The sequence below is a fragment of the Komagataeibacter nataicola genome (genome assembly GCF_003207795.1).
Classification (GTDB): domain Bacteria; phylum Pseudomonadota; class Alphaproteobacteria; order Acetobacterales; family Acetobacteraceae; genus Komagataeibacter; species Komagataeibacter nataicola.
The window spans coordinates 1-53,862 of record NZ_NIRT01000011.1; the positions used below are offsets into that span (position 1 = coordinate 1).

General features: G+C 64.1%; 63 protein-coding genes and 1 tRNA gene. 34 read left to right on the forward strand and 30 right to left on the reverse strand.

What is annotated here, in order from left to right:
• Positions 1-18 precede the first annotated feature (18 nt).
• The 13 genes from CDI09_RS07890 to CDI09_RS07950 all read right to left on the reverse strand — a co-directional run bounded on the left by CDI09_RS07890 (position 19) and on the right by CDI09_RS07950 (position 14,428).
• The gene (locus tag CDI09_RS07890; RefSeq protein WP_078525925.1) at positions 19-2,001 is read right to left on the reverse strand and encodes a diguanylate cyclase domain-containing protein; all 1,983 of its coding nucleotides are present in this window, start codon (positions 1,999-2,001) and stop codon (positions 19-21) included.
• Positions 2,002-2,218: 217 nt separating this feature from the next.
• Entirely contained in the window at positions 2,219-2,671 is a 453-nt protein-coding gene (locus CDI09_RS07895; RefSeq protein WP_110571242.1) for a cupin domain-containing protein, read from the reverse strand.
• A gap of 167 nt (positions 2,672-2,838) precedes the next feature.
• Positions 2,839-4,152, reverse strand: coding sequence for a hypothetical protein (locus tag CDI09_RS07900; protein ID WP_146220823.1), 1,314 nt, complete (start codon positions 4,150-4,152; stop codon positions 2,839-2,841).
• A gap of 5 nt (positions 4,153-4,157) precedes the next feature.
• Positions 4,158-5,501: an NAD(P)/FAD-dependent oxidoreductase gene (locus CDI09_RS07905; protein ID WP_236944455.1), complete on the reverse strand. Its 1,344-nt coding sequence runs from the start codon at positions 5,499-5,501 to the stop codon at positions 4,158-4,160.
• Positions 5,498-6,217, reverse strand: coding sequence for a 3-oxoacyl-ACP reductase FabG (gene fabG / locus CDI09_RS07910; protein ID WP_078525931.1), 720 nt, complete (start codon positions 6,215-6,217; stop codon positions 5,498-5,500). Before fabG ends, CDI09_RS07905 begins: the two co-directional genes overlap by 4 nt.
• Complete coding sequence (locus CDI09_RS07915) at positions 6,214-6,657, reverse strand: hypothetical protein (RefSeq protein WP_078525933.1); 444 nt, start codon at positions 6,655-6,657, stop codon at positions 6,214-6,216. Before CDI09_RS07915 ends, fabG begins: the two co-directional genes overlap by 4 nt.
• Positions 6,651-7,460: a beta-ketoacyl synthase chain length factor gene (locus CDI09_RS07920; protein WP_078525935.1), complete on the reverse strand. Its 810-nt coding sequence runs from the start codon at positions 7,458-7,460 to the stop codon at positions 6,651-6,653. The genes CDI09_RS07915 and CDI09_RS07920 overlap by 7 nt, the downstream gene beginning before the upstream one ends.
• Positions 7,460-8,674, reverse strand: coding sequence for a beta-ketoacyl-[acyl-carrier-protein] synthase family protein (locus CDI09_RS07925; RefSeq protein ID WP_236944456.1), 1,215 nt, complete (start codon positions 8,672-8,674; stop codon positions 7,460-7,462). The genes CDI09_RS07920 and CDI09_RS07925 overlap by 1 nt, the downstream gene beginning before the upstream one ends.
• Positions 8,671-11,004, reverse strand: a complete 2,334-nt coding sequence (locus tag CDI09_RS07930; RefSeq protein WP_078525937.1) for an MMPL family transporter — start codon at positions 11,002-11,004, stop codon at positions 8,671-8,673. Before CDI09_RS07930 ends, CDI09_RS07925 begins: the two co-directional genes overlap by 4 nt.
• Positions 11,001-11,609 (reverse strand): LolA-related protein, encoded by a 609-nt coding sequence (locus tag CDI09_RS07935; RefSeq protein ID WP_146220824.1) that lies wholly within the window; start codon positions 11,607-11,609, stop codon positions 11,001-11,003. Before CDI09_RS07935 ends, CDI09_RS07930 begins: the two co-directional genes overlap by 4 nt.
• Positions 11,596-12,537, reverse strand: coding sequence for an LpxL/LpxP family acyltransferase (locus CDI09_RS07940; protein ID WP_211308935.1), 942 nt, complete (start codon positions 12,535-12,537; stop codon positions 11,596-11,598). The genes CDI09_RS07935 and CDI09_RS07940 overlap by 14 nt, the downstream gene beginning before the upstream one ends.
• A complete protein-coding gene (locus CDI09_RS07945) occupies positions 12,521-14,146 on the reverse strand; it encodes an AMP-binding protein (protein WP_078525941.1) in 1,626 nt (541 codons plus the stop codon). Before CDI09_RS07945 ends, CDI09_RS07940 begins: the two co-directional genes overlap by 17 nt.
• A gap of 9 nt (positions 14,147-14,155) precedes the next feature.
• Complete coding sequence (locus CDI09_RS07950) at positions 14,156-14,428, reverse strand: phosphopantetheine-binding protein (RefSeq protein ID WP_078525943.1); 273 nt, start codon at positions 14,426-14,428, stop codon at positions 14,156-14,158.
• Positions 14,429-14,595: 167 nt separating this feature from the next.
• Here CDI09_RS07950 and CDI09_RS07955 point away from each other — a divergent pair, with 167 nt between their 5' ends.
• On the forward strand, positions 14,596-15,207 hold the full coding sequence (locus CDI09_RS07955) for a COG4648 family protein (RefSeq protein WP_110571243.1): 612 nt from the start codon (positions 14,596-14,598) through the stop codon (positions 15,205-15,207).
• A gap of 12 nt (positions 15,208-15,219) precedes the next feature.
• On the opposite strand, the gene CDI09_RS07960 is transcribed toward CDI09_RS07955, so the two are convergent.
• The 3 genes from CDI09_RS07960 to CDI09_RS07970 form a co-directional block, all read right to left on the reverse strand.
• Entirely contained in the window at positions 15,220-15,984 is a 765-nt protein-coding gene (locus CDI09_RS07960) for a glycosyltransferase family 2 protein (protein WP_078525947.1), read from the reverse strand.
• A complete protein-coding gene (locus CDI09_RS07965; RefSeq protein WP_110571244.1) occupies positions 15,981-16,745 on the reverse strand; it encodes a lysophospholipid acyltransferase family protein in 765 nt (254 codons plus the stop codon). Before CDI09_RS07965 ends, CDI09_RS07960 begins: the two co-directional genes overlap by 4 nt.
• A gap of 216 nt (positions 16,746-16,961) precedes the next feature.
• Positions 16,962-17,046, reverse strand: a tRNA-Tyr gene (locus CDI09_RS07970).
• Positions 17,047-17,163: 117 nt separating this feature from the next.
• Here CDI09_RS07970 and rlmB point away from each other — a divergent pair.
• The 14 genes from rlmB to CDI09_RS08035 all read left to right on the forward strand — a co-directional run bounded on the left by rlmB (position 17,164) and on the right by CDI09_RS08035 (position 28,104).
• A complete protein-coding gene (gene rlmB, locus CDI09_RS07975) occupies positions 17,164-17,994 on the forward strand; it encodes a 23S rRNA (guanosine(2251)-2'-O)-methyltransferase RlmB (protein ID WP_078525951.1) in 831 nt (276 codons plus the stop codon).
• A gap of 378 nt (positions 17,995-18,372) precedes the next feature.
• Positions 18,373-20,517 carry an FUSC family protein gene (locus tag CDI09_RS07980; RefSeq protein WP_078525953.1) on the forward strand — a complete coding sequence of 715 codons (2,145 nt, stop codon included), beginning with the start codon at positions 18,373-18,375 and terminating at the stop codon, positions 20,515-20,517.
• A 142-nt stretch (positions 20,518-20,659) separates the two neighbouring features.
• Positions 20,660-21,010: a RidA family protein gene (locus CDI09_RS07985; RefSeq protein ID WP_078525955.1), complete on the forward strand. Its 351-nt coding sequence runs from the start codon at positions 20,660-20,662 to the stop codon at positions 21,008-21,010.
• Between the two features lie 209 nt (positions 21,011-21,219).
• Positions 21,220-22,221, forward strand: coding sequence for an SDR family oxidoreductase (locus CDI09_RS07990; protein ID WP_269466645.1), 1,002 nt, complete (start codon positions 21,220-21,222; stop codon positions 22,219-22,221).
• Positions 22,222-22,450: 229 nt separating this feature from the next.
• Positions 22,451-22,588, forward strand: coding sequence for a hypothetical protein (locus CDI09_RS18105; RefSeq protein WP_167370203.1), 138 nt, complete (start codon positions 22,451-22,453; stop codon positions 22,586-22,588).
• 168 nt (positions 22,589-22,756) lie between these two features.
• The gene (locus CDI09_RS07995; RefSeq protein WP_078525956.1) at positions 22,757-23,194 is read left to right on the forward strand and encodes a CHRD domain-containing protein; all 438 of its coding nucleotides are present in this window, start codon (positions 22,757-22,759) and stop codon (positions 23,192-23,194) included.
• A gap of 179 nt (positions 23,195-23,373) precedes the next feature.
• Entirely contained in the window at positions 23,374-23,874 is a 501-nt protein-coding gene (locus CDI09_RS08000; protein ID WP_110571245.1) for a hypothetical protein, read from the forward strand.
• A gap of 61 nt (positions 23,875-23,935) precedes the next feature.
• Positions 23,936-24,805, forward strand: a complete 870-nt coding sequence (locus CDI09_RS08005; RefSeq protein ID WP_078527949.1) for an aldose 1-epimerase family protein — start codon at positions 23,936-23,938, stop codon at positions 24,803-24,805.
• Positions 24,806-24,992: 187 nt separating this feature from the next.
• Complete coding sequence (locus CDI09_RS08010) at positions 24,993-25,220, forward strand: hypothetical protein (protein ID WP_205836588.1); 228 nt, start codon at positions 24,993-24,995, stop codon at positions 25,218-25,220.
• Between the two features lie 138 nt (positions 25,221-25,358).
• The gene (locus tag CDI09_RS08015) at positions 25,359-25,970 is read left to right on the forward strand and encodes a hypothetical protein (RefSeq protein WP_236944459.1); all 612 of its coding nucleotides are present in this window, start codon (positions 25,359-25,361) and stop codon (positions 25,968-25,970) included.
• A 16-nt stretch (positions 25,971-25,986) separates the two neighbouring features.
• The gene (bluB, locus tag CDI09_RS08020; RefSeq protein WP_078527953.1) at positions 25,987-26,628 is read left to right on the forward strand and encodes a 5,6-dimethylbenzimidazole synthase; all 642 of its coding nucleotides are present in this window, start codon (positions 25,987-25,989) and stop codon (positions 26,626-26,628) included.
• A 21-nt stretch (positions 26,629-26,649) separates the two neighbouring features.
• Positions 26,650-26,871, forward strand: coding sequence for a hypothetical protein (locus tag CDI09_RS08025; RefSeq protein WP_078525960.1), 222 nt, complete (start codon positions 26,650-26,652; stop codon positions 26,869-26,871).
• Positions 26,872-26,880: 9 nt separating this feature from the next.
• Complete coding sequence (locus CDI09_RS08030; RefSeq protein ID WP_078525962.1) at positions 26,881-27,147, forward strand: hypothetical protein; 267 nt, start codon at positions 26,881-26,883, stop codon at positions 27,145-27,147.
• Between the two features lie 369 nt (positions 27,148-27,516).
• Positions 27,517-28,104 carry a DedA family protein gene (locus CDI09_RS08035; protein WP_078525964.1) on the forward strand — a complete coding sequence of 196 codons (588 nt, stop codon included), beginning with the start codon at positions 27,517-27,519 and terminating at the stop codon, positions 28,102-28,104.
• A gap of 9 nt (positions 28,105-28,113) precedes the next feature.
• Here CDI09_RS08035 and CDI09_RS08040 read toward each other — a convergent pair whose 3' ends face one another.
• The gene (locus CDI09_RS08040; RefSeq protein ID WP_078525966.1) at positions 28,114-28,602 is read right to left on the reverse strand and encodes an RrF2 family transcriptional regulator; all 489 of its coding nucleotides are present in this window, start codon (positions 28,600-28,602) and stop codon (positions 28,114-28,116) included.
• Between the two features lie 973 nt (positions 28,603-29,575).
• On the opposite strand from CDI09_RS08040, the gene CDI09_RS08045 reads away from it, so the two are divergent.
• Entirely contained in the window at positions 29,576-30,835 is a 1,260-nt protein-coding gene (locus CDI09_RS08045) for a dicarboxylate/amino acid:cation symporter (protein WP_078525968.1), read from the forward strand.
• Positions 30,836-30,934: 99 nt separating this feature from the next.
• Here the strand turns inward: CDI09_RS08045 and CDI09_RS08050 are convergent, their stop codons facing one another.
• Complete coding sequence (locus CDI09_RS08050) at positions 30,935-32,155, reverse strand: NADP-dependent isocitrate dehydrogenase (protein ID WP_110571246.1); 1,221 nt, start codon at positions 32,153-32,155, stop codon at positions 30,935-30,937.
• A 232-nt stretch (positions 32,156-32,387) separates the two neighbouring features.
• On the opposite strand from CDI09_RS08050, the gene CDI09_RS08055 reads away from it, so the two are divergent.
• On the forward strand, positions 32,388-34,043 hold the full coding sequence (locus CDI09_RS08055; RefSeq protein ID WP_078525969.1) for a phosphoethanolamine transferase: 1,656 nt from the start codon (positions 32,388-32,390) through the stop codon (positions 34,041-34,043).
• Positions 34,044-34,143: 100 nt separating this feature from the next.
• Here CDI09_RS08055 and CDI09_RS08060 read toward each other — a convergent pair whose 3' ends face one another.
• Positions 34,144-34,539: a hypothetical protein gene (locus CDI09_RS08060; protein ID WP_078525970.1), complete on the reverse strand. Its 396-nt coding sequence runs from the start codon at positions 34,537-34,539 to the stop codon at positions 34,144-34,146.
• Between the two features lie 76 nt (positions 34,540-34,615).
• Positions 34,616-35,281, reverse strand: coding sequence for a GDSL-type esterase/lipase family protein (locus CDI09_RS08065; RefSeq protein ID WP_236944460.1), 666 nt, complete (start codon positions 35,279-35,281; stop codon positions 34,616-34,618).
• 72 nt (positions 35,282-35,353) lie between these two features.
• Between CDI09_RS08065 and CDI09_RS08070 the strand changes: the two genes are divergently transcribed.
• The 3 genes from CDI09_RS08070 (at position 35,354) to CDI09_RS08080 (ending at position 37,290) form a co-directional block, all read left to right on the forward strand.
• Positions 35,354-36,430 (forward strand): restriction endonuclease, encoded by a 1,077-nt coding sequence (locus CDI09_RS08070; protein ID WP_078525971.1) that lies wholly within the window; start codon positions 35,354-35,356, stop codon positions 36,428-36,430.
• A 320-nt stretch (positions 36,431-36,750) separates the two neighbouring features.
• Positions 36,751-36,954 (forward strand): hypothetical protein, encoded by a 204-nt coding sequence (locus tag CDI09_RS08075; RefSeq protein WP_236944461.1) that lies wholly within the window; start codon positions 36,751-36,753, stop codon positions 36,952-36,954.
• 3 nt (positions 36,955-36,957) lie between these two features.
• Positions 36,958-37,290, forward strand: a complete 333-nt coding sequence (locus CDI09_RS08080) for a DMT family transporter (RefSeq protein ID WP_078525973.1) — start codon at positions 36,958-36,960, stop codon at positions 37,288-37,290.
• Between the two features lie 49 nt (positions 37,291-37,339).
• On the opposite strand, the gene CDI09_RS18110 is transcribed toward CDI09_RS08080, so the two are convergent.
• Entirely contained in the window at positions 37,340-37,717 is a 378-nt protein-coding gene (locus tag CDI09_RS18110; RefSeq protein WP_110571247.1) for a hypothetical protein, read from the reverse strand.
• A 343-nt stretch (positions 37,718-38,060) separates the two neighbouring features.
• Positions 38,061-38,237, reverse strand: a complete 177-nt coding sequence (locus CDI09_RS18115; protein ID WP_167370204.1) for a hypothetical protein — start codon at positions 38,235-38,237, stop codon at positions 38,061-38,063.
• A gap of 206 nt (positions 38,238-38,443) precedes the next feature.
• Between CDI09_RS18115 and CDI09_RS08095 the strand changes: the two genes are divergently transcribed.
• The gene (locus tag CDI09_RS08095) at positions 38,444-38,983 is read left to right on the forward strand and encodes a phosphate-starvation-inducible PsiE family protein (protein WP_236944462.1); all 540 of its coding nucleotides are present in this window, start codon (positions 38,444-38,446) and stop codon (positions 38,981-38,983) included.
• 72 nt (positions 38,984-39,055) lie between these two features.
• Here the strand turns inward: CDI09_RS08095 and CDI09_RS18120 are convergent, their stop codons facing one another.
• Positions 39,056-39,217, reverse strand: coding sequence for a hypothetical protein (locus tag CDI09_RS18120; protein ID WP_165165657.1), 162 nt, complete (start codon positions 39,215-39,217; stop codon positions 39,056-39,058).
• A gap of 194 nt (positions 39,218-39,411) precedes the next feature.
• On the opposite strand from CDI09_RS18120, the gene CDI09_RS18125 reads away from it, so the two are divergent.
• The gene (locus CDI09_RS18125; protein WP_167370205.1) at positions 39,412-39,588 is read left to right on the forward strand and encodes a hypothetical protein; all 177 of its coding nucleotides are present in this window, start codon (positions 39,412-39,414) and stop codon (positions 39,586-39,588) included.
• A 279-nt stretch (positions 39,589-39,867) separates the two neighbouring features.
• Positions 39,868-40,059, forward strand: coding sequence for a hypothetical protein (locus CDI09_RS08100; protein WP_078525976.1), 192 nt, complete (start codon positions 39,868-39,870; stop codon positions 40,057-40,059).
• A 20-nt stretch (positions 40,060-40,079) separates the two neighbouring features.
• On the opposite strand, the gene CDI09_RS18130 is transcribed toward CDI09_RS08100, so the two are convergent.
• Positions 40,080-40,253 carry a hypothetical protein gene (locus CDI09_RS18130; protein ID WP_167370206.1) on the reverse strand — a complete coding sequence of 58 codons (174 nt, stop codon included), beginning with the start codon at positions 40,251-40,253 and terminating at the stop codon, positions 40,080-40,082.
• Between the two features lie 81 nt (positions 40,254-40,334).
• A complete protein-coding gene (locus CDI09_RS08105) occupies positions 40,335-41,522 on the reverse strand; it encodes an aldose epimerase family protein (protein ID WP_078525977.1) in 1,188 nt (395 codons plus the stop codon).
• Between the two features lie 158 nt (positions 41,523-41,680).
• Between CDI09_RS08105 and CDI09_RS08110 the strand changes: the two genes are divergently transcribed.
• Positions 41,681-42,130, forward strand: coding sequence for a surface-adhesin E family protein (locus tag CDI09_RS08110; RefSeq protein WP_249034007.1), 450 nt, complete (start codon positions 41,681-41,683; stop codon positions 42,128-42,130).
• A 94-nt stretch (positions 42,131-42,224) separates the two neighbouring features.
• Positions 42,225-42,593, forward strand: a complete 369-nt coding sequence (locus tag CDI09_RS08115; RefSeq protein ID WP_078525979.1) for a hypothetical protein — start codon at positions 42,225-42,227, stop codon at positions 42,591-42,593.
• A gap of 88 nt (positions 42,594-42,681) precedes the next feature.
• On the opposite strand, the gene CDI09_RS08120 is transcribed toward CDI09_RS08115, so the two are convergent.
• Positions 42,682-43,611: a hypothetical protein gene (locus tag CDI09_RS08120; protein WP_078525981.1), complete on the reverse strand. Its 930-nt coding sequence runs from the start codon at positions 43,609-43,611 to the stop codon at positions 42,682-42,684.
• Positions 43,612-43,939: 328 nt separating this feature from the next.
• On the opposite strand from CDI09_RS08120, the gene CDI09_RS08125 reads away from it, so the two are divergent.
• Complete coding sequence (locus CDI09_RS08125) at positions 43,940-44,551, forward strand: hypothetical protein (protein ID WP_205836589.1); 612 nt, start codon at positions 43,940-43,942, stop codon at positions 44,549-44,551.
• A 129-nt stretch (positions 44,552-44,680) separates the two neighbouring features.
• Positions 44,681-45,208, forward strand: a complete 528-nt coding sequence (locus tag CDI09_RS08130; protein WP_205836590.1) for a hypothetical protein — start codon at positions 44,681-44,683, stop codon at positions 45,206-45,208.
• Between the two features lie 98 nt (positions 45,209-45,306).
• Here the strand turns inward: CDI09_RS08130 and CDI09_RS08135 are convergent, their stop codons facing one another.
• Positions 45,307-45,486 carry a hypothetical protein gene (locus CDI09_RS08135; protein WP_078525982.1) on the reverse strand — a complete coding sequence of 60 codons (180 nt, stop codon included), beginning with the start codon at positions 45,484-45,486 and terminating at the stop codon, positions 45,307-45,309.
• Between the two features lie 491 nt (positions 45,487-45,977).
• Here CDI09_RS08135 and CDI09_RS08140 point away from each other — a divergent pair, with 491 nt between their 5' ends.
• On the forward strand, positions 45,978-47,387 hold the full coding sequence (locus CDI09_RS08140) for a GntT/GntP/DsdX family permease (protein ID WP_078525984.1): 1,410 nt from the start codon (positions 45,978-45,980) through the stop codon (positions 47,385-47,387).
• Between the two features lie 95 nt (positions 47,388-47,482).
• On the opposite strand, the gene CDI09_RS08145 is transcribed toward CDI09_RS08140, so the two are convergent.
• Positions 47,483-50,017: an excinuclease ABC subunit UvrA gene (locus CDI09_RS08145; RefSeq protein WP_110571248.1), complete on the reverse strand. Its 2,535-nt coding sequence runs from the start codon at positions 50,015-50,017 to the stop codon at positions 47,483-47,485.
• Positions 50,018-50,112: 95 nt separating this feature from the next.
• Here CDI09_RS08145 and CDI09_RS18810 point away from each other — a divergent pair, with 95 nt between their 5' ends.
• The 4 genes from CDI09_RS18810 to CDI09_RS08160 all read left to right on the forward strand — a co-directional run bounded on the left by CDI09_RS18810 (position 50,113) and on the right by CDI09_RS08160 (position 51,891).
• Positions 50,113-50,247, forward strand: coding sequence for a hypothetical protein (locus tag CDI09_RS18810; RefSeq protein ID WP_257788361.1), 135 nt, complete (start codon positions 50,113-50,115; stop codon positions 50,245-50,247).
• Positions 50,244-50,690: a hypothetical protein gene (locus CDI09_RS08150; RefSeq protein ID WP_078525988.1), complete on the forward strand. Its 447-nt coding sequence runs from the start codon at positions 50,244-50,246 to the stop codon at positions 50,688-50,690. The genes CDI09_RS18810 and CDI09_RS08150 overlap by 4 nt, the downstream gene beginning before the upstream one ends.
• A 147-nt stretch (positions 50,691-50,837) precedes the next feature.
• A complete protein-coding gene (locus CDI09_RS08155) occupies positions 50,838-51,137 on the forward strand; it encodes a DUF2171 domain-containing protein (protein WP_236944464.1) in 300 nt (99 codons plus the stop codon).
• Positions 51,138-51,174: 37 nt separating this feature from the next.
• Positions 51,175-51,891, forward strand: a complete 717-nt coding sequence (locus CDI09_RS08160; RefSeq protein ID WP_078525990.1) for a M15 family metallopeptidase — start codon at positions 51,175-51,177, stop codon at positions 51,889-51,891.
• 159 nt (positions 51,892-52,050) lie between these two features.
• On the opposite strand, the gene CDI09_RS08165 is transcribed toward CDI09_RS08160, so the two are convergent.
• Both CDI09_RS08165 and CDI09_RS08170 read right to left on the reverse strand, forming a co-directional pair.
• Positions 52,051-52,374 (reverse strand): hypothetical protein, encoded by a 324-nt coding sequence (locus tag CDI09_RS08165; protein ID WP_078525992.1) that lies wholly within the window; start codon positions 52,372-52,374, stop codon positions 52,051-52,053.
• Positions 52,375-52,459: 85 nt separating this feature from the next.
• On the reverse strand, positions 52,460-52,777 hold the full coding sequence (locus CDI09_RS08170; protein ID WP_236944466.1) for a helix-turn-helix transcriptional regulator: 318 nt from the start codon (positions 52,775-52,777) through the stop codon (positions 52,460-52,462).
• Between the two features lie 128 nt (positions 52,778-52,905).
• Between CDI09_RS08170 and CDI09_RS08175 the strand changes: the two genes are divergently transcribed.
• Positions 52,906-53,157, forward strand: coding sequence for a hypothetical protein (locus CDI09_RS08175; protein ID WP_078526054.1), 252 nt, complete (start codon positions 52,906-52,908; stop codon positions 53,155-53,157).
• A gap of 62 nt (positions 53,158-53,219) precedes the next feature.
• Positions 53,220-53,732: a nucleoside deaminase gene (locus CDI09_RS08180; protein ID WP_110571249.1), complete on the forward strand. Its 513-nt coding sequence runs from the start codon at positions 53,220-53,222 to the stop codon at positions 53,730-53,732.
• Positions 53,733-53,862: the final 130 nt, after the last annotated feature.

The following is a 53,862-nucleotide window of genomic DNA, read 5'->3' on the forward strand; positions in this document are numbered from 1 at the left end:
CCATCCAGAATGCCTCCTTCAGAGAATGGTCTGCATCCTATGAATCACATTTTTAAACCGATGGGTACCCCGTGAGTCAGGCCAAACAATGGTTGGTATGAACCGCCCCGGCGAGACCATGCCCAGCACCGCATCGTTCCAGCGTGAGAGGGCTTCCACGCCATGCAGTTCGCCCGTGCTCAGGTCCACCTGGGGCTGGTAGACAAGGCTCAGCCTGTTATCGGCAATGGCCTCGCGCAGGGCGGAGGCAAGGATGATGTGGTCCTCGGCCTGCCGGTTCATGGAGGGGTGGAAGAAGCGGTAGCAGCACCGCCCCGCCTTCTTGGCCTGCGCCAGCGCGGTATAGGCCTGGCGCAGGGTTTCTTCCACCGCCTGCCCGTCCTGATGGGTGCTGATGCCGATGCTGCCGGAAATGTTGATGGGAATGCCATCAATCGTAAATGGCTCTTCAAGCGTGTGGAGGATGCGTTCGGCCAGATGCGTGATGTCGGTGGCGTCCTGCGTGGTCAGCACCACGAATTCATCGCCCTCCGTGCGCACCAGCACGTCGCGGCCCACAATGCCGTGGCGCAGGCGGCCCGCGAGTTCAAGCAGCATCTGGTCGGCCCGCCCCTGGCCAAGCGCCTGCACGATCTTGCGGAAACGGTCGAGATCGATGACCATGATGCTCAGCGGCGTGGCAGGCGGCCGCGCCACGAGTTCGTTCAGGCGGCGGTTGAGCCACAGGCGGTTGGGCAGGCTGGTCAGCCGGTCGGTATAGGACAGGCGGATGATGGATTCACGGCTGCGCTGCTGCTCGATGGCCAGCATGGCCAGATGCACGCAAGCATTGACAATGCGCCGGTGCCACGCCCCCGGCTGGCCAGGCGTGCGGAAATAGAGCGAGAAGCTGCCCGCCACATCCCCATTGCGCAAAATGATGGGTACTGCCCATTCCGCTGCCAGCGCGTGCTCCGCCACGACGGCGCGCAGGGCGGGCCAGCGCTTTTCTGCCGCGAGGTCGGGCACCACCACTTCCTGCGCCGTGGCGATGGCCGTGCCGCATGCGCCCCCCGCCGTGCCGGCTTCCAGCCCCTCGAACGCCTGAAGCACGGGCAGGGGCATGGCGCCATGGCCACCGGCATGCAGTACGCCGCCGGTGCTGAGCATGACCACGGCCATGCAGTCCGGCGCGATCAGTTCGATGCGGCGGCACATGAAATCGAGCATCTCGCGCAGCGAGAACTGGTCCGTCAGGGCCTCGACCACGTCACGCTGCAGGTTGCGCAGCTGCCGGTCGTGCGTGATGTCGTGGATGATGATGATGATATCGGCCAGCGTGCCATCATCCCCGTAATGCGGCGTGACCGCGCAGCGCAGCCACAGCTCCACGCCCTGCGGGCCACGGGTCTGCACATCCACCTCGAAGCCGGTGCGGCGCGCAAGATGGGCGCGGAACTGGCGCAGGGTGCCGATATCGTTTTCCGCCCCCGCCAGCAGCGTGCCAAAAGGCGCGCCGTGGAGTGTGTCGCGCTCCACGCCGAGCATGGCGGCGATGGCGGCATTGGCGTGGGTGATGCGGTACTGCGCATCCAGCACCACAATGCCCCGGTCGGTCGCCTGCACGATCATGGCGCTGATCTCGGCCTGCTCGCGCACCAGTTCCTCATGCGTGCGGTCATGCAGGGCGATCAGTTCATAGGGCACGCCATCCCATTCCAGGTTTTCACGGTACAGGCGCACGGGCAGGCCCAGCCCGTCCCTGCGGCGCAGCGTGGTGCAGTGAGATGGCGTGGCCCCGTGTGCTGGCAGGTCCGGTGTCGCCGCCGCATCCGCACCGGGCAGCATGTTCTGGGTAAACAGGCGGCACAGCCGGGTGGCGGCCAGTTCCGTGGCGCTGTAGCCGGTCATGGCGCAGGCGCGTGCGTTGCCATAAAGTACATGGCCCGCCCTGTCCGCCATCATGAGTGCCAGCGGCAGTTTCTCCAGAAGCGGGGAAGAAATCTGTGTAATGTCTGGCATGATGGCGTCTTTCCACAAGGTCTTGGCCCACCGTTGCAGCACAGGCCCATGGTGGAAGGGCGTAAAGTGCACGGTTTTTTCAGGCGATAAGGGGCATTAGCTTATCTTTAACTCTATTGCGGCAGATTTGTGGCCTGCTGCTGTATTGTGTTTACAGATCCATCCGGTGTTTTGACTGCTGCGCCACGCGCGCATGCGCGGCCATGACGTGGCGGAATCAGTATTCCGGTTTTTCTCCTTTGGCGGGAACGGAGGTAGGCGTGCCCGGCGTGCCGGCATAGGTCAGCAGCACGACGGTGCGGGTATCACCCGTTTCCCCGCGATGCGTGTCATTTACGGATTCGGCAAACGCTTCGCCCTGATGGAAAGTTTCCGTCCTGCCACTATCACGATCATGAATCGTCAGCTGCCCTTCCAGCACGTAGCCCGCGTTGGGCACGGGGTGGGTGTGCCATGGCAGCGCGGTATGGGCGGGAATGGTCAGGCGGATCATGGTCAGTTCCGGCCGCGTGGTGGGGTAGGGTGCATACGCCACGCCATTCCACGAATGATCGGCCTGTAACAGGATATCACGATGGCCGGAGGCAACCGTCTGGGCATGGGCTGCCGTTGCGCCAAGGCTGGCAAGGCAGAGGCAGGCGGCGGCTACGCGGGCAGGGTGCAGGGGCATGATGTGTCTTTCCGCTCAGGGTTCTCGCTCGTGTTCCTAGCGTTTCATGCCCCGCTGCGTTGCCACGCCGCGCGCTCACATGGCTTTGAGCGCTGATACTGTTGCAGCCTTGATGGTTGCCGTGGGGGCGGGCTGTGATGCGCCATCGGCCCGCGCCACCCCCCTTTTTACCGGGCTACGGGCGCCTCGGTGTTGCGCAGGTCGGCAAGGGCCTGCTGCACCCTGGCCTGCTGGGCTGCAATATAGTCATAGTAACGCTGGTAGAACGCCGGGAATGTTCCCGATGCCCGCGCAAGTGCCGGATGGTGCGCCTCCCACCATGAAAGCGGCTGGCGATCCTGCAGGATGCGGGCATAGCGGCTGGCAAAATATTCAAGGTTGGTGCGCAGGTCGTAATAATGCGCGTTCTTGAGGTAATGGGCGAAATTGCGGTGATACGACCCCAGCACCGGGTCATCGTAGAAGATGAGCGACAGCGAGGTGTTGTAAACCTCGTTGGGTGTGTGCACCGGCTCGGATTCCAGCAGCACGCCCGGTTCATCGGCCAGCCAGTCATATTGCATGAAGGTCTGGTAGGTCAGCCTGTCGTTGAATATGGCCTGTATTTTTTCCACCGGCACCGCATCGGTGCGGTGGATCAGGTTGACGAGTTCATTCTTGGGCACGGGAAAGCTCAGCGCCGCAAGCATGACAAAGCGGTTGATCGGCCATTCGCTCCAGAATCCCGCCGCCGCCAGCGCATTATGGGTGAGGTGGTTGCAGTTGTCCTGCAACACGTTGGAATCATAGGTTTTGGGTCCGTTGCGATAGACGGCGTTGCGCTCGTTCAGAAAATCCATGATCTTGCGCATCTGTGGCTCGGTCACGGGCAGGCGGGCACAGAAGCGTGCGCGCCCCAGCGTGGTGGCGTAATCGGTGCCGACCGACATTTCATATTTCCAGTCCACGGCGGACATGTTGGCAGGCTTGCCGTTGAACACCTCCTTGTGGAAGATCACGCCATCATAGATGCCGCGCCGCTTGGCTTCGTCCTGCGTGGCCACGTAGCCTGCGCGCGTCAGCCCCTGCCCGGGTGCGAGCGTGCCATCAAAGTAAAAAGCGCTGCTCTCCGCCCCGGTCCAGTTGGCGTTGCTGTAATGGGAGTTCATGCTGAAGCCCACGCCATCGGGCCGGTCGGCCGCGCGCGTGGCATCGCATTCGGTCAGCACGGGATAGCCCGCCTTGCGGTCAAGGCACACGCCGCCAAGGAACATGACGGCATGCCCGCCAGCACCCCCGCTGATATCCGCGCCAAAGCCGGGCTTTTTCGATATCTGCGAGACCGCGCACAGCTCGGCATAATACGGAAAGGCCTGGTTGTACACATCGGGCCTGCTCACCTGGCCGGGATGATTGAAATTGGTCGGCGCGCAGGCGGCCAGCAGGGCCGTGCCTGCCAGCAGGCCGGCACAGGCCATGCGGCGCAAAAAATGGTGTGCCATGCCCATTACCGCCGCCCCCGCTCAAGCTCGGGGCACGCTTGCGGCCTGTCGCGCTCCAGCCACAGTTTGGCCGAGACCAGATAATACGCCGCCTTGAACACGGCCATCGGCAGGCGCGTTTTCAGCTTGCCCCTGAAGTCGCCCGCAAGCAGCGAGATCACCCCATCGCGCATGCGGAACTCGTTGCGCGGGTTCATGAACAGATGGCGGATGACCGGCGTGTTGATGCGGTAGATCAGCCACGCGACCCGCTTCATGGCCGCGCGGGTTTCGTGCTCCGCCCGGTGGGCGGCCCGCCGCCCCGCCCTCGGTGACTTGAGCCACGCATCCGCAACGGACACACCGCGCTCGGCACTGCTCATGGCCAGCAATACGCCCGAGGAAAACACCGGGTCGAGAAAGCCGAAGGCATCGCCAATCATGTAATAGCCTTCCCCCCATGACTGCCCGGCATGGTAGGAGTAATTGCCCGTGGCCGTTATGTCGCGCAGCGCGGTGGCGTTGCGCATGCGCGCGCTTACGCTCGGGCTGGCTTTGACCTTGCTCCAGAACAGGTCGGCCGGGCTGCCCTTGCGGCCTTCAAACGCCACGCGGTCACCCACAAAGCCCACGCTCATCAGCCCGTCGGGCAGCGGGATCATCCAGAACCAGCCATTATCCACCAGATGGATGGAAATATAGCCCTCCCTGTCGCCATCGCGGAATTCGACACCGCTGAAATGGCCGAACAGGGCCGCGGTGGAATTGTATTTGTTGCTGGTCTTGTTGCCCGCCCGGCTGGCGAGGAAGGTATCGCGCCCCGAGGCATCGAGTATGAAGCGCGGCGCGAAGGCCTGCTTCGCGCCATCCGGCCCTACGGCCTCGACATGGCCGCGCGCGCCGTCCTGCCCCGGTGTCACGCTGGTGACACGGGTGTTTTCCAGCAGCATGGCGCCTTCCTTGCCTGCGTGGCGGAACAGCATTTCATCGAATTCGGAGCGCACGACCTGATAGCTGTTGGTGTAGCTTTTGTCGATGCCATAGGCGAACGGAAAGGCGACGCTGCGCCCGGTCACGTCTGATACGAACTCCGCACCCGGCTTGAACACGCCGAACGCGCGCACCCGGTCCATCAGGCCAAGGCGTTCGAGAATGGGCAGGTTCCATGCCAGCAGGGATTCACCGATATGAAAACGCGGATGGCTGTCCTTTTCCACCACGATCACCCTGCGCCCCTGCCCGGCAAGCAGGGCGGCGGCGGTTGACCCCGCGGGGCCGCCGCCGATTACAAGGACATCGCATTCCTGCGCGGGGCTGCCGTCGGTGGGGGCCATCATGGGGTGTTCTTTCGTGTTGGGGTCCGGGGTCATGCCATGCCACCATTGATCGAGATGGTCTGGCCGTTGATGTAGGCGGCGCGGCCGGAGGTGAGGAAGGCGACAAGATCGGCCACTTCCTCCGGCTGGCCCGCGCGTTTTGCAGGCACGAGGTCGGCAATCTGGCGCGGGGTCATCACCGCGTCGACCGCGGGGGAGGCAATCACGCCCGGGGCCACCACATTGACCGTAATGCCCCGGCTGGCCACCTCACGTGCCAGCGCGCGCGCCGCCCCGCTCAGTCCGGCCTTGGCCGCCGCGTAATTGGCCTGCCCCCGGTTGCCCATGATGGCCGCGACAGAGGAAATGCCCACGATCCGCCCCCAGCGCGTGCCGATCATGGGCAGCAGGAGCGGCTGGAGCGTGGCAAAGAACCCGTCAAGCGATACGGACACGACCGAGCGCCACTGCTGCGCGCTCATGCCCGCCATGGGGGCGTCATCATGAATGCCGGCGTTATGCACCACCACCTGCACCACGCCTTCCGACAGGAGGGTTTCGAGTGCGGTGGCCGTGGCGGCCATGTCCGACAGGTCGCACTGCCAGGCCTGCGCCGAGCCGCCGGTGGCGCGGATACCGGCGGCAATGGCGCGCGCTTTGTCGATGGCGTTATGCGCATGGACGATCACGTGCAGCCCGTCCTGTGCCAGGCGCTGGCAGATGGCCAGCCCCAGCGGGCTGGCCCCTCCGGTTACGAGTGCGCGCTTCATGTCTGTTGTTCCTGTGGTTGCAGCACGACAAAACCATGGCCCGTGACCAGCGCGGCCCCTGCTTCGCTTTCCACGCTAAAGTGGTAGCGCATGCCCTGTTCATCGGCCTGTTCGCAGGTTGCCCTGATGTGCAATGTGCCCCATTGCGGCTGGTCCAGCCGCCCCGGCGCAAGGCTGACCTGGCGCAGGGTGGTCAGGTAGCCGATGCGCGGCGTAGCCCCGTGGGTGCGGAGCCCTCCATGCAGGGCGGCGGCCTGCATGCCGATTTCAACCCCGCATACCATGTCGAGCCGCCCGTTGCGGCGTAGCGGGTTGGCGGGATCGAGATGCGCGCGGGTGGTGCAGTGAATCGTCTGCGCATCATGTGCAATGACGCGATCGAGCAGGCAGCTTGCCCCGGCATGGGGCATGCGCGCCTCAATATCCGCCCGGCTCAGCATGGCGTTACCGTTATGGCGACATGCCCAACATCGCCTGCCACGCGGATTGCATGCGTGCCGCCTTTGGCGATGGCGGCCAGAAGCGGCAGGCAGCGGGCTGCCGGGTTATCATGGCACAGTACGCGCAGGGCTGTTGTAGCCTGTGCATCGGGCAGGGTCAGCGGGGTATCGGCGGTGTTCTGTGGCCCATAGTCTATATCCAGCATGGCCAGCGCGTGCGGCACGGGGTGGGGAGAGAGCACGAGCCCCACGCCAAACGTGCCCCGCGTGGCCCGTTTCTGGCCCAGTGGCTGCGGCATGGCCATGTCATAGACACACAGGAGCACGGTCCTGTCTTCCACCACCGCCTCGGCTGCGGCCTGCAGCAGGGAAAAGCCCCAGCTCCAGTCATAGCCGCCAAAACAGGCCACGGGCTGGTGGGACTGGCTGCCGATGGTCCAGTACCCCGCTGCCGCGTTATGCACCGAGTTGTGGAACTGCGTGGGTGATACGCCCGCTGCCGGGTCAGCCAGCGCCTGCAGGATGGTGTTGACCACCATGCCATCGCCATTGGAGCTGCCAAACACGTTATGCACCTGTGCCGGGTCGCAGCCTGCCGCGGCACAGGCTTCGGCTGCCACGGCCATGGCCAGGCGCACGATGGGGCTGGTGCGCCGCCGTTCGTTGGGGGCCAGGGTGGTGGGCTGCGGCACGGTGCACGGCGTGGGCCGCCATGTGTCTTCCCCGCGCAGGATGGCGCGCGCCTGCTCCCACCCCGCCATGCCATCGGCCAGCACGGCCAGGCCCGAAATCCATACGCGCATCAGGCGGCCTTTCCAAAAATCAGGCTGCAGTTCGCCCCGCCAAAGCCAAAGGCATTGCTCATGACATGGCGCACGGGCCGGGTGACGTTGCCGGTCAGCACATCGGTGTGGAAAGCGGGGTCCACGTCATCCACGCCAAGGCATCCGGGCATGAACCCGTGCTCAAGGCTCAGGGCGCAGATCATGGCCTCCAGCACGCCGCACGCACCCAGCGTATGCCCCGTCCAGCCCTTGGTGGAGGAACACGGAACATGCGCGCCAAACAGGGTGCTGACCGCCTTGTCCTCCATGGCATCATTGGCGCGGGTGCCGGTGCCGTGCAGGTTGATGTAATCAATGGCGTCCACCGGCAGGCGCGCGCTTTGCAGCGCACGCTGCATGGCCAGGACCGCGCCCGCGCCGTGGGGGTGCGGGGTGGACATGTGGTGCCCGTCGCTGCTCGCTCCGTAACCGAGCACGGAGGCGCGAAAGCCTGCCGGGGGGCCGCTCATGGTGCGGCCATCGGGGCGCTCAAGCAGCACGATGCCCGCTGCCTCCCCGATCGAGATGCCATCGCGCCGTGCATCACACGGGCGGCAGCGTTCGGCCGAGACCAGTTCAAGGGCGGCAAAGCCGCGCAGCGTCATGCGGCACAGGCTGTCGGCTCCGCCTACCACTACCGCATCGCAGATACCCGCGTGGATCAGGTAGGCCGCATCCATGAACGCGCGCGAGGAGGATGCGCACGCCATCGACACGCAGAGTGCCGGGCCGCCAAGGTCGAGTGCCGCGCGCACATACCGCGCGAGCGAGAACAGGTCCTGCGTATGTTCATAATCAAAGCCTGCGGGCAGCCTGCCCTGCGCATCCATGGCGCAGAAGGCGTCCTCGCTGGCCAGCACGCCCGATGTGCTGGTGCCCATGACCACGCCAATGCGCCCCGCGCCATAATGCGCACGGGCTGCCATGATGGCATTGGCCACGCCATCGGTGCGCAGCGCCATGTCGATCAGGCGGTTGTTGCGGCAGTCATAGGATGCGAGGGCAGGGGGCAGGGCATGGGTTTCCACGCCTGCGACGCTGCCCGCGTAGCCGTGGGTGATGCCCGCAAAATCGCACGGCGCCAGCCCGGTGCGCCGGTGGCGCAGGGCGGCCAGCGTCTGTGCCACCCCAAGGCCTATGGCACTGATGCCGGTGCCCGCTGTCATGCGCAGGGCAGTCATGGTGGCGGTCATGAACGGACCTGCCGCGCGGTGCCTGTTACGGGTGCCGCCATCATGAAACTGAACAGCATGGCCAGAAACGCTCCTATCGCGACGGTTGAGCCGATATCACGCAAAAGCGGGGTGCGGCAGCATGCCAGGATGCCAAAGGTCAGAAGGGTCATTGTATTGCAGGTCAGCAGGGTGCGTAAGGTGCGGGCGCGTTCGGCCCGGTCGATCTGCGGGCGGGCGAAGAACAGGGCGTAATCCAGCCCCACCCCCATCACGAACTGAAGCGAAATGACATGGATGAGCGACAGCCTGACCCCCAGCACCGCCATTGCCGCCATGATTACGATGCCCGCACTCCCCACGGCCACGCACACGCGCGCCAGCCGCCGCACGTCGCGCAGGCCCAGCGCCAGCAGCGCCACCGCCATGATGGTGCCAGCCACCGTCCACCACAGGGCCTGGTGCATGTGGTCGGCCACGATGGCGTTTGTTTCGTGGCGCATGTTCAGCACCATGATGTCAGGCTGCGTTGCGAAGGCCGTGGCAAGGGCTGCCGTATCGCGCACGGTTTCGGGCAGAATGACGCCAAACCACTGGCCCTGGCGTGCGAACAGCAGCGGGGCCAGCCGGGTGGCAACGAGCGGGGATGTCATGTCGTGCGGCTGTAGCGGCTCCATGGCGCGTGTTGCCGCTACATCTTGCACGAAGGGGGCAAAGGCATCGGGCTGGAAAGGCAGGTCGGCACGGGCGGCGTCAAGGCGGCGGGTCAGTTCCGCCGTATCGGGCAGGCTGGCGATCCGGGCGCGTTGCACGGTGATGCTGGGCAGGAAGCGGGCGGCGTATTCCGCATCGCCCATTACGCCACGCGCCTGAAGCGCGTCGAGCACGGGCATCAGCTGTCCCTCGCGTTCCAGCACGCCCTGCACGGTAGGCGCCTGCACGATAATGGCCTGCCCCGCATCCGGCGCGCCAATTTCGTGGCGCAGTTCCGCATCAAGCGCGCGCAGCGCAGGCGGCACGGGGCTGAGGGAGGCGATATCCGTCTCGCGCCGGGGCGGATGGACCGCCAGCACGCCCGCGCCAATAACCGGCAGGATCAGGAACCACAGGCGGTAGCGCCGCCAGGATTCAATACGCAGGATGCCATCATTATGGGTGGCGACACCGGGGGAAAGGTCGGCCTTCTGGATCAGGCGCGGCAGGAGCCACAGCGTCGTGGCTGCCGCACTCAGAAGCCCCGCAACCGAAAACACGCCAAGCTGCGCCAGCCCCGGCAGGCCACAGAACACCATGCCCGTCAGCCCCAGGCACGCGCTGGTTACCGCAAGCCGCAGGCTGGTGCCAATCCGGCGCAGGGGGGCATCCGCCGCCTCGCCCTGGTCGCGGTGGCCGATCAGCAGCACGGGGTAGTCGAGCGAGACGCCAAGCATGGTCATGCCAAAACCGAACGAGATGCCATGCACGTAGCCAAACAGCACCCGCACCACCACCATCGCCACACTGAGCGACAGCGCGAACGCAATGCCCATGGCCGCCAGCACCCATGGCGAGCGGAAGCGCCAGATCAGCACCGCCGTGACCAGCAGCATCGAGGCGGTGGACAGGAACTCCACATCCGCCTGCATGGCGTGCGAGGCTTTCAGCGCAAACACCGCCGGCCCGGACATGAGCAGGTGCATGCCCGGCTGCGCCGCAGCCGCGTAGGCTGCACTGATCGCGGCCTGCACCTGCTTTTGCGCATACAGGTCCATGCCGTTGGCGCGGGTGCGCAGCAGGATCAGCGCGCGGTCGCGCTCGGGCGCGAACCATACGCCATCAATGCTGCGCCCGTGACTGTGCGGCGCCCAGGCCCGCAGCAGCGCCATGAAGGCGCCGGTCGGATCGGCCAGGCCATAATGCTCGGCCAGTGGCTCGGCGGAGGATTCCATCATGTCCAGCACGGCCTGCATGTCATCATGCAGCGCATCGACCGAAAAATCCCGCGCGGATGCCGGGGGGGCGAGCAGGTAGCGGTGGCTGAACAGGAAGGCTTCGTCCGCGCCATCGGGCGGGCGGCTGCCATTGGTCACGGTTACGAACAGCCCGCTGGCGGCGAGGCTGTCCGCCATGGTCTGGCTGGCACGCGCCAGCACATCGGGCGCCGCCCCCTCGATTGCGGCCAGAATGACCGTTGCGGCACTGCCGGACTGGACCTCGCGCATGATGAAGCGCGTATTGTCCGTGCGGCCTGCAGGCAGGAAGCCCGCCATGTCGGTGCGCAGCGGTATGGCCACAAACACGCACGCCGCCATTACCAGCGAGAGCAGCAGGCCGATGGCCAGCGGCTTTATGGAGCGCGGGCGCGCCGTCATGTGGACGGGTCGATGCGCATGACCTGTGTATCCCCATTGGCCTGGACCACGCGGATCACCGTCATGGCGTTGTTCTGGCCGTCAATCGTGATCGTGCGCACGTAGCGCGCCATGGCGGGCAGGGGAGTGAGCTGTAGCGTCCAGTGCGCCACGTCGCCCTGTGCCGCCAGCGTATAGTCATGGCGCAGGGCGGTGATGTCGCCATCAAGTGGTGCGCGGATGGCCTCGACAAGGGCGGCAAGCTGCGCATGGTGCGACAGGTCCACCACGCGGGCCGGTCCCTGCCCACGGGCCAGGCTCAGGGTCGTGCCCTGCACGATCAGGGTCTCGGGCCGTGGCGCGTGCGTGATCTTCTGCACATGGCCCGGCCGGGCATAGATCAGTTCCCCCGATGAACTGAGGTCATGCGTCAGGGCCGCGATATGCCTGCTTTCGTGAAAGGTATTGTGCCGCGCGGGCACCATGCCGATACGGGCAATGATGGTGTCGGCCAGGTCGGGCGCGGGTGGCTGCACGCCCTGCGCGTGCGCGCTTCGCGCCACCCAGCACATGGACAGCGCCAGCAGGGCGGGCACAAGGCTGCGGGCGCGTTTATGGTCCATCATGGTTCTCCCCGTGTTTTCCCACCTGAGGGGCAACCCATACATCATGGAAATTGAACCAGTTATAGGGATGGGCGCGGCACAGCCTTTCCATCCAGCGGGCGTAATGCCCCATCCACATGGCGAGCCCCTGCGCGCGCTGCCTGCGTTCGATGCTGATTTTTTCCGCCAGCGGCTCGAAGCGCACCGTATACTGCCTGTAACCCGTGCGCACCCCGCTGAACAGGATGACCGGCACATCCAGCATGCTGGCAACCAGTAGCGGCCCGGCGGGAAAGGCCGCCATGCCACCCAGGAACGGCGTGAGCACGGATTTTTCATGCCCCGGCGCCCTGTCGCCCAGCATGCCCACCAGTTCATTGCGCGCGAGACTTTCCTGCACGCGGATCATGGCGTCAGGCTCGCCGATATCAATGATATTGCGGGAAAATTCGGGGGCAAGCTGCTCCAGCAGGCGCGTGGGCGCGCCCGCGTTGCGCCGGAACATGAGCACCCTGACCGGAAAGGGCGACATGCGGCCCACGCTGCGCAATGCCTCGAACGAGCCGATATGCGCGCCAAGCAGAATGCACCCGCGCCCGCCCGCCATGACCGCATGCACGCAGTCCAGCCCGTCGATGTCGATTTTGTAGCCCCTGTAACGGCCCGACAGGAAAAAGACCCGGTCCAGTATGGCCGCGGCAAAGGTATGGAAATGCCGTGCCACATCCACCCCGCGCACGGGCCGGTCGAGCACGCGGGCCAGGTACTGGCGTGATGCCCGGCGTGCCTGCCGCGCCGTGAGCAGGAAATACAGCGTGATGAACGGCAGGATGGCCTCGCCAAACGGGCGGCCCACCCGCAGCGTCAGCCAGATCATGAAGCGCGACAGCGAGGCTATGCCGCGCTCGGGCCTGACCCAGCCGGGCGCGTGCTTACGCATGGGCGTCATTACGCAGCCGCCCCTTCGCCACGACCTGCATGCCCACCGTGCAGGTAAACGCCAGCGGCTGCGTTGTGTGTGTTACGCGCACGGTATCGCCCGGCCGCACGGGGTGCAGGAACTTGATCTGTTCAAGCCGGGCGGGCGCGACCCCCATGAGGCCAAAGACCTCGCTCAGCACCACTGCGCCGGGCACGATGGGGCAGCCGGGAAAATGCCCGGCAAGGGCGGGGTGGTCTGGCGCTATGCGGAAGCACCCCGCATCCTGCGCCGTTGTGGCCGGGGGTGGTTCATGCACAAGGGCCAGCAGGGCCGCGCGGGTCAGTTTGCCCATTTCGTTGCGCGGCAGCGCGGCCACGCGCACGACCCGGCGTGGCAGGAAGGCGGGCGGCACGCGCATGCGCAGTTCGGCCAGGATGTCGGGGGCGGGGCGGGTCGGCGCCACTACCACAACCTCCATCCGGCCCACAGGCTGGCCCGGCGCGGCATCGGGCGCGGGCGCAATGAAGGTGCCATCCTCAACGCCTTGTATGCCCAGCAGGATGGCGTTCAGCCCGGCAAGGGAGGTGCGCTGCCCCGCGATCTTGATGATGTCGGTCATGCGGCCTTCCAGCCTGAAGGTATCGGGCGTGAGGGGTGTTATGGCATCGGCCACGACGTGGCTCGGGGCGCCTGGCGCATGAATGCTGGCCGTGCCATCGAGGCGGGGGTGCAGGCTGATGCCGGAGTGCAGGCGCCACGCCTGTGCTGCGGTGGTGCGGCGCGTGGCGATGGAGCCGGTTTCAGTGCTGCCATAAATCTCGAAAACGGGGGCATGCCAGCAGCGTTCCGCCATTTCGGCGGTGGCGGCATCGAGGGGAGCGGTGGCGGATATGACCCGCGCTATCGGCGGCAGGGGCGTGTGGTCGCTCAGGAACGTGCGGATGTGCAGTGGCGTGGTGAGCAGGATGCATGGCTGCGGCCCCTGCTCGAGGCGGGCGCGGATATCGGCGGGGAACAGGGCAGGCCCCGTGGTGCTGATGCAGCCCGTGACAAGGGGCTGGATGACCGTCGTCTCGAAACCATACATGTGATAGGGCGGCACCGTACCCACGATGGTGGCAACACTGCCCGGCACGGGCGTGAACAGCCCTACGCTCGCCAGTGCCCGCCGGGTCAGCCCGCCCCATGTCTTGGCATGGGCGACCGGCGTGCCGGTGCTGCCCGATGTCAGGATATGCGCCACGACCTGCGTTGCGGCAATGTCCGGGTTGGCGGCGGTGCCCGCCCCCTCGGCCGACAGGGCGGAGAGGCGGATGACCGGGGTGGCCGCCGGGAGCGGACAGGGCGGCAGGTCGGCATCGGTTACGATGGCCGCATCGGGGTAGAGGGCCAGCAGGTGCGCAAGCGGGCCGGCGGCCCTGCTGCCCGGCAGCACGCTGTACTGCCCGCGCAGCACGGCGGCGCAGAAGGCGGCGGTAAAATACAGCCTGTCGCGGCACAGGTTGATGATGGGCCGGGGCGGCAGTGTTGCGGCAAGGGCATGGGCTGCATGGAGCACGTCGTTGCCGGTTATGAGGCGTTCCGGTGTTCTGAACAGGGGGGCTGCCGGATGGCCGAGCAGGGGAAACGCATGCATGCTGATGGCTTAGGACGGGGAATGCGCTGCTATGTAATGGGTCAGGCTGCGCACGGAGCGGAAAATATCTACTTTATCGGCATTGTCCGAACGGAGTTCCACCCCGTACTGCCGCTTGATGGCCAGCGAGAGTTCCAGCGCGTCAATGGAGTCCAGGCCAAGGCCATCGCCAAACAGGGGAGCATCCATCTCGATTGTGGAGACGGGCATATCCAGTTGCAGGGTCTCGACAATAAGGGTCGCTACTTCGGTTTCTGATGGAGATGGAGGGTTTTCCGCCACTAATTTATGCCTATTATTTACATTAATATCAGAAGGTTTCTGGCCGCGAGCATACCGCGCCCCATAGCTTGTAACAATGCTGAATCATTATGTAACAGCGGTCGGGGTTTTTGCATCGCTCTTCAGTGTGATGCCGGTATGGTGGGTTCTTACGGTCAGGCGGGTTCATGCGTTTAACTGGCATTATCATGCTGTTTGTGGCGAGTGTAGGGGCGCATGTTCTCTCGGGCATGGGGCTTGTCGCACCTGCCGCGCGCTGGCTGGTGACGGGGCAGGCCATGGCGGGCTGCGTGCTGCTTGCGGCATCTGGCATTCGCCATCAGGTGGCATGGGGGGTGTGCCTTGCAGCCCTTGCTGCACCTGGATACGTGCTGCCCCCCGGTTTTGTGCTGCTGGCTGATTCCGTGGTGCTGTACGGCGTGCTTCAGGGCGCGTTGCTGCTGCTGTTCGCCCGTACCCTGCGGCCCGGGCATGAACCGCTTGTCACCATGCTGGCACGCCAGGTGCACGGCACGCTACGGCCCGATGTGCTGCTTTATACCCGCCAGCTGACATGGGCGTGGAGCTTTTTCTTTGCGGTGCAGCTGCTTCTGCCCGCCCTCCTTGCGCTGGTGGGGCCTGCGGGGTGGTGGCGTGCCGTGCTGCATGGGGCGAGCATGCCGCTTGTGCTGGTCATGTTCGGGGTTGAAGCCGGTGTGCGGCGCTGGCGCATCCGCAATTTCGATCATGCCTCGATCATGGATTCCATCAGGGCCTTCAACAACCGCGTGCGCGGATGAGGGGGCACCCTTTCACACCCGTGCGACGCGCCTGCGCAGGGGGCGCAGCAGCAGGCGGGCCAGAAAAATGATCATGAGCCGCACATGCATGCGGATCAGCAGCAGGTTGTCGCGCAGGTAATGGAAGTGGGAGATGCCGCCTTCATCGCGGCTGAGGTAGCGCACGGGTGAGTCAAGATTGACACAGGCCAGCCCGCGCCAGCACAGGCGCACGGCGGCCTCGGGGTCAAAATCATAGCGGCGCATGCCCGATACCGTGTCCATGACCGCCAGCAGGTCGGCCGCCGGATAGACCCGGAAGCCGAACAGGGAATCCCCGATGTCACTGCCCGGCGTTTCCAGCCGCGCCCACCAGTTGGAAACCCGCCGCCCCTGCACCCGCAGGGCGGGCGCGTCATCGGCAAAGACCGGCCGCCCCAGGATCAGGGCCGCCGGTGTGCTGCGTGAGGCGGCGATGAAGCGCTCGATCTGCTCGGCAGGGTGCTGCCCGTCGGCATCCATGGTCAGGATATGGGTGTAACCGCGCGTGCGCGCCCAGCGCAGCCCGTGATGTATGGCCGCCCCCTTGCCCCGGTTGCGCGGCAGGCGTGTGACTGACAGGCCGGGATGGGTGGCCCGCAGGGCGGCCAGGCTGTCGGCGCTGCCATCGGTGCTGCCATCGACCACAACCAGCACATCGGGCCAGAAGGCCAGCGCCCCGGCCACCGTGCGCGCCAGGACCGGGCCGGTATTGTAGGAGGGAATCACGACAAGATGGCGCAGGGCGGCCGGGTTCATGCCGTGCCTCCATGGGGGGGCTGCCGGGCAAGGGCATCGGTCAGCCAGGCCTGCACCTGGCCTGCCAGTTCGCGTGATGTCATGGCGTGGGTGGCCTGCGGGGGCAGGGTCTCGCCGCGCGTGACGGTATAGGTAATGGGCAGCGCCGGCCTGTGCAGCAGGGAAGCGCCCTTGCGCAGGTAGGGCGAGGTGGTGGTAATGAGCATTGTCTGCACCGTACAGCCCGCCTGCATGGCAATGGCGGCAAAGGCGGGGTGAAAGGCATCATTCACCTGCGCCCGGCCCGAGCGTGTGCCCTCGGGAAACAGCAGGATGGGCTGGCCTGCGCGCGCATGCGCAACCGTGCTGCGGATCAGGCGCAGCGGCGTGTCGTTGCCGGGATATTGCGCAAGCCGCAGCGCCGCGCCGTAAAACGGATGATCGAGCAGGGACTGCTTGGTCACGCACACAAGATCGGGCAGGTAGGCGGTGAACAGCATGGCATCCATCAGCGATGGATGGTTGGCCACCACCACGGTGTTGCGGATATGGGCGAGTGCTTTCAGGTCACGCGGGTTGCACCGGATCCCGCCCAGCCCACGCAGCACGTTGAGCGAAAGCCGCGACATGACCCAGACCCACCGCCGCCCGACCATGCCCCGCCACCTGCGCGGCACGACAGGGGCCAGCAGCAGTGCAACAGTATTGAATACGGCAAAGGCCCAGACAGCATAGACAAGGCCGATGCAGAAAATGATTCTATGCCAGCCTCTCCGCGCCATCTTGCCTATTCATATCCATAAAACCGAACCGGGTTGCCACGACAGGGCAGGCACCTGATAGCCCATTATGGCGGAAGGCGGCGCAACTGCCTAATAGGCCCCGCATCGCCCCCGGTCAGGGCTGATACGCCCGGCAATACCTGCGGCGGAAAAACACAAAAAGCGCCGGCGCGCCAGCGTTGTGATGCAGATTGCAGCCATTTTGAAAAAGGAGAATGGTGGAGGGAGTTGGATTCGAACCAACGTAGGCATAACCAGCGGATTTACAGTCCGCCCCCTTTAGCCACTCGGGCATCCCTCCAGGTTGGGCGGGTAGTTACGGGGTATGAGGGGGTAAGTCAAGGGTATGGATGAAAAATTTGCGACAATTTTCGTTTGGGGGAATGACGCCGCTGCCGGTTGGGCTTAAAGAGCGATCATGAACATGCGCACATCCCGCCGCCGTGGTGCCTCGCCCGGGGCTCATTCCGCTTCTTCCGCCCGCGCCACACCTGAAAGGGGCGGCAGGCGGGGTGGCCGTGGGGCCGCATCGGCTCCCGCCGGCACGTGCTGGCTGTATGGCCTGCATGCGGTCCACGCCGCGCTTGAAAACCCGGCCCGCAGGCTGCGCCAGCTTCTGGTCACGGCGGAAGCGCAGGAAACCCTGGCCGCGAAGCTTGAAGGGGGCTTTCCCATTCAGGCCGTCCGTGCCGAGCGCGCCCAGCTTGATGCGCTGTGCGGCGCTGACGCCGTGCATCAGGGCATGGCGCTGCTGGCCGATATGCTGAACCCGCCCGATCTGGATACGGTGCTTGAGCAGCCCGGCCCGGTGCTGGTGCTCGATCAGGTAACCGACCCGCGCAACGTGGGCGCCATCCTGCGCTCGGCGGCAGCCTTTGGCGCGGTGGCGGTGGTGATGCAGGACCGCAATGCTCCTGATGAAACCGGCACGCTTGCGCGCGCGGCCTCGGGCGCGCTCGAGGTCGTGCCGCTGATCCGCGTGGTCAATCTCTCGCGCGTGCTCGATGCGCTCAAGGCGCGTGGCCTGTGGGTGGTGGGGCTTGATGCGGGGGGCGGCATTCTGGATGGGGCTGCTTTCCACCAGCGCCGGGTCGCCCTTGTGCTCGGGGCCGAAGGAGCGGGCCTGCGGCGGCTGACGCGCGAGCATTGCGATGAGATCGCGGGCCTGGCCATGAGCAGCCAGATGGAAAGCCTCAACGTATCCAACGCCGCCGCCGTGGCGCTGTACGAGATGTTCCGCCACCGCTGAACCCGCGCAAAAACGTTTTCAGGCGTTGCCTTTTTTCAAAAAAGCCTCGCCAAAACCGTCTTTAAGAATGCCAGATCGCGCTCATGAGCTGCCTTTTCAGGCCGTCTTTGAGAAGAACACTGTCTTTTTTTTAACAGACTGCACCCGGAAAATTCTATCCCTGCTGCCCCGTCAGCAGGGCCGGATGTGGCGCGCCTGCGCATACTGCGCCATCGTGCGTAACGCCGGGCGAACGGGCGGGAAACATGAAAAACTATTTACGTTATAACATGTAGATTTGTCCCCCCATTATTGCCATTGGGAGGACATGACACGATTACGTGAGAAGGCCATTCCCCCACGCCGCATGCACTGGGGCAGGGGGCTGCGGGGCTAGGGATGGCGGATGGCTTCCTGTGTCGGTTCCGCTGGTTTTACGCCCCGCGCCTGACGGATTTCGGCTTTGCGCTGCGCACGACCATCGCCGCCCTGCTGGCCCTGGTGCTGGCCTTGTGGATGGAAATGGATGATCCGCAATGGGCCCCCATGACGACATGGATCGTGGCCCAGAATTCACGCGGGCAGAGCATGTCCAAGGCGCGGTGGCGGCTGCTGGGCACCTGCCTTGGCGCGGTGGCGGGGGTGGCGCTTATTGCCGCCATGCCGCAATCGGCGTGGCTGCTGTTTCCCGTGCTGGCGTTATGGGTGGGGGTGTGCTGCGGGCTGGCGACTTTCCTGCGTAATTTTCATTCCTACGCGCTGGTGCTCATGGCCTTTACCAGCGGGCTGATTGCGCTCAATGCGGCCAATGCGCCGCATCAGGTATTTGACATCGCCCTGTCGCGCTCGACCTACATCTTCCTGGGCATATTGTGCGAGAGCGCACTGGCCGCGGTGTTCGCCCCCAGCCTGATTGACGTGGCCCGGCGCGAGATCGGCCAGAAGGTGGGGGCCGCCATCGGGCAGGCCGCGCAGGCGCTTGGCAGCATGATGCACGGGCGCGAGGGGGCGTTCCTCAAATCACGCACGCTGCTGGGCTCGGTCTTTTCCGTGTCAGACCAGATCGAGTTCAGCGAAGTGGAGATGCAGCACCGCACCCGCGCGGGCGACCATGCGCGCGCGGCCCTTGCCGCGATTGCGGTGGTGATGTCGCGCGGGCTGGGGCTGAGTGCGCGCATGCATGCTACGGGCGACCTGCCGCCCGCCTTCGTCACCCCGCTGGCGCGTGCGCAGGCGCTGTTCGCGCGCATTCAGGCGGGCATGGCGGCCCCTGACCCGCTGGCCGCCATTCCCGCCCTGCGCGCGCAGTTGCGCGACCTTGGGGCGGAATGCCGCCAGCAGCTGGTCAATGACATCATCGCCGTATCCGGCCCCACCCCGCCGGGCCGGGAGGCGGGGCGGCAGCATCTTGATGGCTACATCCTCAATGCCTCGCTGGGCGTGCTGCTGGTGCGGCTCGATGCGGCGCTGGCGCATCTGGCGGCAACGCAGGTGGCGCCGGTGCATGATCGGTTCCATTTCTCCATCCCGCCATGGCGCGACCGCACGGCGGCGTGGCATACCGGCATCCGCTCGGCGGGTGCCGTGCTGATGGGCGGGCTGGTGTGGGAGTGCACCGGCTGGCCCGATGGCGCGACCTTCGCCATGTTCGTGGTGGTGACATGCAGCCGCTTTGCCGCGAATGAAAACCCGGTGCGCGACAGCATCGGCTTTCTGCGCGGGGCGGTGTGGGCGGTGCTGGTCGCGGCCATCATCACCTTCATGGTGCTGCCCGACCAGGCGGTGTGGGAGACGCTGGTGCTCTCGCTGTTCGTGCCCATGATGGTGGGCGGCCTTGCGTTGCGCGATCCGCGCACGGCGGGCACGGCTGCGCCCTATAACAACTTCCTGCCGTTCATGGTCTATCCGGGCAACCAGTCGCGGCTTGATGAACTGACATTCTTCAATACCAACAGCGCGGTGGTGCTGGGCATCGGGTGCAGCGTGCTGGTGTTTCGTCTCGTGCTGCCATTTGACCCCGATGCCGAGCGGTGGCGCATGCGCCGCCAGATCGTGCGCGACCTCCGCCGCATTGCCCTTGCCCCCGCCATACCCGACCCCGGCGCCTGGGTGAACCGGCTCACCACCGGCTTTGCACGGCTGGTGCGGCATGCCTCGACCATGTCCGATGCGCAGACCAATGCGTATCTTGATGGCGTGCTGTCGGCCATGACGGTGGGGCTGAACCTGATCCGCCTGCGTGGCCTGCTGGCCCGAGGCAGCCTGCCGCCTGCCGTGGAGGCCGCGGTCGGGCGCATGCTTGTGGCCTTTGGCGCGTGGAAGGGCGGCCCGCCGGTGGAACTGGCCCGCATCGTAATGGCGACCCTTGCACAGATACGGGCTGCGGTGGATGGCGAAGCCAACCTGTCGCGCCGGCTCGACCTGGGGTGGAGCGTGGCCTATCTGGAAATACTGGCGCGTGAACTGCACACCAATACGCGATTTTTCGATATTACGCGCCGGTTTCATCTGCCGCCGGATGGTACGGGCAGGGAAGCCGCATAGATCAGGAATAAAAGTTTCCGGGTGCCGCTTTTTTTAAAAAAAGCGGTGTTCTTCCAAAGCTTTTTGAAAAAAGCTTCACCAAAAACTTTTATTATTTTATCAAAACATTATTTCCGGGTTTCTTGTACCAAAGGATTCTTTCATGACCATCAAACGCCTCCAACCTGAAGAACGCCTCGCCGGAGCTGTCGTGCATGGCGGGCTTGTCTATCTTGCAGGGCAGGTTGCCGATGATGCCGACCTCGATGCCGAGGGGCAGACAGCCGATATCCTGCGCCAGATCGACGCGATCCTTGCCGAGGCGGGCACCAGCAAGGCAAACCTGCTTTCGGTACAGATTTTCCTGAGCGACATGAACGATATGGCCGCCATGAACCGTGCATGGGATGCCTGGCTCGACCCCGCCAGCAAACCCGCCCGCGCCACGGTGGAGGCCCGTCTGGCCAACCCGAAATGGAAGGTCGAGATCACGGGTATTGCGGCCCTGGCCTGAAAAGAGAAACGTTTTCGGGTGCCGCCTTTTTTTTAAAAAGGCGGCATTCTTCTGATTGCAACATACTGGCCAGACGGGCTTTTTACGAAGCTTCCCAGTATCGGCCGCTCACAAAACCCGCCCTGCATGCAACCGCGCGGCGGGGGCGCTGTTTTGATCTGTAACTGCGGGGTCACCCGCGCCCCTGTTACAGATACGGAGCCTGCGCCATGCCAGATGACAGTCATATCGCCTCCTCCCGCCGCACCGTGCTGGCAGCGGCGGCGGGACTTGTAACGGCAGCGGCAGCCTCTGGCCGGGCGCAGGCAGCCGAAATGGCCGCCCCCCGCCCGCCGCTGGTCGACCCGGAAAACGCCTATCCCCGTCCGCCTTTTCCCGAGCAGTCGCAGCCCTGGCCCGGTCTTGCGAGCAAGATGAACCCCCGCCCTGACCATGGCGAGACGAGCTACCGTGGCTCGGGCCGGCTGGCCGGGCGCAAGGCGCTGATTACCGGGGGTGATTCCGGCCTTGGGCGCGCCACCGCCATTGCCTACGCCCGCGAGGGCGCGGACGTGGCCATAGCCTACCTGCCGCAGGAGGAACCTGATGCGCGCGAGGTCGTAGCCCTCATCCGCGAGGCCGGGCGCAAGGCGGTTGCCCTGCCCGGTGACCTGCGTGACAGCAGATACTGCGCCCAGCTCGTGCAGCGCGCGCATGATGAACTTGGCGGGCTGGACATACTGGTGAGCAACGCGGGCCGCCAGCGCCATCAGGCCACTATTCTTGATATTACTGACGAGCAGTTCGACGAGACCTTCCGCACCAATATCTATGCCCTGTTCCACCTGAGCCGCGCGGCCATTCCGCTCATGCCGCGCGGGGCCGCGATCATTGCCACGGCTTCGGTCAATGCGTTCAGCCCGTCAGAGATCCTGCTGGACTATTCCGCGACCAAAGGGGCCATTGTCGCCTTCGTCAAGTCGCTGGCCAAGCAGATGGTGCACAAGGGCATTCGCGTCAACGCCGTGGCCCCCGGCCCGTTCTGGACCGCGCTGCAGGTCAGTGGCGGCCAGACGGAGGAGAACATCCACAATTTCGGTGGCGAGACCCCGATGGGCCGCGCAGGCCAGCCGGCTGAAATCGCGCCGATCTATGTACTTCTGGCCTCATCGGAGGCAAGCTACATCACCGGGCAGGTCTATGCGGCCTCGGGGGGCACGGGGGTTGGCTGAAACCTTGCGCAGCACGGCGCGCAATGGCACAGGAGAGGCATGCGCATGATCCTGCCTGCCCTGCTGATGCTGCTTGGTGTCGCGGTGTGTTATTTCGCCATTGGCATGATTACCGATGCCGGGCGGTTCCTGTCGGATTCCCATCCCTGGTGATACGACAGGCCCTTTACCAGAAACATCCTTATGGTTTTTCGCGCTGAACCTCCTGATAGGACAAGGGGATGACAGGATGACGGACCAGTCAGCCGCCGCGCCGGGCCTTGCGGGCCTGTTATGGCCCCGCCGCAACCTGTGTTACCGGCGGCTTGCCGAGTGGCTCATCCCCGACATGCGGTGGATGGAACGCCCCGGCCCGCTGGATATCTGAAAACAGCGTTCCGCACCGCCTTCATGCAGGAGGCGGCAGCGTCATGGCCCTGCAGGGATTTGTGTTGCGCCACTTGGGCGTTCATGCATCTGATACGCATTCACGTTACGCATATCATATATAAAAACCGAACAAGGTATGCGGGCCACCCCCGCACTGGAGATAGAGATGATCCGTTTTTCCGCCCTGCCCGCCCTCGTCGTGGCCAGTGTTGCGTTCGCCTCGCCCGCGCTGGCCTCGGTCGTGCGTTTTGAAGGGCATTTCGCGGGGGAGCATGGCGCGACATCCCACCCCGAAGGCAAGGTCGAGGCCGCGCTGAACACGCGCACCAACCTCGTGAAGTATGTCATTACATGGAGCGGGCTGAGCGGCCCGGTTACGGCGGCGCATTTCCATGGTCCCGCCCCGGCAGGCGAGGAAGCGGGCGTGCTCGTGCCCATTCCCAGCCCTTACAAGTCCGGCCAGCACGGCTCGGTCCTGCTCTCGGCCGAGCAGGCGCAGGCGCTGCAGAACGGGCAGGTTTACGTCAACCTGCACACCGATGCCCTGCCCAATGGCGAGGCCCGCGCCCAGATCGAGCGCCTGACCCCGCCCGCCAGGCCGTAAAGCCGACGCGCCTGGCATAAAGTCCATGATAGGGTTTGCATGGCTGCTATTTGTGCGGCACTGTTGGTGTTACGGCATGGAAGCCATGCCAATTCTTCATGGAGCCGGGCGACACACCTCGCCAGAAGTCAGGGAGTTTGCTTTTGCGCCTAGCATGTGTGGCCGCTACCGCGGCTGTTATGTCCCTGTCCGGTTTTGGTCCGCTGTGCGCCCATGCCCGCGCGGCGGATGCGCTTGGTGACCATACGGGAACAATCACCTTCACGATTTCAGCGGCCGATGTCGGTGCGGGCGTGTCATGGGGCAAGGGCGTGCTGACCTTCGGGGGGCATGACTATCCCTTCCGCATCCGTGGCGGCTCGGGGGCCGCCATCGGTTTCTCGCGCACCCATGCGATAGGCACCGTCTATAACCTGTATCGCGTGTCCGATATCGAGGGCACGTACTGGTCCGTGCAGGGCGAGGCCACGATGGGGGCAGGCAAGGGGGGGGCCGTCATGGAAAACAATAACGGCATCTACATCAAGTTCACCTCGACGAGCAGCGGCGCGCGCCTTGCCTTCTCGGTCGAGCGCCTGACCGTGCGGCTCAACCCCGGCGCCACGCTGCCCGCGCAGCAGTCCGCCGCCCCGCCCGCGGCCACCACCGCCCCGCCCAGCAGCCCTGCATCACACCAATAGGCAGGGGGCCGCCTGATCGTGCATGCTAGGTTCCACCATGAAAACTGATGGAGCCGCCAGCATGACAGACAATACCCATACCTTTGGCGATGGCCGCCTGGCCGCCAGCGTGCACGCGAAGGGGGCCGAACTGTGCGCTCTGCGGGCCAGCGGGCGCGACCTGCTGTGGGGCGGCGGCGCGCCGTGGCAGCGGCAGTCGCCGGTGCTGTTCCCCATCGTGGGGCGGCTGGCTGAGGACACTGCCTGGGTGGAGGGCAAGCCCTACCGCATGACGCAGCATGGCTTCGCGCGGGACTGCACCTTCCGCTGGCTCGCGCGTGACGAGACCGGCTGCCGCCTCGAACTCGTCGATACGGACGAGACACGCGGGATGTTTCCCTTCGCCTTCAGTCTCGTCATCGAATACCGGATCGAACAGGGCATCCTGTCGGTGCGCTACTGCGTGACCAACCCGGACGGGACGCGCGTGCTGCCGGCCTCGCTTGGCGCGCATCCGGCCTTCATCTGGCCGCTCGCCCCCGATGTGCCCAAGAACCGGCATGTCATTACCTTTGATGAACCCGAACCCGCCCCCATCCGCCGCGTGCGCGATGGCCTGCTGCTGCCCGAAGGCCTGCCCACGCCCATACAGGGTCGCACGCTGGCGCTTGACGAGGCCCTGTTCGCGCCAGATGCGCTGATTCTCGACCGGTTGGCCAGCCATGGCCTGACCTACCACATCCCCGGTGGGCCGGGCCTGCGGCTGGCATGGGAGGGCTTTCCCTATCTGGGCCTGTGGATGAAGCCGGGCGCTGATTTCCTGTGCATCGAGCCATGGCATGGCCTTGCAAGCCCGGTGGGTTTCAGCGGTGATTTTTCCACCCGTCCGGGCGTGTTTCACCTCCAGCCGGGACAGGAATGGCGGGCAGGCTGGCAGGTCGGCTGCATCTGAGCGGGGTTGGGGTCCGGCAGGTGTATTTTCCACGCAACACCTGCCGGAATAAGCCTTGCGAAAACAGCATGGATCGGCCCGTAAATCTGCGAAAATATCGGATGTGCAACGCGATGGTTGCGGCGTAGTAGAGCAACAGGAGCAGCATGCGGCAGTATCGCCCGCTAGGCTCACGGGAAACGCCTTGATGCGTAGTTTTTCTCCTGTCCCCGTTGTGGGATTTTCCCCGTCTTCCCCTTCCCTCCCGATCCGTTCCTTCCGCCAGCGCGTGAGTGCGTGGGTGGGTGCGGCCTATCGCAGGCAGGGGATAATGCTGCTCGCCACGCTGCCCAGCGTGGCCGTGCCCTCAGGCTGCCATTGCGGCATGGAAGGTGGTCCCTCGCTGCTTGCGCTGCGCGGCTGGGACCGCGCCTGAACCCGCAGCCTGCGGGCAGGCCAGTTCTGTGATATTGTGTATGGCGGCGCATCCCGGTGCGCCGCCATATTCATGACTGCCGTATGGCGCGGGTGAACAGGAAGGCACAGGGCGATGCACAGGCGCATGTTGAACTGCATGGGGGGAATAGGCCTGGCCATGCTGGCGCATGGGGGCACTGCCAGGGCGGCGACAACCGCCTTCAACAAAATGCCGGATTACGAGAAATTCGGCATCACGGTCTCCTCCGCCTACCATGTGCGGCGGTGCGAAGTGACGGTGCGCGTCAACCCCACCCGTTTTGCCCAGAGTGCTAGCGCGCTGGAAAACGAGGGCATTCTTGATAACGCTACGCCCGAACTCATCAGCAGGCGGCCTGAATATTATATTGGCCAGGCCATGCATGAGATCGTGCCGACCATCATCTACCATACCTTCCTGCGCTATACCGATGCGGCGACCTGCCGGTTCATGTTCCGCAACCGGGCGGGGCAGGATGATGCGCTGTACGGCTATACCGTGTCCGAGCCGACTTTCCTCAGCTTTGTCGTGCGCAGCCATACCATGACGCAGGTGGACTGGTACAAGGCCAGCTTTGACGAGATCAGGGAAGTCTCCGCCCAGTTCAATGAAGACCCCGCCTACGCCACTCCCGCCACACAGGAGGAAGGCGTTCCGCCCCAGTCCGCTACCATGGGCCAGCCCGGTGCGGGTGATGAGGAGCCGGGGGTGACAGACGGGCTGCGATGAACCACAAACAGGCATGATGACTGCCCCACCGGAATTTTCGCCCCAGTTCATGGATCAGTTGCGCGACCTGCTGCGCTGGCGGCGTGATGTGCGCCATTTCCGTCCCGACCCGGTGCCCGAACCCGTGCTCGATGACCTGCTGCGCACCGCCTGCCTTGCGCCCTCGGTCGGGCTGAGCGAGCCGTGGCGCTTCGTGCGCGTGGATGACGCGGCCCGGCGGACTGCGGTCCGGGCTGATTTTGCCCGCTGCAACGAGGCCGCCCTGGCTGATCGTGACGGGCCGGATGCCCTGCGCTATGCGCGGCTCAAACTGGCCGGGCTGGATGACGCGCCCCACCATGTGGCCGTGTTCTCTCACCCCGATCCCGCCCAGGGGCGCGGACTGGGGCGGACGACCATGCCACAGACGACCACCTGGTCCACCGTCATGGCCATCCATACCTTCTGGCTGGCGGCGACTGCGGCAGGCGTGGGTGTGGGCTGGGTCTCGATCATTGATCCCGACCGGGTTGCAGCCGTGCTGGACATGGACCCCGCACTCGAACTCGTGGCCTATTTGTGCGTGGGCTACCCCGCAGCCCCCGCCAATACCCCTGAACTGGAGCGGCGCGGCTGGGAACGCCGTGCGCCCGAGCGGCGGCAGTGGATCCGGCGCTAGGCCGCAGGCGAATGCTCACCCATGCGTGCCAATGAACGGATGCTGCGTGCCCTGGCCCGCGCGCCCGCCCGTAATTTGCTGCATGTGGCGCGTCGTTTCACGCCGGTGCTGGATGCAGGTTTTTCATACGAAGGGGAGTGCGCCTATCTGGCCTATTGCCGCGCGCGCATGACATTGCCCGCAGGTCTTGATGAGACGGGGCGGGAATGCTGGGTCAATTCCCTGCATGTGGAAGATTGGTAACGGACCCATGTGCTGCTGGCCGCCCTTGAGTTTTCCGCTGTTGTCTTTGCTTTATGGGAAGAGCAGCAGGGCAGGCGTGACGGCCTTGTGTGCCTGATCTCGAAAAGCCGGGTGGCGGGCAGCAGGCGGCAGGCCGTCGTGTGGAAGATGCACCGCCATCGCCCCGGCCATGTCTGGCTGGGCGAGGATCTGTGCGGGTATGACGATGCGGTGCTGGAACTGACATCACGCGATGACATCGCCTCTGTAAAGGATCGGCTCTACCTGCGTGCATGAGGGGCAGGCGCATAGCAATACGGTCTGGCCTTGCCGATGTTTGTGTATTCGTGGCGCTGTTACATGCGGGCTGGCAGGTAGCGGGGGCCGGTATTAACAGCCATTTTCACGAATGGTTGAAAAAACGGGTGGCAGATATTCGTTAAATCCGGTTTTGCCGCGCCTCTGTTTCACCCATTGTACGGACCGGATTTCAGGCCGGGGGCGTGCGCCTTCCGGCTCCGTATCGCGTATCTGGTCCGGGCATGCCCTGTCTATGTTCCGCTAAGAAATCATGATGACCTGCCCGGCACGGAGGACTGAACGCTGCTGCACCATTTCGAACATCTGTTCCAGCATTACGGCTATGGGGTCATTACCTTCATTGTCATGCTGGAAAGCATGGGCCTGCCGCTTCCTGCCGAGACGCTGATCATTTCCGCCTCCGTCTATTGCGCCGCCACCCACCGGCTCGATATCCGCTGGGTGGCCCTGGCCGCTGTGATGGGGGCCGTCATTGGCGATAACATCGGTTACATGATCGGGCGCCGGGTGGGCCTGCCGCTGCTGCAGAAATATGGCAGCCGCATCAAGCTTACGCCGCAACGACTGCTGCTCGGCCGTTTCCTGTTCCGCCATCATGGCAGTGGCATCGTGTTTTTCGGGCGTTTTGTGGCGCTGTTGCGTGTGTTCGTGGCGCTGCTGGCCGGGGCCAATCACATGCCCTGGCCGCGTTTCATGATCTTTAATGCGTTGGGCGGGCTGTGCTGGGCCGGGGGGTACGCCACCGGAGCGTATTACCTGGGGCGCAAGGTCACGCAGGTATCGGGGCCAGCAAGCATCGGGCTGGGTCTGGCTGTGGCGGCGGGTCTTGTGGCGAGTGCGGTGTTCCTGCGCCGCAATGAGCAGCGCCTGACCGCGCAGGCCCTGCGTGAGGCCGAGGCGGAAAATGCAGCGGGCGGAACACAGGCCGCCTGAGCGTTATGGTCAGGCGCTTTTGGCCAGTGGCTGCTGCGTCTGCTGCGCCTGGGCCGGGCCGGGCAGGCGGCTGAGCAGATGCGGGCGCTCATGATCTGGCAGCAGGTCGGCCAGTGTTGTCGAGTCCAGCACGCTCATGAAGGCGCCTAGCGCTGTAGAGAGCACGCCGCGCAGCTTGCACATGTCCGAGAGGATGCAGCAGCTGCCATCGGGGTGGGTGGGCTCGCAATGCACCAGTTGCAGGTCATCCTCGGTCTGGCGCACGACATCGCCAATGCGGATATCCTCGGGGGCATGGGCAAGGACAAGGCCCCCCCCACGACCGCGCCGCGCATCGATCAGCCCAAGGCGCGACAGCCGGTGAATGACCTTGACGAGGTGATTCTCGGAAATGTCGTACGCGCTGGCTATCTCATGGATCGAGACACGCCTGTCGGCATGCAGTCCCATGTATAACAGCGTACGTAAGGCATAATCGGTGTGCAGGGTCAGGCGCATACCGATAACTAGCATGGCGCGAATAAGTAGAAACAGACCTCTATAAATTGCATAATAAATGCACATTAATGGGTAAAATTCCCTCCAACCCTTGGTTTTGGGGCCTTGATTGCTCTTAAAGGCGACGATTTCGGTGCTGTAGTATCACGGTAATGTGATTGAAGTAACAGATAACCGCCATCATCCTGCCTCTATCGCGTTACGCAAGTCCGGGTTGTGCTCCGGCATGGAAAAAGACGGCGTTTCTGAGGATAAATTACCTGTTTTCAATAGGTTGATTTTTAAAACCTCTGGTTGCTTACCCTGCCCCGCTGACGGGAAGGTGGGGAGGCCGACACACAATCTCACCATGCGAGTGATTAGGGTGAGCAATAAGCAACGGCATCAGTAATGGCGGAGCGCGCGTTTCCATGCGCCGGGCCAATTCTGGTGGATCTGAGTTAAAAAATTGCGGAAACTGCCAAAAATATACACGGCCTCGCCCAGCCATGCCACCATTCGTGGCCGGGTTCATGTAGGCCAGACAGTCTTATTCATCATGCGGGTTGCATTGCGGAATACGATTCGCATCCCTACTGGCCGCGCCGGAAGGGAAACATAGGGGCAGCATCGCTGCCCATCATGCCTGATGTGTGCCATCCGGCCTGACCTGTGGATACATCCGGCAGCCTCACTGAAGACCAGTGGCTGGGCATCCGGCACGCATGTCTATCTGCTTGATTTTCCTGCCCGTCTTGGTGCGCCCAACGGGTCAAGAAAAGGATAATGCATCTGGCGCATGATTGCGCATGAATATCTCTATAATCGCATCCTATCCAAAAGGGTAGGGGGGTATGCATATAACAGGTTTTTTATATCGGCCCTGCCGGTCAGTCCGATCAGGGGGGATTACTGCGCGTCTACCTTGCAAGACTGGGGGAGCGTGCGTTACTTCCGGCGTTCTCTTCTGATTAATGGCAGCAGGATTAATGATTTGGCCGAGCCCGTAAAACGTAATGCCAGCGGGCGCACGCGCGCCATTGTGGTCGCGCTGTTGCTGGGTGTGGTCGTGGGGCTGGGGCTGCATGCGGCGGGCCCTGCGGCGGCTGAAGGCGCCACCCGCTGCGCCACCCTGCTGACGGGGCTGTTCCTGCGCCTCGTGCGCATGATTATCGCCCCGCTTGTTTTCGCCACCCTCGTGTCGGGCATTGGCAGTCTTGGCGATGGCGCGCAGGTGCTGCGCATCGGCGGGCGCATCCTGCTGTGGTTTATCGTCGCCTCCTTCCTGTCGCTCGTGACCGGCCTGCTCGCCGCCAACCTGCTCCAGCCTGGAGTGGGCTTTACCGTGCCCACGGCAGTAGGCGATATGGGGCTGGCGCATGCGCATTTCGACCCGATCGAGTTCGTGCTGCACGTGGTGCCCACCAGCATTTTCGATGCCATGGGCCGCAATGACATTTTGCAGATCGTGGTGTTCTCCGTCCTGTTTGGCCTGGCACTGCCTGCGGCGGGCAAGGGCGCGCAGCGCATGATCCTGCCCTGGACGGATGAACTCGCCCGCATCATGCTGCGCATGACCGATATGGTGATGTATGCCGCCCCCGTGGCCGTGTTCGGGTCGGTCATGGGCAGCGTGGCCCATAGCGGCATTGGCATTCTGGGCATGTTTGGCGTGTTCCTGTGCAAGTTCTATGGCACGCTGGGCGTGCTGTGGGTGCTGCTGACCACCATGACCTTCTGCGTGCTGGGGCGGCGTGTGTTCGCGCTGGCGAAGCTGCTGCTCCAGCCCATCCTGCTCGGCTTTGCCACCGCGAGCAGCGAGGCCGTCTATCCGCTGCTTGTCGAGCGGCTGGAGCTTTTTGGCGTTCCTGACCGCATCAGCGGCTTCGTGCTGCCGCTGGGCTACAGCTTCAACCTTGATGGCTCGGTGCTGTTCCAGTCCTTTGGCGCGCTGTTCATCGCGCAGGCCTATGGCATCCATCTGCCTGTGGGCCAGCAGATCGCGATGGTGCTGGTGATGATGCTGAGCAGCAAGGGCATTGCGGGCGTGCCGCGCGCGGCCCTGGTCACGCTGGCCGCCGTCATGCCGCAGTTTGGCCTGCCCGAGGCGGGGCTGGCGCTGATCCTGGGCATTGACCACTTCCTCGACATGGCGCGCACGGCCACGAACGTGCTGGGCAATGGCTATGCCGCCGCCGTCGCTGCCCGGTGGGAAGGCGAACTGGCCGACCACGCGCTGGAGGAGGGGGCGTAACCCCTCGTGTGTGTGAAACGTTTCTGGTGAAGCTTTTTTCAAAAAACTTCTGAAAAATGCCGCCTTTTTGAAAAAAGGCGGCATCCCGGAACTTCTGCTTTATGCTTTTGCCAGCGCCGTGCGCAGCTTTTCATCGAGCACATCGAGGAAAGGCTGGGTGTCGAGCCATTTGGTGTCCTTGCCCACAAGCAGGGCGAGGTCCTTGGTCATCTGACCACCTTCCACCGTTTCAATGCACACGCGCTCGAGCGTATGGGCGAAATGGGTGACATCGGGCGTGTCATCGAATTTGCCGCGATAGGCCAGGCCACGCGTCCAGGCAAAGATTGAGGCGATGGGGTTGGTGCTGGTGGGCCGCCCCTTCTGGTGCTCGCGGAAGTGGCGGGTCACGGTGCCATGGGCGGCTTCGGCCTCCACCACGTCGCCCGTGGGGTTGAGCAGCACCGAGGTCATCAGGCCAAGGCTGCCGAAGCCCTGGGCCACGATGTCGCTTTCCACGTCGCCATCATAGTTCTTGCATGCCCAGACATAGCCGCCCTTCCACTTCAGCGCGCAGGCCACCATGTCATCGATCAGGCGGTGCTCGTAGGTCAGGCCCAGCTTTTCGAACTCGGCCTTGAACTCGCGCTCGTACACTTCCTGGAACACATCCTTGAACATGCCGTCATAGGCCTTGAGGATGGTGTTCTTGGTGGACAGGTAAACCGGCAGTTTGCGGTCGCGCCCATAGGCCAGCGAGGCGCGGGCGAAGCCCTCGATCGAGGCGCGGGTGTTGTGCATGCCAAGGGCTACGCCGGGGCCTTTGAAGTCATGTACGTCAAGCACCTGCTCGGGGCCGCCATCAGCCGGGGTGTAGCGCAGCGTGACCTTGCCGGGACCGGGAATGCGCGTTTCAGCCGCGCGGTAGATGTCGCCATAGGCATGGCGGCCGATCACGATGGGCTGGGTCCAGTGCGGCACGAGGCGCGGCACGTTGGAGCAGATGATGGGCTCGCGGAAGATGGTGCCATCAAGGATGTTGCGGATGGTGCCGTTGGGCGAGCGCCACATCTTTTTCAGGCCGAATTCTTCCACCCGTGCCTCATCAGGGGTGATGGTGGCGCATTTCACGCCCACGCCGTAGCGGCGCACGGCCTCGGCGGCTTCCACGGTCACGCGGTCATCGGTCTCGTCGCGGTGGGTGATGCCGAGGTCATAATATTTCAGGTCGATATCGAGATAGGGCAGGATCAGCCGCTCGCGGATGAAATGCCAGATGATGCGGGTCATCTCGTCGCCATCCATTTCGACAACGGGATTCTTGACCTTGATCTTTGTCATGGTACGTCTGTGTGCCTTTGTTAAATCTGGTTTTTTTGAAGGATATTTTTTTGTGGCGCCCGTCTGCGCGGGTCCTCCCGGCGGCCCGCATTATTAGGCGTGTGCCCGGACGATAAAAAGCATTGCCGCGTGCCGGTTCGTTCACAAACGTGCCAGCCCTGATGGGCGGGGCTGTTTGCCGCCATTGCGCACGGGTCTACCCGCCTGTGTGCACCCGTGGCATGAAGGTGGCATGAACTGGCATTTCCCCCCACGTGGCCTGTGGCGCAGGCCCCGGTCATGGCGGCAGGCCTGGCCTGATGTGCTGCTGGGGCTGATGGCCGGTCTTGCGCTGCTGCCCGCCTGCACGGCGTTGCAGGGCATTGCGCGCGCGCTCATGCTGTGGGGGGTGATTGCACTCGCCTTCAACAGCAGGCGGGTGCTGCTCGCATTCCTGCTGCCTGCCGTCGTGTTGCTGCCCGGCGCGCTGTATTACATCCATATCAGCGGGGCGCCGCCGGGTTATCCGTTATGGCTGATCCTGTTCTACTGCTCGGTGCCGGTGGTGATGGGCTATGTCGCCCCGGTGCTGCCGTGGCTGTGCGCGTGGGCGGTGTTCTGGTCGGGGCTGGCAGCACTTTACGTGTCGCGCCCGCGCGGGGCGGTGGTACCATGGCCCGCCCGGTGGCGCCTTGGCGCGGTGGCGGTGCTGGTGGCGCTGACGGTGGTGCCGCTGATCCGGCTGTGGCACAGCCTGCCGCCCACCCGCGCGGGCACGGAGAACCCGCTGGTGGCCATCCATGCCCGCTTTGACCGCGCCTGGCCGTGGAGCCTGCTCAGCGGCTATGCGGCAGCAAGGCGCGAGACATGGCGCGTGACCGCCATGGCGCGGCGGATCAGCCATGAGCCGGTCACCTTCCTGGCCCCTCCCGCCACCGATGCGCCACAGGTGATCGTGCTGGTCATTGGCGAGAGCGCGCGCCGCGACCACCATCACGGCTTTGGCTACGGCCTGCCCACCACGCCCGAAATGGACCGGCTGCCCGGCCTGCTGCGCTTTGACAATGTGGTCACGCCCTTTGACTACACGGTGGGTGCCGTGCCGGTCATCCTGTCGGGTTATGACCGGCTGCGGCCGGGGGCCTCGCCGGGGCATGACCTTGTCTCGGTGTTCAACGCGGCGGGGTTCGATACGTGGTGGATCAGCAACCATCCCCGCCTTGGCCCGTATGACAGCGTCATCGGCGCCTATTCGGAGCAGGCGCATCATATTGCCTACACCACCGTGCAGGGCGGCGTGATGAGCCGCCCCGTGCTTGATGAGCGGATGCTGCCCGTGTTCGAGCAGGCCGTTGCCGGGGCGAAGGGGCCGGTGCTGATCGTGCTGCACCTGTTTGGCAGCCACGAGAACGCGGCCGACCGTTACCCCCCGGGCTTCGCCCATCTGGGCAGCGCCTATGACAACAGCATCGCCTATACCGACCATATCCTCGCACGCGTGCAGGCCAGCCTGCAGGCGCATGGAGGGGCATCAGCCCTGTTCTACGTGCCCGACCATGGGGTGCGGGTGAATGAATGCACGGCCGGCATCCCCGCGCATGGCGATGTGCGTGCGGCGTATGAAGTGCCGCTGTATTTCTGGGCCTCGCCCGAGTGGCAGGCCGCTCACGGTCCGGCCATGCAGGCCGCGCGCGCCAACGTGCATGCACCCTTTACGCTGGCCAGCATGCCCGCGAGCGTGCTTGAGGCGGCGGGACTGGCCTATGCGGGGCTGGATCGTGGCCTGTCGGTGCTGTCAGCCGATCCTGCCCGTCCACGCAGGATCGTGCATGGCGATGGTGCTGCCAACCAGAACGTGGATTACGACCATAGCCATGACGACCAGAGCTGCCATATCGCGCGCGATTAACCGGGTATGACCGAAGAAATTTCTGGTGAAGCTTTTTTTAAAAAGCTTCAAGGGAATGCCGCCTTTTTGAAAAAAGGCGGCACCCGAAAACATTTGGCCCTTACTTCCCGTTGGGGTGGTCCTTGCGCCAGGCGTCATAGCGGCGCTTGTCCAGGCAGTAGGCCAGGTCACGATAGAGCTGGATGTGGCGGATGTGGGTGACCTCCTCCTGGCAGCCGATCTTGTCGCTGTCCTTGTATTCCTCCCATGCGGGTTGCAGCACCAGGGCGCGTTCCTTTTCCGCCGTGACGCAGGCATTGGTCACCTCATCGCCAAACTCGGTGGTGCAGGCCTCCACGACCGGATAGTTGGGAAATGTCAGCGCGGGAGCGGCAAGCTGCACTTCGGGGCGGATATAGAGCGAGTTCAGTTCCGCCTCGGGCACGTCGGCGCGGGCGGCGGGCACGCAGGCCACGGCCAGTGCACCCAGCAGGGCACAGGTGATGATCTTGTTCATGTCTGTATGCCTTCTTCATTCGAAAAAGCGCGGCACGGGGCTGCGCGCCTTATGTGGCCATAATGCCAGTTCCTGCCTAGGGGAATGGGAATGTGCGTTCCCATGATGGCGCGGCCATAAGATTCCGCCACGCAGGCCAGTCCCGCACGAGCCGGGCCAGCACGGCATAGCCTGCCCCACCGGGATGCAGCCCATCGCCCTGACTGATCCCGCCACACCATGCGGCACTGCCCAGCAGCGGCGCCCATACGGACAGGAATGGCACGCCAGTCCGGCCACATAAGGCCGCCATGGCCCGCTCAAGCACGTGGGTGCGCTGGTCGGGGCCGGGCCGCCCCACGGGCGGGGGGCCGATCATCAGGGTTGGCCACGTGCCGCGGGCCTGGCGCAGGATCTGTTCGGTCGCGTGCAGGCTGTCCTGTAGCGCAAGGCGGGGCTGGCCAGAGGCATCAGCCGCGCTGTCATTGGCCCCGAAGGACAGGACAATGCCACCGTCACCGCGCCCGTGCAGGCGGGCCTGCGCTTCAGCCTGCCAGCGCTGCGCGATGTCGTGGCTGGTCTGGCCCCTTACGCCAAGGTTGTAGAGGGTGAGATCATGCCCGGCCTGCTGCTCCAGCGCGCAGAGCCGACCGGCCCAGCCCTGGCAGGTTTCATCGCCCGTTCCCGTGACGTAGCTGTCACCGATAAAGCAGAGTCGCATGCGGGCATGATAGGCCCCGACCTTGTGCGAAGGCACTGTCATTTCACTACTTTCTTATTTTGTTCTCATGTTTTAAACTGGTTGTGCCAGGAATTTGGGGGAGCACGAACACACATGCGGGCAGGCATCATGCCATGGTTGGGCCTGTGGCTTCTACTGACAGCCGTACCCGCACTGGCAGCCCCTACCCCCTATCAGGTGGCTCCTGCCGCTATTGGGTGCACGCAGGTTGCCAGCCTGCGCCGGGTGGCGGAACTGTCCCTTTCCATGTCTGCCGCCGCCTATGCACAGGCGCTGGCCCAGTTGCATTGCCAGCGTGTTGACGGGGCGGGAACGTGGCAATTACTGGGCACGCACGACACGGTTGCGCGCTTGCGCCCGCTGCCTGTGCGGCGGGGTGAGGTGTCGCTGTATTTTGCCAGCAGTGCCGTGAGTGTAGCGGCGCTCGCGCCCGCAGCGCTGCCACCGGGGGTGTGGCGGTTGGTACTGGCGGGTGGTGTGGCGGTGCTGCTGTGGTCCATGCTGCGCTACGGCGGGCAATGGTGGCGGCGTGGGCGCGCGTGGCGGCTGTGCGGGCAACTGGTGCGCCACCATGCCGAGGCCCTGCGCATCCGCCGCCAGCAACTGGTGCAGTTCAACAGTTATGGGGTGGAGCGCACCACGAAGTGGGAGCGTGAGCAGGCGGAATTCGTCAGGACAATCATCCAGCCTGCCCTGCGCGGCAAGAGGCTGGCGGCGACGTGGCCTGCCCTCGCCCCGCGCGTGCTGGCGCTGATCGATCAGGTGGCGCGTCAGGTTCCTGCTGGCACCAGGGCGGCGGATGGCTTTTCACCCGACATGGACCCCATCGCCTATGAGCGTTACTGCGCCGCCCGCCTGCGGGCCTGTGGCTGGGATGCGCACGCCACTCCGCCGGGCGGTGATCAGGGGGCGGATGTCATTGCCGTGCATGGCCATGTCAGGCTGGTCGTGCAGTGCAAGCTGTACCGCAACGCCGTGGGCAATGAGGCCGTGCAGCAGATTGCAGCCGCCCGCCTGCATTACCATGCCGATGTGGCGGCCGTGGTCTCGAATGCGGATTACACGATTCCGGCCCGGCAGCTTGCCCGGTCCAACAACGTGTTCCTGCTGCATCACGATGAACTGCCTGCCTTTGCCGCCCGGCTGGCGCGGGCGCGCAAGAAGGCATGACGGACATATTGTGTCATAACATGACACGCACCAGCCCGCCCGTTCGCGCGCCCCGGCCTGAGGGAGAGGAGGTCAGTCCTTCGCGGGCTGGGAAACCGTGGCAGAAGGCCGATTACGCGTGCTCAGCCGGACCGTAATCAGCAGATGGGCGATCATACGTGCAGAGTTGCTCATGGATCATACCTCCTATCCTCTTCATACATGAATCGTTTCGCAAAAGCGAAGGTTTCCTGAAACATGGCTGCATTTTGTGCTGCTGTTGCGCTGCATGGTGTCCATTCCCATCTATAGGCATGAACGAAACAGGACAGGATCAGGGCTTGAAACGACATCGTGTGATGCTGGACGGGCGTGAACTCTATGCTGGCGCGCAGTGGACGCACGTACAGCGCTTTGCCGCCGCCCTGCAGGCCAGAGGGCAGAATGCCGTGGCGATTCGCGATGAAACACCCCCGCCCCCCCGTGCGCCACGCGCCCGTCTGCGCGGCCTGCCGCCACGGCCCACCCCGCCCACAGGGGCGTGAGGCATGGCGTACTGTTATCTGGTCATTGCCATCATGGCGGAGGTTACGGCCACGTTCTGCCTGACCCTGTCCAACGGCTTTACGCGGGTGGGGCCATCATGCGTGACGGTGGTGGGGTATGGGGTAGCGTTTTATGCGCTGTCGCTGGCGTTGCGGGTCATTCCCACCGGTGTGGCCTATGCCATCTGGTCAGGTATTGGCACGGTGCTCATTACGCTGGTCTGCCGCGTGGTGCTGGGGCAGAAGCTCGATCTGGCCGCCATTGCGGGCATGGCCCTGATCGTGTGCGGCGTGCTGGTCATGAACCTGCTTTCAGGGGCAGGGCAGCACGGATAAAGGTTTTGGCCGAAGCTGGTTTCAGAAAGCTTTCAGGCATGCTTCCCATTTAAAAAAAGGCTGGCTCCGCGTGGAGCCAGCCCCTGTCATGCTCAGCGGTGGCGGCCACCGCCGCCGGGTCCATGACCCCCGCCGCCGCCAGGACCATGGCCTCCGCCGCCGGGGCCGCCAGGGCCGCCGGGTCCATGCCCGCCCCCGCCTGGGCCCCCGCCGCCCGGACCACCGCCACCGGGGCCACGGCCCGGGCCGCCGCCATGATCGCCGCGTGGTCCTCTGCCCATAAAGGGGCCACCGCCGCCACCCCGACGCGGGCCGCGAAACCCGCCGCCACCGATATATTCCGGCGCGCCGCCATAATAATCGCCATAGCCATTGTAATAGCCACTGTAACCGTAGCCGCCGCCATATCCACCGTAATAGCCCCCACGCGGGCCGTCCACGCAGGCGCTCAGGCCACTGGCTACGGCCAGTACGCAGAGGGATCGGGTCAGTTTTTTCATGGGGTAGATCGTCCTTATTGTCATTGCGATGGCAGGGTTGGGCCTGCGGGGCGCATATGAGTGCACTAAGACGACTGTTCCGGTCTTTTCACGCGCATGCAAGGGCGTGGGGAAACCGTGCCCCTGTTTTTTCGCACAAAGAAGTCTCTGGCGAAGCTTTTTTCAGAGAGCTGTGGAAAATGCTGCTTTCCTCAACCCTTCCCGCCATGGGGCAGGGGAGTATGACCGGGAGAGATGACGGGGCCATCCCATCCCGGCCAGCCCGCATGCTTATTTCAGGCCATCGGCCTTGGCGAGTTCTTTGACGCGACGCAGCAGCGAGGTTGCGTAATCTTCCGCTTCCATCTTGGAGCTGAACCCGGCAATGGCGCCGGTCAGGCCACCAATGTTGATTTCAATCGTGAATTTGCCCTGTGCGTCGGGTCCGGTCGCTACGGCTTTGCTCATGATGGCATCCTGTTCGTCATGGTGTGTATCAGGGACACACGCGGTGTCCGTCTCATCATAAATGGGGTGGCGCAGGACCATCATCCAGACCCGCCCCTGCATGGCAGGATGCCATGACGCAATCTTGACATGGCGGTGGTCGATACAGGGGTCATGCCGCTGGTTTTGCGCAGGCAGGGGTAAGCTTGTTACAAGGGCTGCTTTTCATGGCGCGGCATGCTTTGTGCCCGCGCCGCTCCAGCCAGGATATTGCCCCGCATATGATGAAGCGCCTGCCCGGTTTCTTTCAGATGGCCCGCCTGTTCGACCTGTTCGAGGAGGGGGTGATGCTCATTCTGACCCTGCTGATCGTGGTGATCGCGGGCACGTCGCTTGTGCATGTGGTGGTGGCGGTGGGGCGCATGGTGCTGACCTCGGGGCTGAACCCGACCAGCCCGGAAGTGCTGCAGGGCATTTTCGGCATGTTCTTTACCGTGCTGATCGCCCTTGAGTTCAAGCATTCCATTCTGGTGCTGCCCGATGCGCAGCCCCATAGCATGATCCGCATGCGCTCGGTGCTGCTGATCGGCATGCTGGCCACGGTGCGCAAGTTCATCGTCATCGACCTCAAGGAAGTCGATGTGATGGAACTGCTGGCCCTCTCGGCTGCCGTGCTGTCGCTGGGCATTGTCTACTGGCTGGTGCGTGCGCCGATACCGGGTGCCGCAGCACCGACCGGCGAGGCGCCTGCCACGCCGGAAGGGTGAAGGAATAAAAGTTTCCACACGCCGCCTTTTTCAGGAAGGCGGCGTTCTTCTGAATCTTTTATTCCTGAGGGCCTATTTCGCGCGGGCGAGGTCATCCTCAAGCTTTTTCATGCGCGCGGCAAGCGCATGGGCGTGCTCGGGCCGGTCTTTGAGCGCAATGGCGTGGTCACGGCGCACCTGCTCAAGTTCACGCTCAAGATCGGTGGTGGACGGCATGTGATGGTCTGCGGACATGAACTGGCTCCATAAAACTGTGGTTCCTGTTCATGTCGGAATGTGTCGGGGCTGGCGCAACCTGTTTTTTGCGCGGATGTGGTATGTCGTGGCGGATCAGTGGCTTGCAGCGCGCAGGTGCGCTGGCATGATGGGCTTCAACATGCCCGCACACGGGTGCATGACCTCATGCATGAGGGAAAGGAGAAGGGCTGATGGATTTCAAGGATGGCGATATCGTGGTGGTGAAGGACGATGCGGCGGTCAGGCCCGAACAGCGCGGCTTCAAGGGTGCCATCGTGGAAATGATTGAAAACGGACAGGTTCGCGTGCGCAATGACCGCACCGGCAATGATGCCTGGTTCTCGGTCGGGGACCTGCGCCACGAATGAACGCGGGCGTGTGGTCAGCCTCCACCCGCAGGCGTGCGAACTGTCAGTTTCTGCTTGATATGCTTTTGCAGGAACGCGTGGGCAGGGCGGGCGACAGTAACGCGATGCAAGCATGAAAATGGGTGGGGCGGAGATCACATCTGCATGAGTAGCGCGCCGTTGCGCGGCAGGCGCATTGCCGCCGCGCATGCCGGGTTTGGACGGTTGCGGTCACATGGTGATAGAAGTACGAAGACCGGCCCCGCCGGGAACCGGACCGACAGACAGCGAAGAGATTTGATGAACCGCAGCAAGATTGTAAAATGGGGGACCATCGTGTCCCTGCTGCTGATGATGGGCAGCGTGGGCGTGCTGGTGCGCGGCATGACGGCTGATGGCATTGGTCCCATCTCATGGATGGTGGCCGAGGGACTTGCGGGGCTTGGCCTGCTGGGGCTGGGAATCATCAACATAAGTGGCGGGCGCGACTGAGCGCGCCCACCGGGGCGGGTCTAGTCGCCCATACCGGGGCCGCCTGAGCCGCCTGGCCCGTCACTCGGTGCGTCCTGCCCGGGCGAGCCGGTCATGCCGCCAATGCCGCCGCTCTGGTCGGGATCGCTGGGCGAATGGCCGGACTGGCAGGCTGCCAGCCCTGCGAGAAGCAGCAGAACGGTAATTTTTTTCATTTAGGGTTTGCGTCCTTCGATCACGATATGGCGAGGTATGTAAGGATATTGGCGCCGGAATCAAAGCCTTTCCCCGCATCTTTAAGGCGTGGGTGCGCCAGCGGGTTCCACGCCAAGGCGGTAGATGGTTGTTTCATCATATATCTGGCCGGGACGCAGTTCGATCGAAGGGAAGTCCGGATGGTTGGGGCTGTCGGGGTAATGCTGGGTTTCCAGCGCCACGCCGTCGCCCTGCCGGTATGTGTGGCCTGAAGGTCCGGCATAGGCTCCATCAAGTGAATTGCCCGTATAGACCTGCAGGCCGGGCTGGGTGGTCAGCACCTCCACCACCCGGCCCGATGCCGGGTCGCTCAGTCGGGCCGCAGGCGCTGGCGTTGCGGCATGGGCGCGGTTGATGATCCAGTTCTGGTCATAGCCGTGGGCATAAAGCATCTGGGGCATGCTGGCGCGCAGGCGCGCGCCAATGCGGTGCGGCGTGCGGAAATCGAGTGGGGTGCCTGCCACGGGGGCGATGGCGCCGAGCGGCAGCGCATTGGCATCGGTGGGCGTATAGGCATCGGCATTGAGCTGGAGCACGTGGTTTTCCACCGTGCCGCTGCCCTCGCCACTCAGGTTGAAGTAGCTGTGGTTGGTCAGGTTGATGACCGTGGGCCGGTCCGTCGTGGCGCGGTAGTGCAGCGAAAGCTCATTGCGCGTGTTGAGCGCGAAGGTGACATGCGTGGTCAGTGTGCCGGGAAAGCCTTCCTGCCCGTCGGGGCTGATGAGCTTCAGGGTCACGCTGGCGGCGTCTGCCGTAACGGCCGTGCCCTCCACGGTCCAGACCTGCTTGTCAAACCCCCTGCGGCCGCCATGCAGCGCGGTCGTGCCTTCGGTGGGGGGAATGTGGTAGCGCTGGCCTTCAAGCATGAAGGTGCCGTGAGCAATGCGGTTGGCCACGCGCCCCACCGTCGCCCCGAAGAACAGGCCGCCCCTGGCGCTGTCCACCGTATAGCCTGCCAGCGTGGGGAACCCCAGCACCACGTTATCGACATGGCCGGTGCGGTCGGGCGCCTCAATGGCGGAAATGATGCCGCCATAGCTCAGCACCCGCACGCGCATGCCGTGTGCATTGGTCAGGGTGAACTGCTCGACCGGCTGGCCATCGGGCGTTGCGCCAAACGGCGCGCGGGCCAGGGTGGGCGCGGGCAGGGGCTGTGCCGCAGCCGTGCCGGTCATGAGCATGGCGGCTGCCAGCAGGGTGGCGTGGGTGTGTGGAAAAAGGGCCTGCATGGCGGCGTCCTGTCAGCGTGAAGCGAGATGCGACGTGTTTGCGGGTGGTTTATCTTGCCGCTATTGGCATGATCCTGCAAAACAGTCTTGTGATGTGGGGTCTGGCATGCATGGGCATTGCACATGCATATGAAAGGGAGACAATGGGATACAGGGTAGTGTTGGCAGTGATGGCCGGAGGACTCGCCTGTAATGGCCTGGCGGGCGGCGCGCGGGCGGCACTGGCGCAGGAACCTGCTTCCCCCGCCGCGCATGTGGCGGCAAATCTGCAGAAACTGCCGCCGTACCAGAACAAGGTGAACGAATATATCGACCTTGCTTCGGTGCAGGCGCGCGGCACCCATTCGTCGGCCACGTTCATCCAGGATTTTGACGAGGACATGATCCGCCACGGGCTGCCTTTTGCCTCGGTGCGGTTTTCTGTCGTCTATAACTGTGCGGGTGATACCTATCGCACAATGGCCTATTCCACCTGGTCAGGCCATATGGGCACCGGCCACCGCATTGCCGATGGCCCCGTGCCCCGTGGCGAAATGACGGTTGACCCCTCCCTGCGCGATGGACGTCGCATCGCCTGTGGCAAAAACCCGCATGGCGGGGAGGAGTGAGTCTCCACCCTGTGGATAAAACGGTAAATAATGTGGATAAACGGGTGGACGGGCCACGGGCTTACGCACCACATGGCTGAGGGAACAGATAAAAATGAGTGATGAGGCGACTGTGGACAGTCAGCTGATTGACGCCGTGGCAACAGCCCTGGAAGGGGATGGCGCACCCCCCGCTCTGACCCCCGCCGCGCGCGAGCAGGCCCGCGCCTTCGTGCAGCGGCTGGAACAGCAGGGGCTGAGCGTGACCCCGGCAGGCGACGTGTCCGCCCTGCGCCTGATTTCAGACGGGTTTATCGACCTGTTCTCGAGTGAAGACCGCAAGCTGAAATACAGCTCCCTTCTTGTGCTGTTCGTGGTGCTGGTGGTGCTTTACGTGCAGCCGCTGGTCATTCTGTTCGGGTTGCTGCTCAGCGGCGTGATCTTTTTCATACAGGCGCTGCGGCGCGACAACGCGGCGAACTGACAGACCAACGGCTGTGCCGCCCGCAGGTTTCACGTCTCTGCCTGCAACAGCTTCTGAAGCTTTTTGAAAAAAGCTTCACCAAAAACTTTTATTGTTTCTGGTCAGGGGACTGTCCTGTTGCGGCCTGTGGCGTTGCGGTCGCGTTCTTGGCGGGCAGGATATCATCGCTGCCGCTCGAGCCCGATACGAGCTGCCACTGCCGCCTGTCATCCTGATAGCGCGAGAGGCACATGAGCAGGGCCTGATATTTTTCCAGCCGGCCCGGATCATTCACCATGGACAGGCACGCCCCGCGCAGGTCGCTGTCATAGCCGGTCCAGTGCGCGCTCAGCGTGGCCTGGCTTTTCTGTTCGGCGCCGACGCATTCGCCATCCGTATCGAGCATTTCCACATGGGCGCGGTCGCAGTTGGCGGCAATGTCGTATTGCGGCAGCGCCACCTTGCGCCCGTGCTGGGTGTCATAGGGGTGGTGGGCCAGTTTTTCTATGTCCAGCCCCGGCTGGGTCGGGGGGGCGGCGGCTGCGGGTTGCAGCGGGGGCGGCAGGCTTTCGCCGTGGGCCATCGCGTAATGGGCCAGATCCTCAAGCGCAGGCATCGCGCCCTTGAGCGAAAACGAAACGGGATCATGCTCGAAGGGGATGAGCGCGCCGGTGCTGGCGTTTTTCAGCGCGTTGATCATGTCGGGCACGGTGTCGGGCTTGAGGTCGCCGCCTGCGGTGTCCCATTTCTGGCCGGTCAGAAAGGTCTGGAGGGCGACGGTGAACTTGCCGATCATCGCCATGGCGGTTTCCACGCCCTTGGGGTTGCGGTACTTGCCGCGGCGCTGGTGGAAGGCAATGCCAAGCGTGCCGCTGGCCGAGCGGTAGAACATCACATCAAGCGTGCCCTGATGCGATATGATCATGGGCTGCCCGCCGGGGCCGCTATTGGCGAAGATCCAGTCAGGATCGGCGGCGCGCGCCTGTGTGGTGGCGCAGAGGGTTCCGATTGCCAGGATGGCAGCAGGTAACAGGCGCATCCCGGCTTTTTCCTTCCAGATCCATGAAAAAACAGTGCGAGGGAACCGTATGATAACGGCCCCGCGCCCGCAGGCCAATGCCGCGCACGCACGGCGGCTGTGTCCGGGAGTGTATCGGGGTGCGAAAATGAAAATCTTCTTTACTATTATTATGCGCGCCTGCGTGGCAGGCATCGGCTGGGTGGAGAGACATGCTTTGTCGCAGGGCGGGTAGACCCCTTTCCTTATCCATAATTATGACAATATATGTCAACATCACGCCTGGGCGATGCTGAAACCGTCCATCATTCCGATTCGTCGGTCCTTGTTGCAATGGGATTGTCGCAAAGTGAGCACGAAACTTAATGTTCTTCTGGGTTGCCTCATCTGCCTTGCCCTGCCGGGCGGGGCGCAGGCACAGTCCTATGATGACACGGCGCATGCCATGCCGGTGGCCATGCAGCCTCAGGATGAAAACAGCAGTCCCAGCCCGTCGCAGATGCTCGTTGATGAACATGGCGGCGGCTGGGTCGCCATCCATCACACGCCCGATGCCGGAGTGCATACCGATCTGTGCATCGCCGGGTCGGAAAGCGAGATCCTGATGTTCCGCGCCGATGCCGACTCGCTGCAGGTGCGTAGTGCGGACGATCACTGGACCCTGGGCAATGGCCAGAAGGGCGACATGACGGTAACGGTCGGGGCCTATACGCATGTCTTTCACATGCAGGCCAATGATGCCACGACGCTGGCGGCCAACCTGCCCGCAGCCGACATGACCAGCCTGCTTGACGCCATGGCCCACCAGCGCCTTGCGGTGGTGCGCTTTGGGGATCAGCCGCCGCTCAGCGTCAATCTCGCCGGTAGCGTGCCCGTGCTCGACCGCTTTCGCGGCTGCGCGGAAACCCAGCATTTTGCCGATCTGGGCCAGGGTGCGGGGCAGAAATCCTCGCCGTTCTGATTGTCCGTCCAGCCGCGCATGCATGGCTGCCCGCACGTTGCGTTGTGGTGACAAACCACGTGTCTATGGCAAAAACTGCCTTCCGAATGCCAGCCGCAGGCTGATTTCTTGACGGAAGGAAGACACGACGTGAGGCGACGTTTTCATCTTGGTGCGCTGGCCGGGCTGGCCCTCATGGCCACGGGTGTGGCGTGCGCACCCGCCATGGCCCGTGACCCCAGGGGGCATGTCGCCCCGCCCCCGCCGCCGCCAACGCTTGATGTCGCGTCCTTTCAGGCGCAGGCGGCGCAGTATGTGGGCAAGTCCGTGCACATCGAGGGATGCACCATCACCTCCGCCAATTCGGGTGGGGCGGATTGCGCGGCCTTCCGTATTGCCGACCTGCCAGGAAAGGTGGACTGGAACGGCGCCATACCGCTCGATGGCCCCACGATGGAGGAAGCCTCCTTTCGCAAGGCGCAGCAGATCTGTGGTGATACCGGCCAGCACGAGCAGTGCCGTGCCGATGTGACCGGCGTGGTCTATGATCCGTTCGGAGATATGGGCGTGCAGGGCCAGCGTAATTTCGAGCTGCGTCAGGTCCGCATTCACTGGCTGGCGGAGCCGGCTCCAAAAAAGGCGACCGGCCACCACGCCATGCGGCAGGCCGCCCGCTGAACGGGCCGTCTGGCATCAGAAGCTCAGAATATTTCTGGTGAAGCTGTTTTCAGGCAGCCTTGAAAGACGCCGCCCTGTTGAACAGTGGGCGGCGTTTTTTATCCCGCGTGACCAAGCAGGTGTGAGAGCAGGGTGAACACACCCCCGCACAGCACGCTGCCCATGACCACCATAGGCACGATCCAGGCCTCGCGGATGAAGGATGTCACATGCGTCATGGCGCGGCGTGTGGCCGGGCTGCGCACGGGCGACAGGGATGGATTGAACGTGGTTGTCATGGCGTGACGTCCCCGGGCGCGAAGGCCCAAAAAAGCGACTGCGGTGCGTGACCGGTGGCGCGTAATGGAGACACGGCGCGACGCTGTCAAGCACGAAAAACGGCTGCGTGCGGGGCTGGTATTCAGGGGGCGGAAAAAAACCCGGTTTTCAGGTCATTTTTCACGCCAGCATGTTTTGCATGCAGGGCGGTCCTGTTGCGCCGGATGGGGTCAGGCAGGCCGGGTTGCCCCTACGGTTCTGCCTTGCGGTGATTCGCGGGGGAGGAGGCTGTTCCAGGGGGCAGTGCGATGCCGTCTTGGCGTTATCGCGTGCCGGGTGTGGCGGGCTGAGGGACTATCGGGCGGTTGTCTGCTGCGGTGAGGGTTCCGGTATTGCAGGGCGCCGCCTGTTCGGGGCGTGCGTGCAAGGTTGTTGCTTTCTTGCATGGCTGCCCCTTAAAAGGCGCGTTTGGCTGGATGAGACTGGCCGCTCTCACGCACGGGACCGCTCCATGACTCCGCTCGCGCTGATCCTGACCGGGATAGGCTCCATTGCCGTCCTGCTCCTGCTTATCCTCAAACTCCGGCTGCATCCCTTCGTCGCCCTGCTGGTGGTGGCCGTGGTCGTGGCCCTGCTTACCGGCATGCCCGTGGCAAAGCTGGCCGATGCCATTCAGGGCAGCATGGGGCGCATCATGGGCCATATCGCCATTATCGTGGCCTTCGGAGCCATGATCGGGCGCATGGTTGACCTTTCGGGCGGGGCGGCCACCGTGGCGAATGCGCTGATCGGCCGCGTGGGCCGCGCCCATGTGCCGCTGGCGCTGGTCATTGCCGCCTTTGGCGTGGGCATTCCGGTGTTTTTCGAGGTGGGCGTCATCATGCTCATGCCGCTGGTCTATGGCATGGCGCGACAGACGGGCCGCGTGCCCGCAGTGTTCGGCATTCCCATGGCCGTGACCATGCTCACTGTCCATGCCCTGCTGCCGCCCCATCCCGGCGCCGTGGCGGTCGCGGCGGCGCTGGGCGTGGGGGCGGGGCACATGCTGCTGCTCGGCCTGCCGCTGGCCGCCGTGGCCACGGTGCTGACCTATGTGCTGACCCGGCCCATCATGGCGCAGCCGCTGGGCTGCGCGCCCGATATCCGCGCCGTGGTGGACGAGGCCCGCGTGCCCGCCCACGGGCAGGGCGAGGGGGATGGCGCTGCGGCTGCCTTCATGCAGGCGACCGCGCGCAGCCCGGTGGGCGTGGGCGAGGTTCTGACCGTTATCGCCATGCCGGTGGTGCTGATGGTGGCGGGCACGCTGGCGGGCGAACTGATGGCGCCGGGGCGGGTGCGCACGGTCATGGTTTTTGCCGGCATACCCTTCGTGGCGCTGGGGCTGGATGTGCTGCTATGCGCGTGGCTGCTGGGGCTGCGGCGCGGCATGGCGCTGGCCATCGTGTCTGATGTTGTGGCAGCCGCCCTGCCGGGCACGGCCATTATCATCCTCATTACCGGGGCGGGCGGCGCGTTCGCGCAGGTGCTGGTGGGCAGTGGCGTGGGTGATGCGCTGGGTGGCCTGCTGGCTTCCACTGGCCTGCCGCTGCTGGTGCTGGCCTTCGTGCTGACCATGATCCTGCGCGTAGCCCAGGGGCCAACGACCGTGGCGCTCATGACCACGGCGGGCATCCTCGGCCCCATGATCGGCCGCCTGCACCTTGACCAGACCCATCTGGCCCTCATGGCGCTGGCCATGGGGGCGGGAGGCATGGCGCTGTCGCATGTGAACGATGCGGGGTTCTGGATCGTAACAAGGCTGTGCGGCGTGAGCGTGCGCGAGGGGCTGCGTAGCTGGAGCCTCATGACACTGGTGGCCGCCCTGCTGGTCTTTGCAGGTGTTGCGGCGCTGTGGGGCGTGATGCCCGCATCGCGCGGTTAAGGGATAAAAGTTTTTGGGTGCCGCCTTTTTTCAAAAAGGCGGTGTTCTTTGAAGCTTTTTGAAAAAAGCTTCACCAAAAACGTTTATTCTTTCACTCAGCCAGTGAGAGGCAGCAGGAAAGGCGCGGTGGCGCTGCCTTTTGCGTGGGCCACATCATGCGGCGTGCCAGCGGCCACGATCGTGCCGCCCCCGTCGCCCGCACCCGGCCCCATGTCGATAATCCAGTCGCTTCTGGCCGCCACCCGCATGTCATGCTCGGCCACTACTACGGTATGGCCACCATTCACCAGTGATTGCAGGTGCGCCTGCAGCCGGTCCACATCGGCGGGGTGCAGGCCGGTGGTCGGTTCATCAAGAATGTAGAGCGTATGGCCCCGACGCTGCTTGCGCAGTTCGGTGGCCAGCTTGATGCGCTGTGCCTCCCCGCCCGAAAGCTCGGTGGCGGGCTGCCCAAGCCGCAGGTAGCCAAGCCCGCCCTGCTGCAATGTGGCAAGCGTGGTGGACAAAGCCGGGTTCTGCGCAAAAAAGGCGGCCGCTTCATCTACCGTCATGGCCAGTACATCGGCAATGGATTTGCCGTCTATGGTCACCTCCAGCACCTCGGGCCGGTAGCGCGTACCGTGGCAGGTGGGGCAGGGGGAATACACGCTGGGCAGGAACAGCAGTTCCACCATCACCGAGCCCGCGCCCTCGCAGGTGGGGCAGCGCCCTTTGGGCAGGTTGAAAGAAAAGCGACCCGCATCATAGCCGCGCGCACGGGCCAGGTCGGTTGCGGCATAGGCCTGGCGGATCGTGTCGAACAGGCCGGTATAGGTGGCAAGGTTGGAGCGCGGGGTGCGGCCGATGGGTTTCTGGTCGATCATGACCAGCCGGCTGATTTTCTTTACGCCCGCCACCACATGCCCCTGCGGCGTGCCTTCGGGCATGTCCTCGATGGTGTCGGCCTCCCCCGCATCGGGCAGTTTCTGCCCCAGCGCGTGCGCCATGATGGCGGGCAGCGCCTGGCTGACAAGGCTCGACTTGCCCGAGCCCGACAGGCCGGTCACGGTTACGAACGTGCCCAGCGGAATATCCACGCTCAGGTTGTGCAGGTTGTTCCACGTTATGCCCGCAAGCTTCAGCCAGGCTGTGGCCGGGCGCGGCGTGCAGGCAATCGGGGCATTACTGCCGAACAGGTAGGGCGCGGTGCGGGAGTTCGTGACGGCCCGCAGGCCATCGGGCAGGCCGCTATACAGCACCTCGCCCCCGTGCGTGCCCGCATCGGGGCCAACATCGACAATCCAGTCCGCCCGGCGGATGAGGTAGAGGTTATGCTCGACAATGAACAGCGAGTTGCCTGCCCGCTTCAGCCCCTCCAGCGCATCGAGCAGGTTGTGGGCATCGGCGGGGTGCAGGCCGCTTGAGGGTTCATCGAGCACATACACCACGCCAAACAGGCTGGAGCGGATCTGCGTGCCCAGCCGCAGGCGCTGGTACTCACCCGGCGAAAGGGTGGTGACCGAGCGGTCGGCCTGCAGGTAGCCAAGCCCCAGATGCTCCAGCACCGCAATGCGGCCCAGCAGGTCGGTTGCCATGCGGCGGGCGGCAATGGCTGTGGCATCGCCTGCCTGCGGGGCGTGTTCGGGCACCTGCGCGCCACAGGACAGCGGGGCCAGCGTGCCGGCGATGGTGGCAAGGGGCAGGCGCGTGAGTTCGGCGATATTCAGCCCCGCGATGGTGACACGCAGCGCATCGGGGTTGAGCCGCGCGCCATGGCAGGTGGGGCAGGGCGTTGCGGTGAGGAACCGCTCGGCCCGCCTGCGCATGTTGGCACTCTGCGATGTGGCAAACGTATGCAGCACGTAGCGCCGCGCGCCGGTAAAGGTGCCGTTATAGGCAGGCGGCACATGGTCGCGTATCGCGCGCTGCACGGCAGCGTGGTCGAGGCCGGGATAGACGGGGTAGGTAGGTGTTTCCTCCGTGTAGAGGATCCAGTCGCGGGTTTTTTCCGGCAGGTCGCGCCAGGGGCAGTCCACGTCCACGCCCTTGGTGATGAGAATATCGCGCAGGTTCTGCCCCTGCCATGCCGTAGGCCACGCCGCCACCGCGCGTTCGCGGATGGAGAGGCTGTCATCAGGCACCAGCAGGTCGGTCGTGGTGTCCATGATGCGGCCCTGCCCATGGCATTGCGGGCAGGCACCTTCGGGCGTGTTGGTGGAGAACGATTCCGCCTCCAGCCGCTTCATGCCCGCAGGGTAATGCCCCGCGCGGGAATAGAGCATGCGCAGCAGGTTCGACAGCGTGGTGATGCTGCCCACCGTGGAGCGCCCGGTGCCGGTGCCACGCTGCTGCTGGAGTGCGATGGCGGGCGGCAGCCCCTCGATTGACGTGACATCGGGCACCGGCATTTGCCGGAACAGCCGCCTTGCATAGGGCGAGACCGATTCCAGATAACGCCGCTGCGCCTCCGCATACAGCGTGCCGAAAGCCAGCGAGGATTTGCCCGAGCCCGAAACTCCGGTGAACACGACCAGCCGGTCACGCGGAATGTCCACGCTCACATCCTTGAGGTTGTGCTCGCGCGCGCCACGCACATGCACGAAATCGGGCCGGGTGGACGGATCAACTGCAGGAACGGGAGGCTGTGACATGGGGAACGGGCCTTTGATGCAGTGGGCGGGCACGGGGCCGGCAGGGTGCCCTGTTATAACCCGACTGCCCGGGTCTGTGCTCCCTCTTCTCGCGCATGAATATTATCGCCCATGATATAATTGATAATACCGGGTATATGCCAGCCCCCGGCTTGACCGATGCAGGCGGGCAGCGCATCACAGCAAAAGCAAGTTATGACAATATGAGTGATCAGGCGGTGGAAGCATGAAACGAGTCATTATACTGGGCGTGTCGCTCTGCCTGTATTCCGGGCTGGCCCATGCGGCGGGTAGTGCCGCCGTCATCGCTGAAGCCGAGCGCCATGTGGCCGCCACCCTGCCCGACCCGCATGCAGCAACCTTCCGCAATGCTACGGTGCATGCCATGGATGGCGCATCGGTGGTATGTGGCGAGATGGCGGAACACGGCCCGCCTGCTGATGGCGTGTACAAGAAATTCGGCTATGTGCAGGGTCAGGATGACCCGGTGATTTTCAGCGGGCGCCCGGTTCCGGCGAAAATCCAGTTCAATGAGGTCAATTCCTGGCTCAATGACAGCATCAAGCTCGAAGACCTTGAAGAAATGGGCTGCGTGCCAAAGGGCACCTATCATCGCTACAACGAGCAGCTCAATCAGGTCATGGCCCAGCGCAGCCAGTTTGGCGTGAACTAGGCCGGGACAACTTCAGCCCATGCCGGGCGTTGAACCCGCAGACGCGCCCGCGGGCACCTGTGCCGGGCATATGCGGCATGGGCGAAAGTCCGGAGTAGTTGGCGTAAAGGCTCCGGCGCACGGAAGGCGGCCGACAGGGGCCGCCATGTGAGCAACAGGGCATGGGGCGGCACGCAGGTGCCAGCCTGCATGCCCGACAAGGAAAGGGAATTCATGACGGATGTAACGCAGGCCATGCTGGGTCAGGACGTAATTGCGGCGGGCTCGGGCCGCATGGGCACGCTCACGGCCGTCAATACGGATGGCACGATTCAGGTTACCGTTGATGGCCCGGCCGAAAGCGCCTTTACCATTCCCGCCGCATGGGTACAGTCTGCCGATAACGGCAAGATCCTGCTCAGCCATACGGTGGAAGATGTACAGTCCTACACGCCCCCCACAAACTGAAGGGCCTGCACTGCCCCTGATCGGGGTGCGGTAATTCATGCACGCACCCGCTCCCCCGCCCGGCCCCGTGCTGGAGGATGATGACCTGTTCCGTGTGCCTGCGCGCCTTGCGCCCGATGCGCTGCGGGCCCTGGCCGGGCAGGCGGTCATGCCTGCCTTCGCACCCGCGCCAAGGGCTGCGGACCTTGTTGACATCATGCAGGTTGATCCGGCGATTGCGCTGGATATCCGTTATGCTTCCAGCCGGAATTTTCTGGGTTTCCCGGTTTATCCGGCGGGGCGGGCGTTCCTTCAGCGCCCGGCGGCACTGGCCCTGTCGCATGCGCGTGGCCTTGCGGGCCGGCATGGCTATGGCCTGCTGGTTTATGATGCATATCGGCCCTGGCATGTCACGGCGCTGTTCCGTGCTGCCGTGCCAGCGGCCCTGCATGAATTCGTGGGTGATCCGGCCACGGGGTCGCGCCATAACCGGGGCTGCGCGGTTGACCTGACCCTGTGGGACCTGACGACGCGCCAGGTTGTGCCCATGCCATCCGGCTTTGATGAAATGACACCTCGCGCCCATGTTGACTATGCGGGCGGTGATGCCCTGGCGCGGCAGCGACGTGACCTGCTGGCGCGCATCATGCAGGCCAGCGGCTTTGTGCCTCTGGCGGAGGAATGGTGGCATTTCGACTTTAAGGACTGGGTGGATTATCCGGTGCTTGATCTTTCGTTTGATGCGGTGGCGCGTGCTGCCATGCCGCAGGTCTGAAAGGGTAAAAGTTTTTTGGGTGCCGCCTTTTTTCAAAAAGGTGGTGTTCTTTTGAATATTTTTGAAAAAATATTCATTAAAAAATATCTGTATGAAAATAAAAATGCCGCCCATTTTAAATGAAAGGGCGGCATTTCTTTTGAATTATTCTAAAAAATTTCAGTCATTATGCAGGGTGCGGTCTATCGTGCGGCCTGCTTTCTCACCGGGGCCTTTGGGCGGGTCGAAGGTATCCTGCATCTTGTCGCCAAAATGATCGATTTTCTCGCCCGTTGTCTCGTGGTGGCGCTTGCATCCGCTCAACCCCGTGCCTGCCACCACAAGGGCCAGGCCAAAAGCGGCCACGGAGCGCAGGCGCCGCCGGGTGGCAGGCGCGGGGGCGACCGTGGCGGGCGCGCCGTGGCGCAGGGCAATGCGGAACTGGAGGCGGGCTGGTTCTGTGCTGGAGGAAGTCTGCTTGCGATTGCGTAAGGCGCTATCCATGCCCGGTATCCTGTTGCGATGTCATGTGCACCTTTAAGTGAGCAATCCCCGGTCCGGTTCCGTCCTCACGGGAATGTGAGCACCGTTAGCTGAACATGGCCCGGCATTCTGGGCACAGCCGCAAAAAGCGGCCATCGGCCACAAAGGCGGTATCGCAGTTCAGGCAGGTGCGGCGCACCTGGTCGGGGCGGTCCATCGGTATGGCGTGGCGGATGCGGTGGCGGCGCAGGTGGGCCTCGAGTGTCTTGATGTTCATGTCCAGCCTGCGGGCGGTCTCGCGCGTGGAGCAGCCCTGTGCCCGCAGGGCGGCCACGCGCGGGGCAAGGGCGGTCCAGTCAACACGCGGCGGGCGCGTGCGGCGTGGCGGGGCAGGGGATGGTGTAGCGGAGGTGATGTTGTGCATGTTTTTCATACACAAGGTATGTGCTGAAAAACCACACATACAGCAAGAACTTTATGAGAACATTTGCGCCTGCATCGCTGCCTTCCACCTTTTTGTGTATTTTATTCATACACATGGAGCGCAAACAGATGCCAGGTTCCTATCTACCCGCCGGGTGCACGCAGGCTGATATCGACGCCCGATTCGCACCTGATGAGCCAGCATGGGTCGCCCGCTACATCGCCCAGCTTGCCTGCCAGCTTGAGCGGATAGCCGCCATGCGGGCCGAACTCGCGGCCACCCGGTTTGATGGCGCATATGACACCACCGATATCGTGGGCTATCTTGATGACGAGATGCAGACGCTGCGCCAGCACATGGCGCACCCCCTGCCGGAATAGGCCGGTTGGCGGGTCAGTCGCGCTGTTCATACAGGCCCGTTCCGCACGATGAAGGATGCCCCATGACCGACCTGCTGCCCGATCTCGATCACGCGCATTTCCTGCGGCGCGCCTTTGCGGTGGCCGAGCAGGCGCGGCAGGGGGGTGACCATCCTTTTGGCTGCATTCTCGTTGATGCGCAGGGGCGGGTGGTGCTGGAACAGGGCAATGGCTACACCGCCGAAGGCGGTGACATGACCGCCCATGCCGAGCGCCTGCTGGCCACGCGGGCCTCGAAGCGCTTCCCGCCCGCCGTGCTGGCGTCGCACACCATGTACACATCGGCCGAGCCATGTGCGATGTGTGCAGGTGCGGTGTACTGGAGCGGCATCGGCCGTGTGGTTTTTGGCCAGAGCGAACACAGCCTGAAGGAAATGACGGGCAACCACCCCGAGAACCCGACCCTCGACCTGCCCTGCCGCTCGGTTTTTGCTGCGGGGCAGCGCCCGGTTGAGGTGATCGGCCCGTTGCTTGAAGCCGAGGCTGCCGCCCTGCAGCAGGCCTTCTGGAATGAAAGCAGGGCCAGCGGGTCATAAACGCTTTCGGGTGCCGCCTTTTTTCAAAAAGGCGGTGTCTTCCAGACTTTTTTGAAAAAAGCGTCCGCAGGAACTTTTATTGTCTCTGCATTCCGTCAGATGGGTCGAAATTCCATTCCAGGCGCATTTT

Excerpts from the sequence above, each read along its gene's own strand:
- CDI09_RS07940 (WP_211308935.1), bottom strand. The coding sequence starts at position 12,537 with ATGACGCCCATGCGTAAGCACGCGCCCGGCTGGGTCAGGCCCGAGCGC.
- CDI09_RS18120 (WP_165165657.1), bottom strand. The coding sequence starts at position 39,217 with ATGTCCGCAGACCATCACATGCCGTCCACCACCGATCTTGAGCGTGAA.
- CDI09_RS08150 (WP_078525988.1), top strand. The coding sequence starts at position 50,244 with ATGAAACGAGTCATTATACTGGGCGTGTCGCTCTGCCTGTATTCCGGG.
- CDI09_RS08095 (WP_236944462.1), top strand. The coding sequence starts at position 38,444 with ATGGCGCGGCATGCTTTGTGCCCGCGCCGCTCCAGCCAGGATATTGCC.
- CDI09_RS08005 (WP_078527949.1), top strand. The coding sequence starts at position 23,936 with ATGACAGACAATACCCATACCTTTGGCGATGGCCGCCTGGCCGCCAGC.
- CDI09_RS07985 (WP_078525955.1), top strand. The coding sequence starts at position 20,660 with ATGACCATCAAACGCCTCCAACCTGAAGAACGCCTCGCCGGAGCTGTC.
- CDI09_RS08055 (WP_078525969.1), top strand. The coding sequence starts at position 32,388 with ATGAACTGGCATTTCCCCCCACGTGGCCTGTGGCGCAGGCCCCGGTCA.
- CDI09_RS08140 (WP_078525984.1), top strand. The coding sequence starts at position 45,978 with ATGACTCCGCTCGCGCTGATCCTGACCGGGATAGGCTCCATTGCCGTC.
- CDI09_RS08175 (WP_078526054.1), top strand. The coding sequence starts at position 52,906 with ATGCCAGGTTCCTATCTACCCGCCGGGTGCACGCAGGCTGATATCGAC.
- CDI09_RS08070 (WP_078525971.1), top strand. The coding sequence starts at position 35,354 with ATGCGGGCAGGCATCATGCCATGGTTGGGCCTGTGGCTTCTACTGACA.
- CDI09_RS08035 (WP_078525964.1), top strand. The coding sequence starts at position 27,517 with ATGCTGGAAAGCATGGGCCTGCCGCTTCCTGCCGAGACGCTGATCATT.
- CDI09_RS07990 (WP_269466645.1), top strand. The coding sequence starts at position 21,220 with ATGCCAGATGACAGTCATATCGCCTCCTCCCGCCGCACCGTGCTGGCA.
- CDI09_RS07900 (WP_146220823.1), bottom strand. The coding sequence starts at position 4,152 with ATGGCACACCATTTTTTGCGCCGCATGGCCTGTGCCGGCCTGCTGGCA.
- CDI09_RS07955 (WP_110571243.1), top strand. The coding sequence starts at position 14,596 with ATGCGTTTAACTGGCATTATCATGCTGTTTGTGGCGAGTGTAGGGGCG.
- CDI09_RS18130 (WP_167370206.1), bottom strand. The coding sequence starts at position 40,253 with ATGAAAAAAATTACCGTTCTGCTGCTTCTCGCAGGGCTGGCAGCCTGC.
- CDI09_RS08180 (WP_110571249.1), top strand. The coding sequence starts at position 53,220 with ATGACCGACCTGCTGCCCGATCTCGATCACGCGCATTTCCTGCGGCGC.
- rlmB (WP_078525951.1), top strand. The coding sequence starts at position 17,164 with ATGAACATGCGCACATCCCGCCGCCGTGGTGCCTCGCCCGGGGCTCAT.
- CDI09_RS08060 (WP_078525970.1), bottom strand. The coding sequence starts at position 34,539 with ATGAACAAGATCATCACCTGTGCCCTGCTGGGTGCACTGGCCGTGGCC.
- CDI09_RS07930 (WP_078525937.1), bottom strand. The coding sequence starts at position 11,004 with ATGACGGCGCGCCCGCGCTCCATAAAGCCGCTGGCCATCGGCCTGCTG.
- CDI09_RS07935 (WP_146220824.1), bottom strand. The coding sequence starts at position 11,609 with ATGATGGACCATAAACGCGCCCGCAGCCTTGTGCCCGCCCTGCTGGCG.
- CDI09_RS07890 (WP_078525925.1), bottom strand. The coding sequence starts at position 2,001 with ATGCCAGACATTACACAGATTTCTTCCCCGCTTCTGGAGAAACTGCCG.
- CDI09_RS07995 (WP_078525956.1), top strand. The coding sequence starts at position 22,757 with ATGATCCGTTTTTCCGCCCTGCCCGCCCTCGTCGTGGCCAGTGTTGCG.
- CDI09_RS08065 (WP_236944460.1), bottom strand. The coding sequence starts at position 35,281 with ATGACAGTGCCTTCGCACAAGGTCGGGGCCTATCATGCCCGCATGCGA.
- CDI09_RS08165 (WP_078525992.1), bottom strand. The coding sequence starts at position 52,374 with ATGGATAGCGCCTTACGCAATCGCAAGCAGACTTCCTCCAGCACAGAA.
- CDI09_RS18125 (WP_167370205.1), top strand. The coding sequence starts at position 39,412 with ATGGATTTCAAGGATGGCGATATCGTGGTGGTGAAGGACGATGCGGCG.
- CDI09_RS07960 (WP_078525947.1), bottom strand. The coding sequence starts at position 15,984 with ATGAACCCGGCCGCCCTGCGCCATCTTGTCGTGATTCCCTCCTACAAT.
- CDI09_RS08170 (WP_236944466.1), bottom strand. The coding sequence starts at position 52,777 with ATGCACAACATCACCTCCGCTACACCATCCCCTGCCCCGCCACGCCGC.
- CDI09_RS07965 (WP_110571244.1), bottom strand. The coding sequence starts at position 16,745 with ATGGCGCGGAGAGGCTGGCATAGAATCATTTTCTGCATCGGCCTTGTC.
- CDI09_RS08115 (WP_078525979.1), top strand. The coding sequence starts at position 42,225 with ATGAGTGATGAGGCGACTGTGGACAGTCAGCTGATTGACGCCGTGGCA.
- CDI09_RS08135 (WP_078525982.1), bottom strand. The coding sequence starts at position 45,486 with ATGACAACCACGTTCAATCCATCCCTGTCGCCCGTGCGCAGCCCGGCC.
- CDI09_RS08100 (WP_078525976.1), top strand. The coding sequence starts at position 39,868 with ATGAACCGCAGCAAGATTGTAAAATGGGGGACCATCGTGTCCCTGCTG.
- CDI09_RS08015 (WP_236944459.1), top strand. The coding sequence starts at position 25,359 with ATGGGGGGAATAGGCCTGGCCATGCTGGCGCATGGGGGCACTGCCAGG.
- CDI09_RS08025 (WP_078525960.1), top strand. The coding sequence starts at position 26,650 with ATGCGTGCCAATGAACGGATGCTGCGTGCCCTGGCCCGCGCGCCCGCC.
- CDI09_RS18810 (WP_257788361.1), top strand. The coding sequence starts at position 50,113 with ATGAATATTATCGCCCATGATATAATTGATAATACCGGGTATATGCCA.
- CDI09_RS18105 (WP_167370203.1), top strand. The coding sequence starts at position 22,451 with ATGACGGACCAGTCAGCCGCCGCGCCGGGCCTTGCGGGCCTGTTATGG.
- CDI09_RS07920 (WP_078525935.1), bottom strand. The coding sequence starts at position 7,460 with ATGCGCGTATGGATTTCGGGCCTGGCCGTGCTGGCCGATGGCATGGCG.
- CDI09_RS07925 (WP_236944456.1), bottom strand. The coding sequence starts at position 8,674 with ATGACCGCCACCATGACTGCCCTGCGCATGACAGCGGGCACCGGCATC.
- CDI09_RS18115 (WP_167370204.1), bottom strand. The coding sequence starts at position 38,237 with ATGAGCAAAGCCGTAGCGACCGGACCCGACGCACAGGGCAAATTCACG.
- CDI09_RS08010 (WP_205836588.1), top strand. The coding sequence starts at position 24,993 with ATGCGTAGTTTTTCTCCTGTCCCCGTTGTGGGATTTTCCCCGTCTTCC.
- CDI09_RS08080 (WP_078525973.1), top strand. The coding sequence starts at position 36,958 with ATGGCGTACTGTTATCTGGTCATTGCCATCATGGCGGAGGTTACGGCC.
- CDI09_RS08120 (WP_078525981.1), bottom strand. The coding sequence starts at position 43,611 with ATGCGCCTGTTACCTGCTGCCATCCTGGCAATCGGAACCCTCTGCGCC.
- CDI09_RS07905 (WP_236944455.1), bottom strand. The coding sequence starts at position 5,501 with ATGACCCCGGACCCCAACACGAAAGAACACCCCATGATGGCCCCCACC.
- fabG (WP_078525931.1), bottom strand. The coding sequence starts at position 6,217 with ATGAAGCGCGCACTCGTAACCGGAGGGGCCAGCCCGCTGGGGCTGGCC.
- CDI09_RS08000 (WP_110571245.1), top strand. The coding sequence starts at position 23,374 with ATGTCCCTGTCCGGTTTTGGTCCGCTGTGCGCCCATGCCCGCGCGGCG.
- CDI09_RS07895 (WP_110571242.1), bottom strand. The coding sequence starts at position 2,671 with ATGCCCCTGCACCCTGCCCGCGTAGCCGCCGCCTGCCTCTGCCTTGCC.
- bluB (WP_078527953.1), top strand. The coding sequence starts at position 25,987 with ATGACTGCCCCACCGGAATTTTCGCCCCAGTTCATGGATCAGTTGCGC.
- CDI09_RS08105 (WP_078525977.1), bottom strand. The coding sequence starts at position 41,522 with ATGCAGGCCCTTTTTCCACACACCCACGCCACCCTGCTGGCAGCCGCC.
- CDI09_RS08145 (WP_110571248.1), bottom strand. The coding sequence starts at position 50,017 with ATGTCACAGCCTCCCGTTCCTGCAGTTGATCCGTCCACCCGGCCCGAT.
- CDI09_RS07915 (WP_078525933.1), bottom strand. The coding sequence starts at position 6,657 with ATGCTGAGCCGGGCGGATATTGAGGCGCGCATGCCCCATGCCGGGGCA.
- CDI09_RS08050 (WP_110571246.1), bottom strand. The coding sequence starts at position 32,155 with ATGACAAAGATCAAGGTCAAGAATCCCGTTGTCGAAATGGATGGCGAC.
- CDI09_RS07980 (WP_078525953.1), top strand. The coding sequence starts at position 18,373 with ATGGCGGATGGCTTCCTGTGTCGGTTCCGCTGGTTTTACGCCCCGCGC.
- CDI09_RS07945 (WP_078525941.1), bottom strand. The coding sequence starts at position 14,146 with ATGCATGCGTTTCCCCTGCTCGGCCATCCGGCAGCCCCCCTGTTCAGA.
- CDI09_RS08160 (WP_078525990.1), top strand. The coding sequence starts at position 51,175 with ATGCACGCACCCGCTCCCCCGCCCGGCCCCGTGCTGGAGGATGATGAC.
- CDI09_RS08040 (WP_078525966.1), bottom strand. The coding sequence starts at position 28,602 with ATGCGCCTGACCCTGCACACCGATTATGCCTTACGTACGCTGTTATAC.